This is a genomic window from Janthinobacterium silvisoli, from assembly GCF_014200725.1.
Classification (GTDB): Bacteria; Pseudomonadota; Gammaproteobacteria; order Burkholderiales; family Burkholderiaceae_D; genus Janthinobacterium.
Genome location: NZ_JACHCL010000001.1, coordinates 1,086,665 through 1,144,335 on the forward strand (window position 1 = coordinate 1,086,665; position 57,671 = coordinate 1,144,335).

At 59.9% G+C, this 57,671-nt stretch carries 48 protein-coding genes, 1 tRNA gene and 1 pseudogene (2 of these 50 running past the window's edge); 24 read left to right on the forward strand and 26 right to left on the reverse strand.

Features of this window, described 5'->3' with window-relative positions:
* The 4 genes and pseudogenes from odhB to HDE75_RS27025 all read right to left on the reverse strand — a co-directional run.
* On the reverse strand, positions 1-551 hold the beginning of the coding sequence (gene odhB, locus HDE75_RS04930; protein WP_183675961.1) for a 2-oxoglutarate dehydrogenase complex dihydrolipoyllysine-residue succinyltransferase. It extends 706 nt beyond the left edge of the window; the window shows 551 of its 1,257 coding nt (coding positions 1-551); it begins with the start codon at positions 549-551; its stop codon lies off the left edge, out of view.
* Positions 552-662: 111 nt separating this feature from the next.
* Positions 663-3,518: a 2-oxoglutarate dehydrogenase E1 component gene (locus HDE75_RS04935; protein WP_183675960.1), complete on the reverse strand. Its 2,856-nt coding sequence runs from the start codon at positions 3,516-3,518 to the stop codon at positions 663-665.
* A gap of 223 nt (positions 3,519-3,741) precedes the next feature.
* The gene (locus HDE75_RS04940) at positions 3,742-4,419 is read right to left on the reverse strand and encodes a substrate binding domain-containing protein (RefSeq protein ID WP_409254907.1); all 678 of its coding nucleotides are present in this window, start codon (positions 4,417-4,419) and stop codon (positions 3,742-3,744) included.
* Between the two features lie 129 nt (positions 4,420-4,548).
* Positions 4,549-4,722: pseudogene (locus HDE75_RS27025) on the reverse strand (helix-turn-helix domain-containing protein); the annotation flags it as partial.
* 153 nt (positions 4,723-4,875) lie between these two features.
* On the opposite strand from HDE75_RS27025, the gene HDE75_RS04945 reads away from it, so the two are divergent.
* Positions 4,876-5,883 carry a sensor domain-containing diguanylate cyclase gene (locus HDE75_RS04945; RefSeq protein ID WP_183675958.1) on the forward strand — a complete coding sequence of 336 codons (1,008 nt, stop codon included), beginning with the start codon at positions 4,876-4,878 and terminating at the stop codon, positions 5,881-5,883.
* A 3-nt stretch (positions 5,884-5,886) separates the two neighbouring features.
* On the opposite strand, the gene HDE75_RS04950 is transcribed toward HDE75_RS04945, so the two are convergent.
* The 9 genes from HDE75_RS04950 to HDE75_RS04990 all read right to left on the reverse strand — a co-directional run bounded on the left by HDE75_RS04950 (position 5,887) and on the right by HDE75_RS04990 (position 13,439).
* The gene (locus tag HDE75_RS04950) at positions 5,887-6,426 is read right to left on the reverse strand and encodes an NAD(P)H-dependent oxidoreductase (protein WP_183675957.1); all 540 of its coding nucleotides are present in this window, start codon (positions 6,424-6,426) and stop codon (positions 5,887-5,889) included.
* Positions 6,427-6,646: 220 nt separating this feature from the next.
* Positions 6,647-6,988, reverse strand: a complete 342-nt coding sequence (locus tag HDE75_RS04955; RefSeq protein WP_183675956.1) for a winged helix-turn-helix transcriptional regulator — start codon at positions 6,986-6,988, stop codon at positions 6,647-6,649.
* A 155-nt stretch (positions 6,989-7,143) separates the two neighbouring features.
* Positions 7,144-8,448, reverse strand: a complete 1,305-nt coding sequence (gene gltA / locus HDE75_RS04960) for a citrate synthase (RefSeq protein WP_183675955.1) — start codon at positions 8,446-8,448, stop codon at positions 7,144-7,146.
* A 123-nt stretch (positions 8,449-8,571) separates the two neighbouring features.
* Positions 8,572-8,853: an FAD assembly factor SdhE gene (locus HDE75_RS04965; RefSeq protein WP_183675954.1), complete on the reverse strand. Its 282-nt coding sequence runs from the start codon at positions 8,851-8,853 to the stop codon at positions 8,572-8,574.
* Between the two features lie 118 nt (positions 8,854-8,971).
* Positions 8,972-9,682: a succinate dehydrogenase iron-sulfur subunit gene (locus HDE75_RS04970; protein WP_034752075.1), complete on the reverse strand. Its 711-nt coding sequence runs from the start codon at positions 9,680-9,682 to the stop codon at positions 8,972-8,974.
* 9 nt (positions 9,683-9,691) lie between these two features.
* The gene (gene sdhA, locus HDE75_RS04975; protein WP_183675953.1) at positions 9,692-11,473 is read right to left on the reverse strand and encodes a succinate dehydrogenase flavoprotein subunit; all 1,782 of its coding nucleotides are present in this window, start codon (positions 11,471-11,473) and stop codon (positions 9,692-9,694) included.
* 2 nt (positions 11,474-11,475) lie between these two features.
* Positions 11,476-11,841, reverse strand: a complete 366-nt coding sequence (gene sdhD, locus HDE75_RS04980) for a succinate dehydrogenase, hydrophobic membrane anchor protein (protein WP_183675952.1) — start codon at positions 11,839-11,841, stop codon at positions 11,476-11,478.
* A 2-nt stretch (positions 11,842-11,843) separates the two neighbouring features.
* Positions 11,844-12,266: a succinate dehydrogenase, cytochrome b556 subunit gene (sdhC, locus tag HDE75_RS04985; RefSeq protein WP_183675951.1), complete on the reverse strand. Its 423-nt coding sequence runs from the start codon at positions 12,264-12,266 to the stop codon at positions 11,844-11,846.
* Between the two features lie 306 nt (positions 12,267-12,572).
* Positions 12,573-13,439: a GntR family transcriptional regulator gene (locus HDE75_RS04990; RefSeq protein ID WP_183675950.1), complete on the reverse strand. Its 867-nt coding sequence runs from the start codon at positions 13,437-13,439 to the stop codon at positions 12,573-12,575.
* Positions 13,440-13,745: 306 nt separating this feature from the next.
* Here HDE75_RS04990 and HDE75_RS04995 point away from each other — a divergent pair, with 306 nt between their 5' ends.
* From HDE75_RS04995 to HDE75_RS05015, 5 genes are all read left to right on the forward strand, one after another.
* Positions 13,746-14,735 (forward strand): malate dehydrogenase, encoded by a 990-nt coding sequence (locus HDE75_RS04995; RefSeq protein ID WP_183675949.1) that lies wholly within the window; start codon positions 13,746-13,748, stop codon positions 14,733-14,735.
* A 112-nt stretch (positions 14,736-14,847) separates the two neighbouring features.
* Positions 14,848-15,846: an HpcH/HpaI aldolase/citrate lyase family protein gene (locus HDE75_RS05000; RefSeq protein ID WP_183675948.1), complete on the forward strand. Its 999-nt coding sequence runs from the start codon at positions 14,848-14,850 to the stop codon at positions 15,844-15,846.
* 13 nt (positions 15,847-15,859) lie between these two features.
* Complete coding sequence (locus HDE75_RS05005; RefSeq protein WP_183675947.1) at positions 15,860-16,387, forward strand: hypothetical protein; 528 nt, start codon at positions 15,860-15,862, stop codon at positions 16,385-16,387.
* Between the two features lie 87 nt (positions 16,388-16,474).
* On the forward strand, positions 16,475-19,195 hold the full coding sequence (gene acnA / locus HDE75_RS05010; protein WP_183675946.1) for an aconitate hydratase AcnA: 2,721 nt from the start codon (positions 16,475-16,477) through the stop codon (positions 19,193-19,195).
* Between the two features lie 215 nt (positions 19,196-19,410).
* Positions 19,411-20,664 carry a DUF2863 family protein gene (locus HDE75_RS05015; protein ID WP_183675945.1) on the forward strand — a complete coding sequence of 418 codons (1,254 nt, stop codon included), beginning with the start codon at positions 19,411-19,413 and terminating at the stop codon, positions 20,662-20,664.
* A gap of 206 nt (positions 20,665-20,870) precedes the next feature.
* Here HDE75_RS05015 and HDE75_RS05020 read toward each other — a convergent pair whose 3' ends face one another.
* Both HDE75_RS05020 and HDE75_RS05025 read right to left on the reverse strand, forming a co-directional pair.
* Complete coding sequence (locus HDE75_RS05020; protein WP_183675944.1) at positions 20,871-21,335, reverse strand: CYTH domain-containing protein; 465 nt, start codon at positions 21,333-21,335, stop codon at positions 20,871-20,873.
* An 11-nt stretch (positions 21,336-21,346) separates the two neighbouring features.
* Entirely contained in the window at positions 21,347-22,468 is a 1,122-nt protein-coding gene (locus HDE75_RS05025) for a M14 family metallopeptidase (protein WP_183675943.1), read from the reverse strand.
* 303 nt (positions 22,469-22,771) lie between these two features.
* Between HDE75_RS05025 and HDE75_RS05030 the strand changes: the two genes are divergently transcribed.
* Complete coding sequence (locus HDE75_RS05030; protein ID WP_183675942.1) at positions 22,772-23,434, forward strand: TetR/AcrR family transcriptional regulator; 663 nt, start codon at positions 22,772-22,774, stop codon at positions 23,432-23,434.
* Between the two features lie 47 nt (positions 23,435-23,481).
* On the opposite strand, the gene HDE75_RS05035 is transcribed toward HDE75_RS05030, so the two are convergent.
* Positions 23,482-24,450: an IS1595 family transposase gene (locus HDE75_RS05035; RefSeq protein ID WP_183675941.1), complete on the reverse strand. Its 969-nt coding sequence runs from the start codon at positions 24,448-24,450 to the stop codon at positions 23,482-23,484.
* An 86-nt stretch (positions 24,451-24,536) separates the two neighbouring features.
* A complete protein-coding gene (locus tag HDE75_RS05040) occupies positions 24,537-26,027 on the reverse strand; it encodes a succinate CoA transferase (RefSeq protein ID WP_183675940.1) in 1,491 nt (496 codons plus the stop codon).
* 165 nt (positions 26,028-26,192) lie between these two features.
* Between HDE75_RS05040 and HDE75_RS05045 the strand changes: the two genes are divergently transcribed.
* Positions 26,193-27,089, forward strand: coding sequence for a LysR substrate-binding domain-containing protein (locus tag HDE75_RS05045; RefSeq protein ID WP_183675939.1), 897 nt, complete (start codon positions 26,193-26,195; stop codon positions 27,087-27,089).
* A gap of 45 nt (positions 27,090-27,134) precedes the next feature.
* On the opposite strand, the gene fucP is transcribed toward HDE75_RS05045, so the two are convergent.
* Positions 27,135-28,439, reverse strand: a complete 1,305-nt coding sequence (fucP, locus tag HDE75_RS05050) for an L-fucose:H+ symporter permease (RefSeq protein ID WP_183675938.1) — start codon at positions 28,437-28,439, stop codon at positions 27,135-27,137.
* A gap of 260 nt (positions 28,440-28,699) precedes the next feature.
* Here fucP and HDE75_RS05055 point away from each other — a divergent pair, with 260 nt between their 5' ends.
* From HDE75_RS05055 to HDE75_RS05105, 11 genes are all read left to right on the forward strand, one after another.
* A complete protein-coding gene (locus HDE75_RS05055) occupies positions 28,700-28,933 on the forward strand; it encodes a DUF3563 family protein (RefSeq protein WP_183675937.1) in 234 nt (77 codons plus the stop codon).
* 93 nt (positions 28,934-29,026) lie between these two features.
* Complete coding sequence (locus HDE75_RS05060) at positions 29,027-29,554, forward strand: NADPH-dependent FMN reductase (RefSeq protein WP_183675936.1); 528 nt, start codon at positions 29,027-29,029, stop codon at positions 29,552-29,554.
* Positions 29,555-29,655: 101 nt separating this feature from the next.
* On the forward strand, positions 29,656-30,063 hold the full coding sequence (locus HDE75_RS05065; protein ID WP_183675935.1) for a hypothetical protein: 408 nt from the start codon (positions 29,656-29,658) through the stop codon (positions 30,061-30,063).
* Positions 30,064-30,147: 84 nt separating this feature from the next.
* Positions 30,148-32,124, forward strand: coding sequence for a methyl-accepting chemotaxis protein (locus HDE75_RS05070; protein WP_183675934.1), 1,977 nt, complete (start codon positions 30,148-30,150; stop codon positions 32,122-32,124).
* A gap of 198 nt (positions 32,125-32,322) precedes the next feature.
* Positions 32,323-32,931 (forward strand): hypothetical protein, encoded by a 609-nt coding sequence (locus HDE75_RS05075; protein WP_183675933.1) that lies wholly within the window; start codon positions 32,323-32,325, stop codon positions 32,929-32,931.
* Positions 32,932-33,099: 168 nt separating this feature from the next.
* Positions 33,100-33,714 carry a hypothetical protein gene (locus HDE75_RS05080; RefSeq protein ID WP_183675932.1) on the forward strand — a complete coding sequence of 205 codons (615 nt, stop codon included), beginning with the start codon at positions 33,100-33,102 and terminating at the stop codon, positions 33,712-33,714.
* 272 nt (positions 33,715-33,986) lie between these two features.
* Positions 33,987-35,069 carry a PEP-CTERM sorting domain-containing protein gene (locus HDE75_RS05085; protein ID WP_183675931.1) on the forward strand — a complete coding sequence of 361 codons (1,083 nt, stop codon included), beginning with the start codon at positions 33,987-33,989 and terminating at the stop codon, positions 35,067-35,069.
* A gap of 64 nt (positions 35,070-35,133) precedes the next feature.
* Positions 35,134-36,159: an acyl-CoA dehydrogenase gene (locus HDE75_RS05090; protein ID WP_183675930.1), complete on the forward strand. Its 1,026-nt coding sequence runs from the start codon at positions 35,134-35,136 to the stop codon at positions 36,157-36,159.
* 1 nt (position 36,160) lies between these two features.
* Positions 36,161-36,931 (forward strand): PIG-L deacetylase family protein, encoded by a 771-nt coding sequence (locus tag HDE75_RS05095; RefSeq protein ID WP_183675929.1) that lies wholly within the window; start codon positions 36,161-36,163, stop codon positions 36,929-36,931.
* The gene (locus HDE75_RS05100; RefSeq protein WP_260173687.1) at positions 36,928-37,572 is read left to right on the forward strand and encodes a class I SAM-dependent methyltransferase; all 645 of its coding nucleotides are present in this window, start codon (positions 36,928-36,930) and stop codon (positions 37,570-37,572) included. Before HDE75_RS05095 ends, HDE75_RS05100 begins: the two co-directional genes overlap by 4 nt.
* Positions 37,569-38,258: a glycosyltransferase family 2 protein gene (locus HDE75_RS05105; RefSeq protein ID WP_183675928.1), complete on the forward strand. Its 690-nt coding sequence runs from the start codon at positions 37,569-37,571 to the stop codon at positions 38,256-38,258. Before HDE75_RS05100 ends, HDE75_RS05105 begins: the two co-directional genes overlap by 4 nt.
* 22 nt (positions 38,259-38,280) lie before the next feature.
* Here HDE75_RS05105 and HDE75_RS05110 read toward each other — a convergent pair whose 3' ends face one another.
* Both HDE75_RS05110 and HDE75_RS05115 read right to left on the reverse strand, forming a co-directional pair.
* Positions 38,281-40,293, reverse strand: coding sequence for a S9 family peptidase (locus HDE75_RS05110; RefSeq protein WP_183675927.1), 2,013 nt, complete (start codon positions 40,291-40,293; stop codon positions 38,281-38,283).
* A gap of 165 nt (positions 40,294-40,458) precedes the next feature.
* Positions 40,459-41,106: a DUF3011 domain-containing protein gene (locus HDE75_RS05115; RefSeq protein WP_183675926.1), complete on the reverse strand. Its 648-nt coding sequence runs from the start codon at positions 41,104-41,106 to the stop codon at positions 40,459-40,461.
* Positions 41,107-41,371: 265 nt separating this feature from the next.
* Here HDE75_RS05115 and HDE75_RS05120 point away from each other — a divergent pair, with 265 nt between their 5' ends.
* A complete protein-coding gene (locus HDE75_RS05120; RefSeq protein ID WP_183676632.1) occupies positions 41,372-41,755 on the forward strand; it encodes a type II toxin-antitoxin system HicB family antitoxin in 384 nt (127 codons plus the stop codon).
* A gap of 211 nt (positions 41,756-41,966) precedes the next feature.
* Complete coding sequence (locus tag HDE75_RS05125) at positions 41,967-42,245, forward strand: hypothetical protein (RefSeq protein WP_311735067.1); 279 nt, start codon at positions 41,967-41,969, stop codon at positions 42,243-42,245.
* A 75-nt stretch (positions 42,246-42,320) separates the two neighbouring features.
* On the opposite strand, the gene HDE75_RS05130 is transcribed toward HDE75_RS05125, so the two are convergent.
* The 5 genes from HDE75_RS05130 to HDE75_RS05150 all read right to left on the reverse strand — a co-directional run bounded on the left by HDE75_RS05130 (position 42,321) and on the right by HDE75_RS05150 (position 49,013).
* A tRNA-Pro gene (locus HDE75_RS05130) sits at positions 42,321-42,397 on the reverse strand.
* Positions 42,398-42,498: 101 nt separating this feature from the next.
* On the reverse strand, positions 42,499-43,113 hold the full coding sequence (locus tag HDE75_RS05135; RefSeq protein WP_183675925.1) for a TetR/AcrR family transcriptional regulator: 615 nt from the start codon (positions 43,111-43,113) through the stop codon (positions 42,499-42,501).
* A gap of 64 nt (positions 43,114-43,177) precedes the next feature.
* Entirely contained in the window at positions 43,178-44,626 is a 1,449-nt protein-coding gene (gene adeC / locus HDE75_RS05140) for an AdeC/AdeK/OprM family multidrug efflux complex outer membrane factor (protein WP_183675924.1), read from the reverse strand.
* Position 44,627: 1 nt separating this feature from the next.
* The gene (locus tag HDE75_RS05145; RefSeq protein ID WP_183675923.1) at positions 44,628-47,783 is read right to left on the reverse strand and encodes an efflux RND transporter permease subunit; all 3,156 of its coding nucleotides are present in this window, start codon (positions 47,781-47,783) and stop codon (positions 44,628-44,630) included.
* Between the two features lie 15 nt (positions 47,784-47,798).
* Positions 47,799-49,013 (reverse strand): efflux RND transporter periplasmic adaptor subunit, encoded by a 1,215-nt coding sequence (locus HDE75_RS05150; RefSeq protein ID WP_183676630.1) that lies wholly within the window; start codon positions 49,011-49,013, stop codon positions 47,799-47,801.
* Between the two features lie 421 nt (positions 49,014-49,434).
* On the opposite strand from HDE75_RS05150, the gene HDE75_RS05155 reads away from it, so the two are divergent.
* Together HDE75_RS05155 and HDE75_RS05160 are read left to right on the forward strand one after the other, a co-directional pair.
* Positions 49,435-50,964: an ATPase domain-containing protein gene (locus HDE75_RS05155; protein ID WP_183675922.1), complete on the forward strand. Its 1,530-nt coding sequence runs from the start codon at positions 49,435-49,437 to the stop codon at positions 50,962-50,964.
* Positions 50,965-50,972: 8 nt separating this feature from the next.
* Positions 50,973-52,490 carry a hybrid sensor histidine kinase/response regulator gene (locus tag HDE75_RS05160; RefSeq protein WP_183675921.1) on the forward strand — a complete coding sequence of 506 codons (1,518 nt, stop codon included), beginning with the start codon at positions 50,973-50,975 and terminating at the stop codon, positions 52,488-52,490.
* Positions 52,491-52,493: 3 nt separating this feature from the next.
* On the opposite strand, the gene HDE75_RS05165 is transcribed toward HDE75_RS05160, so the two are convergent.
* Complete coding sequence (locus HDE75_RS05165; RefSeq protein WP_183675920.1) at positions 52,494-54,380, reverse strand: MFS transporter; 1,887 nt, start codon at positions 54,378-54,380, stop codon at positions 52,494-52,496.
* 238 nt (positions 54,381-54,618) lie between these two features.
* Between HDE75_RS05165 and HDE75_RS05170 the strand changes: the two genes are divergently transcribed.
* Positions 54,619-57,671, forward strand: partial view of a DUF2339 domain-containing protein gene (locus tag HDE75_RS05170; protein ID WP_260173689.1) — the 5' portion only. The gene runs 52 nt beyond the window's last position; the window shows 3,053 of its 3,105 coding nt (coding positions 1-3,053); its start codon is at positions 54,619-54,621; its stop codon lies beyond the right edge, outside the window.

Sequence of the window (57,671 nt, forward strand, 5' to 3'; positions counted from 1 at the left end):
AGGTTGGCGGCGCTTGGCGTAGCAACTTGTTGCAGTGCTGGTTTGGCAGCAGCTGGCGCCAAAGGAGCAACGGCAGGCTTGGCGGAAGCGGCCAGGGCGTCGCCCTTGGTCACGCGGCCATCTTTGCCCGAACCGGCGACGTCGCCAGCGGACAGGCCTTTTTCGGACAGGATCTTGGCAGCAGCAGGCATGGCCACGTCACCTTTGGTCGCAGCAGCTGGAGCCGATGCGGTAGCGGTGTCTTGTGCAGCGGCAGCCAGGGCTGGCGCAGGAACAGCCGATACTTCCATCGGGCTGACTTTGGCCGTACCGTCGGTATCGATGATGGCGATGACTTCGCCGGCCACCACGGTGGCGCCGTTGTCCTTGATGATCTGGACGATCACGCCAGCAGCTGGTGCAGGCAGTTCCAGGACCACTTTGTCGGTTTCGATATCGATCAGGTTTTCGTCGCGCGCCACTGGCTCGCCGACTTTTTTATGCCATGCCAGCAGGGTTGCTTCTGCAACCGATTCCGACAACTGGGGAACTTTGACTTCGATTTGTGCCATGTAAAACTCCGTTTATTTTGTTATTGCGGCGCCGCCTCTGCGTAGCAATGGCGGCGCTCCGTGCATAGTGGTCAACAGCCGCGCAGTGAGCGCGGCGTCTTTGATCCTTGCTTATTTCGTAAGGATAAAGCCTTTCAGCTTCGAGAATGCCGTTTCCAGCAGATCTTTTTGCTGAGCGTAGTGCTTGTCATAGTAACCGACAGCAGGCGACGCCGAAGCAGGACGGCCGGCGTAGGCCAGACGTTGACCCGCTTCCAGGCCTTCAAAGATGTTGTGCTGGATCTGGAACCATGCGCCCTGATTTTGCGGCTCATCCTGGGTCCACACCACTTCCACCAGATTCGGGAACTTCTTCAGTTCCGCAGCGAACGATTTATGCGGGAACGGATACAGCTGTTCCAGGCGCACGATGGCCGTGTCGGTCTGGCCGCGGGTCTTGCGTGCGTTGACCAGGTCGTAATAGACCTTGCCCGAGCAGGCGATAACGCGTTTGACTTTCTTGGCGTCGATTTTCTCGTCGACTTCGCCGATCACGGTCTGGAAACCGCCCTTGGCCAGGTCGGTCAGCGGCGAACCGGCATCCTTGTTGCGCAACAGCGATTTCGGCGTCAGGATGACCAGTGGCTTGCGGAACTGGCGCACCATTTGACGGCGCAGCAAGTGGAAGATCTGCGAAGCCGTGGTCGGCTGCACGACTTGCATATTGTTGTCTGCGCACAGTTGCAGGAAACGCTCTGGACGTGCGGACGAATGCTCAGGACCCTGGCCTTCGTAGCCGTGCGGCAGCATCATGACCAGGCCCGAAGCGCGGCCCCATTTCACTTCGCCGGAGCTGATGAATTGGTCGATCACCACTTGCGCGCCATTGGCGAAGTCGCCGAACTGGGCTTCCCATATTGTCAGGGTGTTCGGTTCAGCGGTCGAGTAGCCGTATTCGAAGGCCAGTACGGCTTCTTCGGACAGCACCGAGTCGATGACGGTGAACGGCGCCTGGTTGTCGGACACGTTTTGCAGCGGAATGTAGCTGCCTGCATCCCAGCGCTCGCGGTTTTGATCGTGCAGCACGGCGTGGCGGTGCACGAAGGTGCCGCGGCCTGCATCCTGGCCGGTCAGGCGGATGGCGTAGCCGGACGATACCAGCGAGGCGTAGGCCAGGTGTTCGCCCATGCCCCAGTCCAGGTTCATTTCGCCGCGGCCCATGGTGGCGCGGTCGCCCAGGACTTTCTCGACCAGCGAGTGGACCTTGAACTGTTCCGGCACGGTGGTGATGCGCGACGCCAGGCGTTTCAGTTCGGTCATCGGCACGGCCGTATCGGCCGAGTCGGTCCATTTCTTGTTCAGGAACGGCAGCCAGTCGACGGCGTACTTGTTCTTGAAGTTCGAGATGACTGGATCAACCGTGTGCTTGCCGGCGTCCATGGCGTCGCGGAAGGCCGCGACCATTTTGTCGCCGCCATCGGCAGGAATCACGCCTTGCGCTACCAGTTTGTCCGCGTACAGCTTGCGGGTGCCTGGATGCTGGCCGATTTTCTTGTACATCAACGGCTGCGTCAGTGCAGGCGTATCTTGCTCGTTGTGACCCAGTTTGCGGTAGCAAATGATGTCGAGCACGATGTCCTTCTTGAATTCCATGCGGTAGTCGAGCGCGATTTGCGTCGCCAGCACCACGGCTTCAGGATCATCGGCATTGATGTGCAGTACCGGCGCTTCGATCATCTTGACGACGTCCGAGCAGTACAAGGTCGAACGCGCATCGCGCGGGTCGGAGGTGGTGAAACCGATCTGGTTGTTGATCACGATATGGACCGTGCCGCCCGTGCCGTAGCCGCGGGTTTGCGCCAGATTCAGCGTTTCCATGACCACGCCCTGGCCTGCGAACGCAGCGTCGCCGTGCACCAGGATAGGCAGCACTTGCGCGCCGTGCACGTCGTCGCGGCGGTCCATGCGGGCCTTGACGGAACCTTCCACTACCGGGTTGACGATTTCCAGATGCGACGGGTTGAACGCCAGCGACAGGTGGACCGGGCCGCCTGCGGTGGAGATGTCCGACGAGAAGCCTTGATGGTACTTCACGTCGCCGGCTGGCAGGTCGTCGCCATGCTTGCCTTCGAATTCTTCGAACAGTTCCTGTGGCGCTTTGCCCAGGGTGTTGACCAGTACGTTCAGGCGGCCGCGGTGGGCCATGCCGATGACGATTTCCTGCACGCCTTTTTCGCCGGCGCGCTGGATGGTTTCATCCATCGAGGCGATGAAGGTTTCGCCGCCTTCCAGGGAGAAGCGCTTCTGGCCCACATAACGGGTGTGCAGATAGCGTTCCAGGCCTTCAGCCGCGGTCAGGCGGTCGAGGATGTGGATTTTTTTCTCTGGGGTGAAATTCGGGGTGGAGCGGATCGCTTCCAGTTTCTCTTGCAGCCAGCGCTTTTCGGCCGGGTCGGAGATGTACATGAATTCGGCGCCGATCGAACGCGTATAGGTATCGCGCAGATAGTTCAGCAGATCGCGCAGGGTGGCGGTCTCGGGGCCAAAATAGGTATTGCTGATGTTGAACACGGTGTCCATGTCCGCGTCGGTGAAACCGTAGAAGCTTGGTTCCAGTTCCGGCAGCGCAGGACGTTCCTGGCGTTGCAGCGGGTCCAGATTGGCCCAGTGCGAACCGAGGTAGCGGTAAGCGGCGATCAGCTGGGTAGCGGCGACACGTTTGCGGCCCATTTCAGCATCGAAGGAAGCGGTCACTGTACGGATAGGACCTGCTTTTGCGCGCTCGGCGAACGAGGCGATGACCGAGGCGTGCGCCACGTCAGGCTTGTTGGTGCCATCGACTGCAGGCACGTGCTGCATCGCGTCGAAATAGGCGCGCCAGTTGTCCGGTACCGAACCTGGATTATTGAGATACGCTTCGTACAGATCTTCTACGTACGGAGCATTCCCACCAAACAGGTAGGAGTTGGACGTATATTGTTGCATCATATTGCTCACCTTTCTTCGCGCTTCGCGAGATTAGCGGGTTAATCTAACCTTCCGCGACACGGCCTGACCGGTTAGCGGATTGCACATCAAGTTGTGGGGGAAGGGCTTTTGTTGCGCCAGCATTCTTCATACCGTCATTTAGAATAGCACGCGGTATTGTAACGCAACAACGACTCCTTGAATTTTATTTGGCAAGCAAATGTAAGCTTTGCGGGGCTTGTACTCATGCTTGTGTTGTTCCACTGCCAAGCTTGCTTGTAGGCTTGCGTGAAACTGGTCTTATAGGCAACGTTATGCCGCCCGTCAGTTGCAGCCAGCGCGGGTCCCGCTCAAACCATTCCAGCAGAAAATCGAGCATGGTGCGCAGCAAGGGCGACATATGCTGGCGCGAGGTATAGATGCCGTAAATCCCCATCGACTGCGGCTGCCAGGCGGGCAGCAATTCCACCAGCTGGCCGCTGGCGATCAGCGGCGCGGCCGAAAACCGGGGCTGCAGCGAAATACCCGCCCCTTCCACGGTCGCCAGCAGCAAGACCAGCGATTCATTGGCCGACAAACGCCCGCTCACCGGAACAGTAAGCGCTTCCCCTTGATGCGTGAACTGCCACAGGCTCTTGCCGAAATAGGTATACGTCAGGCAATTGTGCATGGCCAGGTCTTCCGCACGGCGCGGCGTGCCGTGCGCCGCCAGATAGGCGGGTGCAGCGACCACCACCGAGTCGCAACTGGCCAGTTGGCGCGCGATCAGATTCGGTTCCAGCGCATTGGTGATGCGGATCGCCAGGTCGATGCGCTGCTCGACCAGATTGACGGCACGGTTTTCCATCTGCAGATCGACGGCCGCGCGCGGGTAGCGCTGCAGGTAAGCGGCCACTGCGCTGGCCAGCGCCGTCTGCGCCAGCGATTGCGAACAGGTAATGCGTAGCAAGCCATGCGGCGTGTCCGCCCCGTCCAGCGAACTGACGGCCATGGCGCCCGCCACTTCCAGCATCTGGCGGCAACGGGCCAACGTGGCGTCGCCGGCATCCGTCAAACTCAGGCGGCGCGTGCTGCGATGCAAGAGCCGCGCACCGGCCCACTGCTCCATCTCGGCCAGGTAGCGCGTGACCATGGCGCGCGACATGTCGAGTGCCTCGCCGGCGGCCACCATGCTGCCCCGTTCGACGATGGCGACAAATACTTGCGCCGCAGTTATGCGGTCCATGATGCTGCTGGCATGACAATCCGATGCGATGGTTGAAAAGTACTAATTTACCGTGTTTTGCCGAAATACCGCTATGCATGATCCATGTCTATCACCGGGGCACCCCGATGCAGGGGGCAGCGGAGGTAAAATATGGCATTGAAGGAGAGCATCATGAATGACATTTCAGGCAACACATTAAGGGCAATTATTGCCGCCCAGGTCAGACTGGTCAGTCTCGGCAACGACTTGAGTGCGGTAATGGATGCGGCCTCAAGCACGGCGGCGGAACTGACGGGCGCCGATGGCGCGGTGGTCGAACTGCTGGAAGGCGAAGACATCGTCTACCGCTCCGCCTGCGGCCTGGCCGAACCTCAGCTGGGCTTGCACATGCCGGTCGCCAACAGCCTGTCCGGGTTTTGCCTGAGCAACCAAACCTCGGCCATCTGCAACGATAGCGAAACCGATACGCGGGTGAACCGCGAAGCGTGCCGCAAGGTGGGACTGCGGGCGATGATCATCGTGCCATTGATTGCGGACAAGCAAGCCATCGCCGTCATGAAACTGGTCTGGACCACGCCGCGCAGCTTTGAAGACGGTGAAGCCGAAATCGCACAATTGCTGGCCAATATGGCCGCCGTGCTGATGCACCGGGCGGCCGAGGAAGGCCCGGCAATCCTGCGGCAACGATTGACGCTCGATGAAGAAACCGGCACGCCGAACCGCTCTTTCTTCCACGAGCAGTTGCAAACGAAAGTAGCGGCGGCCAGCAAGGATGGCGGCCAGATGGCGCTTGCCATGTTCCGCATCGAAGGCCTGGACAGCTTGCGCGAAACGGCGGGTAAAAAGATGTCGGCCATCCTGCTGGAAATTTCGCGCAGAATGGAACGCGAATGCCGGGTGGGCGACATCGTGGCGCGCACCGGCGCCTATGAATTTTCCGTCATGCTGGGCATGGCGGGCCGGCGCTCGATCGTAACCAGCCAGGCGCACCGCATCAGCCAGGCCATCATTGCCGAGCCCTTGATACTGGACCAGGAAAGCAAAAGCCGGCTGATGCTGCGCGCCGGCAGCGCCCTCTTCCCTGACGATGGCAGTTCCGTGTCGGCGCTGGTGCAATCGGCCCGCGTAGTGCTGGGCAAGGATGGGCCCAGCATGGAGCTGCGGATACGCTCCCATTAAGCCTTATAGTTCCAACAGGAAGCGCGCGTACTCCACCGCGCTTTGTCCCACACGCTCGGTATACGCCGGCTCTGCGTCGCCATGTTCAGCGCCATAGAAGGCAAACAGCTGGCGTCCTTCTGCCTGGATATAGTTGAACGTCACCTCGAATGGCGCCAGCAGTTGCGCCAGTGTGTACCCCCACTTACCTTCCGGCGCAAAGTCCGGCTCGTTAATGCCTGCCGTCACGCCCAGCGCCACCTTGCGGCCCTTGAACGCCACACCGCCCGTGCCATAGGCCCAGCCATAAGTAAGTACTTCATCGAGCCACTTCTTCATGAGCGGTGGGCAATTGAACCAGTACATGGGAAATTGCAGCACCACATTGTCGTGGGCCTCCACCAGCGCCTGCTCCTTCGCCACATCGATATTGCCATCAGGATAAGCCTGATGCAGATTGTGGATGGTGAACTGCTCGGGGTACAGGCTCAGTTCCTGCAGCCAGCGCTGGTTGACGACCGAGTTTTCAATAGTGGGATGGACAACGATAACCAGTGTTTTCATGCTGCTTCTTTCACAAGGATGAGATCGATGGAAAGGGCCCTGCGCATGAAAAAACAGGCAAGCGGGCGCCCTTCCTGCAAGTACGTACTCGCACCGATCAGGCAGAAACAGCATAACTTTAGTGAGTACCTTTAACAAGTACGCACATTTTCTATGCATACCATAATAAAAGTAAGTAACATGATCAAACAGAACCGGGCGACACTCCTTATCTGTATTGTCAGGCTGGCTGGTGCGCCTCGCCCCACTCGCACAAGGTATTGAGTACAGGGATCAAGGATGCGCCCTTGCCGGAAAGTGAGTACTCAACCTTGGGCGGCACTTGCGGATATTCCTTGCGGACGATCAAGCCATCGGCTTCCAACTCCTTCAGCACCACGCTGAGGGTTTTGAACGCGATGCCGCCCAGATAGCGCTTGAGCTCATTGTGGCGCAGCAGCTTGTGTTCGGCCAGCACATACAGGATCAGCATCTTGTATTTGCCGCCGATCAGCGACAAGGTGTAGCCGAACCCGGTATCGATGAGGGCCACGCCGCTGGGGACGCAGAGATCGTCGTTCATGACTGTGTTTTCTTCTGTAGCTAGGATGGAAGTTGGCAGCGTAGCAGCTTTGCGCTCTATCGGCCATGGAAAGTGACACACATAAAAAAAGCGAGCCCTCAGGCTCGCTTTCTTGCGCCGGGCCACAAGGCACGGCAGGATCAACACGCCAAAACTTAGGCGCGCTTATCCAGTGGCAATACTTCGCGGGTGGTCGAACCGACGAACAACTGACGTGGACGGCCGATTTTTTGCTCTGGGTCGGCGATCATTTCGTTCCATTGGGCGATCCAGCCGATGGTGCGGGCCATGGCAAAGATACCGGTGAACAGCGACACAGGGATGCCCAGTGCCGATTGCACGATGCCCGAGTAGAAGTCGACGTTAGGATACAGTTTGCGCGAAACGAAGTAGTCGTCGTTCAGTGCAATTTTTTCCAGTTCCATTGCCAGCTTGAACAACGGGTCGTCTTGCAGGCCCAGTTCGTTCAGCACTTCGTAGCAGGTTTCACGCATCAGTTTGGCGCGTGGGTCGAAGTTTTTGTACACGCGGTGGCCAAAGCCCATCAGCTTGACGCCGGAGTTCTTGTCCTTGACTTGCTCGATGAACGCTGGAATGTTATCGACGGTGCCGATTTCTTTCAGCATGTTCAAGGCAGCTTCGTTCGCGCCGCCGTGGGCAGGGCCCCACAGGCAGGCGATACCGGCAGCGATACAGGCGAACGGGTTGGCGCCCGACGAACCGGCCAGACGGACGGTCGAAGTCGAAGCGTTTTGCTCGTGGTCTGCGTGCAGGATCAGGATACGGTCCAGGGCGCGCACCAGCACGTCGTTGACTTTGTATTCTTCGCATGGATTGCCGAACATCATGCGCATGAAGTTGGCGCTGTACGACAGGTCGTTGCGTGGGTACACGAACGGCTGGCCGATCGAGTATTTATAGGCCATCGCCACCAGGGTAGGCATCTTGGCGATCAGGCGGATAGCCGACACTTCACGGTGCGTGGCGTTGTTGATGTCCAGCGAATCATGGTAGAACGACGCCAGCGCGCCGACGGTGCCCACCAGGACCGACATCGGATGCGCGTCGCGGCGGAAGCCACGGAAGAAGAATTGCATTTGCTCGTGCACCATGGTGTGCTTGGTCACGGTTTCAACGAATTCTTCTTTTTGTGCTGCGTTTGGCAGTTCGCCGTTCAGCAGCAGGTAGCACGATTCCATGAAGTCGGCGTTCACGGCCAACTGTTCGATCGGGTAACCGCGGTACAGCAGCTCGCCCTTGTCACCGTCGATGTAGGTGATCGACGAATTGCACGAGGCGGTCGACATAAAGCCTGGGTCGTAGGTGAACTTGCCACTACCGGCGTACAGTTTGCGGATGTCGATGACGTCCGGACCTACCGTACCTTTGTAGATAGGAAATTCAAGCGATGGGCTGCCATCGGAGAACGACAGGGTAGCTTTTGTGTCAGAGGTATTCATGGGCTCTTCCTTCTCGGGAGTGAGTCGAAATTAAAATCAAAAAATTCTGGCTGCAATTCGCACCGCACTTCGGCAGTGCTACAGCGCGCCACTCGCACCGTTTGCAATATATCGCCCAGGCGTCTAGGCAATGCGTAGTCGTTGCAGCAGTGCGCGCACATGCGGCAGATCGACTTCGCCTTCCGGCTCTTTACGGGCCAGTACCAGATCCATCAACGCATTGTCCGACAAATCGAGCAAACGCGTCAGCGCGTCAACTTCCTCGTCGGTCAATTCGGTTTCATACGCATCGAGAAAACGAGTGAGAATGATATCGTTTTCCAGCAGGCCACGCCGTGAGCGCCAGCGCAGGCGGGCGCGGTTGGCCGGGTCGGCCTGATGCGAGGACAAAATTGGGTCTGTCATTTTGTTCAACACTTTCGGTGTGCCTTGACGGCACGGTACTACTTTGCAGGCGCCGCCTGCCCGGAAAGCTTATTGCCCTCCTCTGCTGGCGGCGCCCGGCGGACGCAATACTGAAGAATCAGATCGCGCGGCGAACCATCAATTCCTTGATCTTGCCGATTGCCTTGTTCGGGTTCAAACCTTTAGGGCAGACATCGACACAGTTCATGATCGAATGGCAGCGGAACAGACGGTACGGATCTTCCAGGTTGTCCAGACGCGCGCCGGTCGCTTCGTCGCGCGAATCGGCGATAAAACGGTAGGCTTGCAGCAGGCCAGCCGGACCGACGAACTTGTCCGGATTCCACCAGAACGACGGGCACGAGGTCGAGCAGCAAGCGCACAGGATGCACTCGTACAGGCCATCGAGCTCTTCGCGCTGTTCCGGCGATTGCAGACGTTCTTTTTCAGGCGGGATCGAATCGTTGATCAGGAACGGCTTGATCGAATCGTACTGCTTGAAGAACTGGGTCATGTCGACGATCAGGTCGCGGATGACTGGCAAACCTGGCAATGGGCGCAGCACGATAGGCTCGCTCAGTTCGTTCAGGTTGGTGGTGCAAGCCAGGCCGTTCTTGCCGTTGATGTTCATCGCGTCCGAACCGCACACGCCTTCGCGGCACGAGCGGCGCAGGGCCAGCGAGTCATCGACGTCCGCCTTGATGCGCTGCAGTGCGTCGAGCAGCATCTTGTCGGTGTCTTTCAGTTCGACCGTCAGGTCTTGCATGTACGGCTTGGCATCCTGGTCAGGATCGTAGCGGTAGATTTTGAATTTAAGAGTGCGTGCCATGGTATAGCCTTAGAAAGTGCGTGGTTTCGGTTTGAAGGTATCTACCGTCAGCGGCTTGGTCACGACTGGCTTGTATTCCAGTCGGTTGCCTTCCGAGTACCACAGCGTGTGCTTCATCCAGTTGTCATCGTCGCGGTGCGGGTAGTCGTCCTGGGCGTGGGCGCCGCGCGATTCCTTGCGGGCTGCTGCCGAAACGATGGTCGCTTTTGCCGTTTCGATCAGGTTGTCCAGTTCCAGCGCTTCCACGCGGGCCGTGTTGAAGACCTTCGATTTATCCTTGAACGAGACGTGCTTGCGGCGCTCGTCAAGCTTCATGATTTCTTCGACGCCCTTGTTCAGCATCTCGTCGGTACGGAACACGCCACAGTATTTCTGCATGGTGGCGCGAATGTCGTTAGCCACGCCCTGCACGGTTTCCGTGCCGGTCGAGTTTTCCAGGCGTTGCAGACGGCCCATGGCGAAGTCGGCAGCGTCGGCTGGCAAAGGTTTGTTTTCCTTGGCTTTCAGGCCGCTGTTGACGATGTGGTTACCAGCTGCGCGGCCGAAGACCACCAGGTCCAGCAGTGAGTTGGTGCCCAGGCGGTTGGCGCCGTGCACCGATACGCAGGCGCATTCGCCGATTGCGTACAGACCGTTGACCACCTTGGCCGAACCTTCAGGACCGGTCGGCGTGACGACCTGGCCGTGGATATTGGTTGGAATGCCGCCCATCTGGTAGTGAATCGTCGGCACGACAGGAATCGGTTCCTTGGTCGCGTCGACGTTGGCGAACTTGTGGCCGATTTCCAGGATCGATGGCAGACGCTTGGCGATGGTGTCGGCGCCGATATGGCGCAGGTCCAGCATCACGTGGTCCTTGTTCGGACCGCAGCCACGGCCTTCCTTGATTTCCTGGTCCATCGAACGCGACACGAAGTCACGCGGCGCCAGATCCTTCAGGGTAGGCGCATAGCGCTCCATGAAGCGTTCGCCTTCGCTATTGATCAGGATACCGCCTTCGCCGCGCACGCCTTCGGTAATCAGCACGCCCGCACCGGCCACGCCGGTCGGGTGGAATTGCCAGAATTCCATGTCTTGCAGTGGCAGGCCGGCACGTGCCGCCATGCCCATGCCGTCGCCGGTGTTAATGAAGGCATTGGTCGAGGCAGCGAAAATACGGCCTGCACCGCCGGTTGCCATGATCGTGGTTTTTGCTTCCAGGATCATGCATTCGCCGGTTTCCATTTCCAGCGCAACAACACCGATCACGTCGCCATCGGCGTCGCGGATCAGGTCCAGCGCCATCCATTCGACGAAGAAGTGCGTACGTGCGCGCACGTTGCGCTGGTACAAGGTATGCAACAGGGCGTGACCGGTACGGTCAGCTGCCGCGCAAGCGCGTTGCACCGGCTTTTCGCCGAAATGGGCCGTGTGGCCGCCGAATGGACGCTGATAAATGGTGCCGTCAGGGTTGCGGTCGAATGGCATGCCGAAGTGTTCCAGTTCGTACACGACCTTCGGTGCTTCACGGCACATGAATTCGATGGCGTCCTGGTCGCCCAGATAGTCGCCACCCTTGACGGTGTCGAACATATGCCAGAACCAGTTGTCTTCGGCCATGTTGCCGAGCGACGCGCCAATACCGCCCTGCGCCGCAACAGTGTGCGAGCGGGTCGGGAAAACCTTGGACAAGACAGCGACGTTCAGACCGGCTTCAGCCAGTTGCAAGGACGCGCGCATGCCGGAACCGCCGGCGCCAACGATTACCGCATCAAAGCGGCGGGTAGGGATTGCAGATTTATATGCTGCCACGATTACACACTCCAGAGTATCTGTACCGTCCAGCCGGCACAAGCGATCAACCACAGCATGGTGGCAATTTGCAGGGTCAAACGGAGGCCAGCGCTTTTCACGTAGTCCATCCAGATGTCGCGTACGCCGACCCATGCGTGGTAAAACAGCGCCAGGAACGTCACCAGGCTGATCAATTTAAACCATTGCTGTGCGAACAAACCAGCCCAGCCTTCATAGGTGAAGTTGCTGCCAGTCAAGAAAGCGATGAGCAGGATGGCAACGTATGCCACCATGACGATGGCGGTGACGCGTTGCGCCAGCCAGTCGCGCAAGCCGTAGTGGGCACCGACAACGAGGCGTTTCGGTCCGATGTTATTGTCTGCCATGTTTAAAATACTCCAAACAGTTTCAAAGCGACCAGGGCGGTCAGCACCAGGCTCACGACCAGCACCGAGGAAGCGGTCTTGCGTGCCGACTGCTTTTCGATGGCGACGTGCACATCCATGAACAGGTGGCGGATACCGGCGCAGAAGTGGTGCAGGAAGGCCCAGACCAGACCCAGGGTGATCAATTTGACCAGCCAGTGCGAGGCGATGCCGTGGAAGTAGGCGTAGGACATTTCGGAACGCAAGCTCAGTTCCAGCATGTACAGGATGCAAGGCAGCAGGGCGAACATGATAAAGCCACTGATACGGTGCAGGATCGAGACGATGGCGCCAACGGCCATGCGGTAGTTAGACAATTCGGTAACATGAATGTTACGGAATTGCGGCCGTTCTTTTTTTGGTACTTCTCTTACGGCTTCAGACATGACAAAAACCTCCCCTTTGAATTTCAACTAAATATTGAAGCCGCGATTTTCGCCGATTTTCGCAACCCACACCAATATCTATTGTTACATATAACCAAAATGGTTTTTTACTACACAACTTCGCGCTACTTTCCGTAGTTCACGTAATTTAATTACAGAAACACCTGCACTGCTGTCGCCCGCCTGGGCTGGCAACGCCTTGCCTGCGTCCTGTTGTCTCCAATGCCCGCCTCGCGACTGGCACTTTACAAGCGATGTACTTCAGCCTTGCCACTTTTTCGGGTGTCCAAAGATGCCCCGCGGCTTTCAGCTGAGTTCATTCTGGTAATGATGATGGCTGGTCAGGTACAGGCCCCGACGCAATTCGACCGGCTTGTCGCCATAGGTAAACGACACGCGCTCGGAGCTGAGCAGCGGCGTGCCGGCCTCGATATTTAACAATTGCGCGGCGTCGGCGTCGGCGCACACGGCGCGGATCTGCTCGGACGCCCGTATCATGCGCGTACCAAATTCTGTTTCAAACAGGCCATACATCGGGCCCTTGTATTCCACCAGGCGCTCGGCCGTCAGTCCCTTGAAGATCAGGCCCGGCAACCATAGCTCTTCGACAATCGTCGGCACGCCGTCGAAATACTGCACCCGCTTGATGAAGATGACGGCGTCGCCCGATTTCAATTCCATCAGGCGCGCCACGTCGGCCGGCGCGCGCACGCGGCGAACCTCCAGGAACTTGCTTTCGGGATAATGCGGCACGCCTTCGTCGGGCACCAGGCGCAGGAAGCGGAAATGTGCGCGCGCCTCGTGGTGGGTCGACACAAACGTTCCCTTGCCCTGCCGGCGCATGACCAGGTTTTCGGCGGCCAGCTCATCGATGGCCTTGCGCACCGTGCCCTGGCTGACTTTAAAACGGCCCGCCAGCTCGACTTCGCTGGGGATCAGTTCGCCCGGCTTCCACTCGCCCGATTGCAGGCTCTGCGTAATGAGCGCCTTGATTTGCTGATACAAAGGACTGAAGGTGGGCGAGGCGCTGGCGACCGGTGCGGTCGCGGCTGGATTGGCCGGATTGGCCGTTCCTGCAGGAGCAGTGACGCTGGCCGGGCTGCCCGCGGTCGGACTGACCGCCCCGCTTGCAGCAGTGGCATTGGTGGTCAGATTGGACGAGGCGGAATTCATAGTCCGACATTTCAACACAAATCACTGCACACGTCCAGCAAAACACTAGAACTTTGCTGTCTTATATAAGACATAAGATATGATTGACAGATGGGAATCGGAGGCCTAAACTGCCCTCGATAAAACTTGTGAGCCAGCGTTTTATGCTGCCGGCCAGCCACTCTGGCATTGTGCAGCACAGCCGTTACGGCAGCGTACACCGGCAATTCGGTGGCGTCGGCCGGTTTTGGTATCATTACAGTTTTTCCGGACAAGCGTAGGCCCAGCCTCAAGCCCGTTTTCTTATCCCATTTTTGGAGATTCATCATGGCTAAAACCCCAATGCGTGTTGCAGTGACCGGCGCCGCCGGCCAGATCGGCTACGCCCTGTTGTTCCGCATCGCCAACGGCGACATGCTCGGTAAAGACCAGCCTGTTATCCTGCAATTGCTTGAAATCCCGGACGAAAAAGCCCAGAAGGCGCTCAAGGGCGTGATGATGGAAATCGACGACTGCGCGTTCCCGCTGCTGACCGAGATGACCGCTCACTCCGATCCGCTGACCGCATTCAAGGATGTCGACGTTGCCGTACTGGTGGGCGCACGTCCACGCGGCCCAGGCATGGAACGCAAGGACCTGCTGGAAGCGAATGCACAGATCTTCACGGTACAAGGCAAGGCACTCGATGCCGTCGCTTCGCGCAATGTCAAAGTTCTGGTGGTCGGCAACCCAGCCAACACCAATGCTTACATCGCCATGAAATCGGCGCCATCGCTGCCAGCGAAAAACTTCACCGCCATGCTGCGCCTGGACCACAACCGCGCGCTGTCGCAAGTCGCTGCCAAGACCGGCACCGCCGTGAAAGATATCGAGAAGCTGACCGTCTGGGGCAACCACTCGCCAACGATGTACGCCGACTACCGCTTCGCCACCGTCAATGGCAAGGCTGTCAAGGACCTGATCAACGATCAGGAATGGAACGCCAACACCTTCCTGCCGACCGTCGGCAAGCGCGGCGCGGCCATCATCGATGCACGCGGCCTGTCGTCGGCAGCGTCGGCAGCGAACGCCGCCATCGACCACATCCATGACTGGATCCTGGGTACCGCCGGCAAATGGACCACCATGGGCGTTCCTTCGGATGGCTCGTATGGCATCCCGGAAGGCACCGTGTTCGGCTTCCCGGTCACCACCGAAAACGGTGAGTACACCATCGTTCAAGGTCTGGAAATCGATGCATTCTCGCAAGAGCGCATCAACCTGACCCTGAAAGAACTGACCGAAGAGCGCGAAGGCGTGAAACACCTGCTGGCTTAAGTCCAGTTCTGGCGGCGCGGCGCAGCTTGCGCCGCCTGCCACCAAGGCCGCCCGCGACAATCGCGGTGCGGCTGTTTAATCCAGTAGTTTTTATCTGCAGATTGCCTTAAGCATGCACCCTTCCGAGGTTTTATTCCAAGGTAAACGCCAGCCGCTGCTGCTCGCCGCTTGCGACCACTACGCCGGCTCTGAAAAGCTGATGCGTAAATCGATTGCCTTGCAACAAGAGCTTGGCCCGCTGTTCGACATCACCTTCGACTGCGAAGACGGCGCCAGCGCCGGCAATGAAGAAGCGCACGCACAACTGGTGGCCGCGCTGATCGCCAGCGACGACAACCAGTTCAACCGCATCGGCGTGCGCGTGCACGACGTCGACAGCCCGTTCTTTGCGCGCGACGTGGAAATCGTCTGCGCCGCCGCCAGCCGCCTGGCCTATATCGCCGTACCCAAAGTGGGCGGCCTGCAAGACGCCATGCTGGCGATCGACCTGATCAACCTGCACGCGCGCCGCGCCGGCCGCGACGACCTGCCCGTGCATATTCTGATCGAGACGCATGGCGCGCTGCATGACGCTTACGCCATCGCCGCCCTGCCCCAGGTCGAATGCCTGTCGTTTGGCATCATGGATTTCGTCTCGGCCCATTACGGCGCCATCCCGGCCGCCGCCATGCGCACGCCGGGCCAGTTTACACACCCGCTGGTGGTACGCGCCAAGCTGGAAGTGGCAGCCGCCTGCCACGCCCACGGCAAGGTAGCCTCGCACAACGTGACGACCGACGTGCGCGATTCGGCCGTGGTGGCAAACGACGCCCAGCGTGCTACGGCCGAGTTCGGCTACACGCGCATGTGGAGCATCCACCCGGACCAGATCAAGCCGATTATCAAGGCCTTTACGCCGCGCCTGTCCGAGGTCAATGAGGCCAGCACGATACTCAATGAGGCGCTGCGCGCCAACTGGGGCCCGATTGCGCAGAATGGCCGCTTGCACGACCGTGCCAGCTACCGATATTATTGGACCGTTTTACAGCGCGCCAAACTGGCAGGCCTCGGCCTGCCCGAGGCGGCTGCTGCATTACTGAACACGCAAACGACCAGCCCCACTGAAAACTGACAGGAATAACACGATGTCCATCTCCAAATTAGCCATAGCCTGCAGCGTCGCGCTGGGCGCCATGACCCTTGCACTGGCCCCGGCCTACGCTGCGACCGATACCACGACGCCAGCGAAAAAGACGGCCAAGGCCAAGCACAGCAAAGCCAAGCCAGCGGCCAAAGCGGCGGCCAAGCCGGCTGAACCGAATCCAGAAGCTGATGAGCCGGACACCACGGGCGACACCACCACCGAATTCAATTGCGAACTCGGTGACAAGATCACTATCTACACCAACGCCAACGATGACAAATACATCGCGCTGCGCTGGAAAAAACGCTTGCATCGCCTGAGCCGCGTTGGCACCACCACTGGCGCCAATCGCTTTGAAAACCGCCTGTATGGATTGATCTGGATCGGCATCCCGGCCAAAGGCATGCTGCTGGACTCCAAGCAGAACCGCCAACTGGCAAACGAATGCAAGGATGCAGAGCAGCTGAAACCGGCAGTGGCAGTGGAAGCGCCGCCATCGCTGGGCATGCAGCAGGCAACCGGCGGCTGATGTGAGTAGCAGGGGCCTCTTTCGGAGGCTCAGTCATATTTTGTAATTTGAATAATCAATAAAGACGATACCCAACAAGGAGAGGTCATGTCCCGCAACACTCTGAACACGCTCAAGGACTTTAATATTTCAGATAGCAAGAAGGGCAAGCTGTATTCCCTGCCTGCACTGGAAAAAAGCCTGGGCATCAACGTTTCCCGCCTGCCTGTGTCGATTCGCATCGTACTGGAATCGGTACTGCGCAACTGCGACGGCAAAAAAGTCACCGAAGAACACGTCAAGCAATTGGCGAGCTGGGGCCCGACCGCCGAGCGCACCGACGAGATCCCGTTCGTAGTGGCGCGCGTGGTACTGCAAGACTTCACCGGCGTACCACTGCTGGCCGACCTGGCCGCGATGCGTAACGTGGCTGCCAAAATGGGCGTCAACGCCAAGAAGATCGAGCCGCTGGTGCCGGTTGACCTGGTGGTCGACCACTCGGTCACCATCGATCACTACCGCGAAAAGAAAGCGCTGGACCTGAACATGAAACTGGAATTCTCGCGTAACAACGAGCGTTACCAGTTCATGAAATGGGGCATGCAGGCATTCGACACCTTCGGCGTCGTGCCACCGGGCTTCGGCATCGTCCACCAGGTCAACCTGGAATACCTGGCACGCGGCGTGCACAACACCGGCAAGAAAGCTGGCGATGTTTACTACCCGGACACCCTGGTCGGTACCGACTCGCACACCACCATGATCAACGGCATCGGCGTAGTTGGCTGGGGCGTGGGCGGCATCGAGGCGGAAGCCGGCATGCTGGGCCAGCCAGTCTACTTCCTGACCCCTGACGTGATCGGCGTGAACCTGACCGGCGCGCTGCGCGAAGGCTGCACCGCAACCGACCTGGTACTGACCATCACCGAATTGCTGCGCAAAGAAAAAGTCGTCGGCAAGTTCGTCGAATTCTTCGGCGAAGGCACAGAGTCCCTGACCCTGACCGACCGCGCAACCATCGCCAACATGGCGCCGGAATACGGCGCAACCATGGGCTTCTTCCCAGTCGACGAAGCGACCATCGATTACTTCAAGGGCACCGGCCGCAGCAAAGCTGAAATCGCTGCATTCGAAGGCTACTTCAAGGCGCAAAACCTGTTCGGCGTGCCAAAAGAAGGCGAGATCGACTACACCCGCGTGGTAGCCCTGGATCTGGCATCGGTGGCGCCATCGCTGGCCGGCCCGAAACGCCCGCAAGACCGCATCGAAATCGGCAACGTCAAGGCCAACTTCGCAGAACTGTTCGCCAAGCCTACGACCGAAAACGGTTTCAACAAGAACCCGGCCGACCTGGCTGCCGTGTACGAAACCACCAATGGCGTCAAAGTATCGAACGGCGACGTGCTGATCGCTGCGATCACGTCGTGCACCAACACCTCGAACCCGAGCGTGATGCTCGCTGCCGGCTTGCTGGCCAAGAAAGCCGTTGAAGCTGGCCTGAAAGTCGCTCCGCACATCAAGACCTCGCTGGCTCCTGGCTCGCGCGTCGTGACCGAGTACCTGACCGCTGCCGGCCTGCTGCCATACCTGGAAAAACTGGGCTTCGGCGTGACCGCTTATGGCTGCACCACCTGTATCGGCAACGCTGGCGACCTGACCCCGGAATTGAACGCCGCCATCGCCACCCACGACATCGTCGCTTCGGCTGTGCTGTCGGGCAACCGCAACTTCGAAGCACGGATCCACCCGAACATCCGTTCGAACTTCCTGGCTTCGCCACCGCTGGTGGTCGCCTACGCCATCGCCGGCAACATGACGCGCGACCTGATGACCGAGCCAGTTGGCAAGGGCAAGGGCGGCAAGGATATCTACCTGGGCGACATCTGGCCTTCCTCGGCTGAAGTGTCGGCCATGATGAAGTTCGCCATGAACGCCAAAGTGTTCAAGGATAACTACGCTGACGTTAAAGGCGCACCAGGCAAGCTGTGGGAAAAAGTCACCACCGTGTCCGGTCAAGTCTACAACTGGCCTAAATCGACCTATATCGCTGAACCACCGTTCTTCGATAACTTCTCGATGACGCCAGCGGCCGTGGCCACCGGCATCGAAGGCGCGCGCGCTCTGGGCGTGTTCGGCGACTCGATCACCACCGACCACATCTCGCCAGCTGGTTCGATCCAGGAAAACGGCCCTGCAGGCAAGTGGCTGAAGGAAAACGGCGTCCTGAAAGCGGACTTCAACTCCTACGGCTCGCGTCGCGGTAACCACGAAATCATGATGCGCGGCACCTTCGCCAACGTGCGTATCAAAAACCGCATGATCCCTGCCAAGGCAGACGGTTCGGCAGTCGAAGGCGGCATCACGATCCACCAGCCTTCCGGCGAACAAATGTCGATCTACGACGCAGCAATGAAGTATGTTGCTGAAGGCACGCCTACCATGGTGTTCGGCGGCGAAGAGTACGGCACCGGCTCGTCGCGCGACTGGGCGGCCAAAGGTACGCAACTGCTGGGCGTGAAAGCCGTGATCACCCGCTCGTTCGAGCGTATCCACCGTTCGAACCTGGTGGGCATGGGCGTGCTGCCACTGCAATTCATCGGCGACGACAGCGTGCAAACCCTGGGCATCACCGGCAATGAAACCTTCGACCTGAAAGGCCTCGAAGGCGAAATCAAGCCACAGCAACTGGCAACCCTGGTGATCCACCGCGCCGATGGCAGCTCGCAAGAAGTCAAAGTGCTGCTGCGTATCGATACGCCGATCGAAGTTGATTACTACAAGCACGGCGGTATCTTGCCATTCGTGCTGCGCCAGCTGCTGGCCGAGTAATCGATCAGTTGTAAGGCATCGTGAAAACGCCGGTCTCTGACCGGCGTTTTTTTTCGTCCACGCTAGCCCTGGCGCTTGAAATTTTCATATTCGCCATGATCTGGTGCTCAGCTTGCGCTGCATGCGTGGCCGAATCCTCTACAATAGGGCTCATAAGGGTTTATCATTTATTTGACTGATCCATTTTTTTTACTTTACGAGACTCTTATCCCGCTATGCGTCGTCCTTCCAAAGATTCATCCCATAAACTGACTGCCGACAGCCAGCGCCTGGTCACCTTTGCCCAGGCGATCGTACAGGCAGCCAGCCGCCTCGAAGAGCGGTCCTGGGAACACAGCCTGGATACGCAGCTCCAGAAATTACTCAAGACAGGTCACCAGGACACCATCGACAACACCTTGGGCAGCCTGTTCAAGGAAGACCTGAACGCCTACGACGTCCTGATGGACAGCGTGGAAGCGGTCAGCGAATCGACCGTCATCATTCACGAAGACGCGCGCTACGACGCCCTGCTGGTGGCGGTGCCCATCCTGGCCTGGACGCGTTTTTCCATCGCTTCCGGCCCGATGGCCGGCGATGCGCACGGCGTGCTGTCCGCGCATTTTGCGGCGCACCTGCTGGCTGACGGCACCAAGATGGCGATGGCCCCCACCTTGTATTCCATCGACCAGCTGCCGCGCAGCCATGTCGAAACCTATGCCAAGACGCAGAAACTGGCGCTGGCTGCACTGAAGGGCACAGCCGTCAAGCCATCGCCCAAGGAAGCGGAAACGGCGCCCTTCCTGGCCGATACGCGCTACCTGCTGGTGGCCGTGGTGGCGCCTGCCGGTGCGCCGCTGTTCCGCTGGCAAACGCCAGCCACGCAGCTTGACTTCATCGCCGAGCGCAGCGCGGCCCTGGAGCAATGGCGCACGCAAGCCACGCCGACGATTGCCCGCATGCTGCCTGGCTGCGGCCTGGAATTGCTGCTGCCGGAAGCGTATTACGTGGCTTGCCGCGAAGCAGACAAGCTGATACGCCCCGTCTCCGTACGCGCGGCTGTGCATTATTTGACCCACACGCTGGCCATCGAGGCGTCGGAACTGCGCGCCGTGATCGCCGGCTTTGGCGAAGAATCGGCAGAGGGCCAGGTCGATGAGTACCGCATCGCCTTCACCCTGCGCCAGGCGCCGGAAGTCATCTACGGCATCGTCTGGCCTTTGTATGGCCAGGAAGATGAAGATGGCACGCCGATCGAAGGTTTGATCCAGGTTGGCATCGCCGCGCTCGACAAGCAAAAGACGCCGATCGATGAAATCATCGAGCACCTGAACGCCGCCGGCGTGACGCAGATCAAGCGCCACACGGAGCGCTATGTGGGTGAATACTGCGACGATTGCGGCGCCCCGCTGTTTGCCGACCCGGTCGGCGAACTGGCGCACGCGGAAATGCCGGAAGATACGCCACAAGGAACAGAGCACTTCCATTGATGATATGGCACCTCTTCAAACCTACTGCGCAGCCCGCTCTCTGGTCGGCGTTACTCGCTGTACCTTTAGTACAGCTGCGTTACTCAACCCGATATCGAGCTTGCTCGCTACGGTTTGAAGAGGTGCCGATACGCTGATTGAAAAGTACTTTAAAGCAAAAAAGGCAGAACCGGGGTTCTGCCTTTTTCATTACTGCCACTACTGACTTACCACTGTGAATACGGGTGGCGGATCAGGTTAGCGTTGTAATAGCGCGTATCGTCGGACACTTCGGCGCCGATCCAGTCGGGCTTTTCGAAGGGCTGGTCGACCGAGTGCAGCTCGATCTCGGCCACCACCAGGCCAAAATTGGCGCCCAGGAATTCATCGACCTCCCACACCATGCCCGCATACATGATGCGGCGCCGGTATTTTTCGATCAGCGGCTGCTCGCACAGGCCGTCGAGCAATTCGTTGGCGTCGGCCAGCGGTATCGGATATTCCCATTCACCGCGGCGGGTACCCACGTTCGCGCCCTTGATGGTCAGCATGGCGTGCTGGCCCTCGATGCGCACGCGCACCACGCGTTCGCGCTGCGACGACAGATAACCCTGGCGCAGCAATACCGGTTCGGCCAGCTCCCGCCAGCCGTCGCCCTGCAACAGGAATTTTCGTTCGATCTCGACGCCCATGATCACGCCTTTCAGTCCAGCGACAGCAGGATAGGCTGCAGCATGGCCGCACCCAGCGCCGCGCTGCGCGCGCCATTCCAACCCACCGATGGATCTGGCAAGTCGGCGTTTTCCTTGAATGGCATTTCCAGGGTCAGCGCCAGGCACTGGAAGTGGTGGCCGATGTATTTCGACGCCAGGGTCAGCATGTCCGATTTGTACTTGCTGGCCGCATAGCCGAACTTGTCCTGGAAGTCCGGGCTGGCTTGCTTGTAGCGCTCGATGAAGGCCTTCTGGTGCGCGGCCTGGGCCGGCGTGAAGTTTTCCAGCATTTCATTACCGGCCACGAAATTGTAGGGCAGCGCTTCATCGCCATGGATGTCGAAGAACATGTCGACGCCTGTTTCATGGATTTTGTTTTTCACGCACAGTACTTCCGGGCTCGATGCCAGGGATGGCGTCATCCATTCGCGGTTCAAGTTAGCGCCGGCAGCGTTGGTGCGCAGGTTGCCGCGGATCGAGCCGTCCGGGTTCATGTTCGGCACGATGTGGAACACGGCGCGCTGCAGCAGTTTGCGCGCGATCGGATTGGCGTCGTCCAGCAGCGAGTCGATCAAGCCTTCGACAAACCATTCAGCCATCGATTCGCCCGGGTGCTGGCGCGCGATGATCCAGATTGTCTTTTCCGCCTGCGGATCACCGATGGTCACCAGGTTCATGTCGCGGCCATCGACGGTGTTGCCCAGGTCGGACACGCGCACCAATGGGTGTTCCGCCACTTCGCCCAGCAGGCGCAGATGGCGTTCCCACGAATACGGCTCGAAGTAGGCGTAATACACGCTATCGAGTTCCGGCGTATGCGAGATCGTCATGACCTGGCCATCAAAGCTGGTCGGCACGCGGAACCAGTTTTCGCTGTCGTAACTGGCGACAGCCTGGTAGCCCTCGTAGCCAGCCGGATAAGTCGCCTGGCCCGCATTCAGGAAGCGCATGGTGCAGTGCTGGCCGCGCGCGCCCTGCAGGCGGAAGTGGAACCATTGATGGATGTCGGCGTGCGAGTCCTTGCGCAATTTCAGCTCGATGGCGCCGGCGCTTGCGGCGCTGACTACCTCGATGGCGCCCGAGTCGAAGTTCTGGCTGATTTTAATGGTCATGTAATGATCCTATCCCATAAAGTAAATGTTACGGCAGGCCCTGAAGAGCGCTGCCGCAACCATAAAAAAGCAGTGTAAGCTATCCCTCTATTTTCCGCCCTTTGCCCTCATTCGAAAAGCCTGAAGGGCTATTGATGCACCAATACGGGGCAAAAACTGGAAAAGTTCGCCGCAAAGACATAAAAAGTCGGCCCGCCACCGTCTCGACCAGACAAAAAACTGCTTTGTAACAAGGCCGGAAACATTGCCTCCATGTACCGCCCCTATAATTCCATTTTTTGACCGAGTCGCCAGGAAAGTGTCGTGGACAAGAAGTTAACTAATATCCAGGAAAGAAAGCTGCGTGAAGCCCAGGCCCGGCGCGAGCACATCATTGAAGTTGTCAAAGACCTCATCAAGAAAGGCGGCGCGCGGGCCGTGTCGATCCGCAAAGTGGCCGAAGCGGCCGGTTTTTCCACTACCGTCGTGTATGCCCTGTTCCGCGACAAGGCAACCCTGATCGGCCAGGCCATGGACAAGGACTTGCTGGAACTGGTGCGTTTGATGCGCGCTGCCAGCGTCACCACCAGCGATCCCTGGGAACGTATCCGCCAGGTGGGTCGTGCTTATGTGCAATACGGCTTCCAGCATCCCGACGAATATTCGCTGCTGTTCATGGAATTGCGTCCGCATGCAGAGATCGACGCGGTCGAAGTCGAGCATGGCAATATCGAGCAAGATCCATATGCATTTGCCCTGCACCTGTTTGCAGAACTTGCCCAGGCGGGCAAGGTGCGCGCCGATGAAGCGTCGCTGCATGCGATGACGCAAATCTTTTGGCAATCGCTGCACGGTCTGGTGTCGCTGCGCATCGTGATGGACTCGGGCGATCCCTGGACGCCACATCCCGAAATGAATGCGCACCTGGAAGACTTGCTGGCCGTCGTCACGGAAGGCTTGCGGCTGCGCTTCGGGCCAGCCGCCTGACGATAAAACAAAGCGGCGCCACACGGCGCCGCTTTGTTTTTATTAGGCTATGTCACCGTCAGATGTGGGAACTCTCCCAGCGTTGCCTTCAATAATGTTTCTGCCGACAGGATGCGCCTGGCATCGAGTATCCAGCGCCAGCCCAGGTAGTTGGGCAGATAGCGTGTCGCCACGCCGTGAAAGATGCTGAGCCACCCCCGCAAACGGCTGTGATACGCGTTCACATTTTGTACATGGGCCGCGCCGCGCACGCGGATGCCCGCTCGCAAGTTGACGGCCTGATGGCTGATCCCTGTTTCGCGGGCAAAGGCGGCGTAGGCTGCATGGCCATCTGTCACCAGCAGAATGTCGCGGTCGATTACAGGCGGCAAGCATTGCAGCAGCTGCTTTTTGGTCAGTTGTCCCTTGCCGGTGACAAAATCGACAGTTTGCCCCGTGCGGTCACGCGCCACCAGGATGCACACCTGTTCACTGGAAATACCACGTTGCCGGGCAGACCCACCGCGCCGGCGCGCCGGACGCAGCAAATGCCGCACGCCTTTTTCCGATTCCAGCAGATACATTTCATCGGCTTCGGTGATGCCATGCAGGCAGCGCGGACGGTCGGTCTTTGCCAGTATCAGAAAACGATGACGCCAGCGAAAGCTGGTGTTGCGGTGGATGCCAAGCTGCCGGGCAGCCTTGCGCACTGAGTCCGAATTGAGCAGGCAATCGGCATAGTCCAGCCACAGGGTTTTATGGCGCAAATGGGCCAGGGGCGTGCCCGTCAAGGCATTGAATGTTTTGCCACAAGGCACGCAACGATAACGCTGCAAGCCGTTGGCGTGACCGTGCCGGTGAAAGTGCCGGCAGTGGCAGACGGGACAGCAAAGCCGAGCTTGTGCCGTATGCTCGATCAGCGCGATGCCTGCCTGCCCGGGCGGCGTGCCCTGCAGCAGCGCCAGACTGTCCAGCCGTTGCCGCCGGGACAATGCCACGAACTGCGCGATGAATACCTGCCATTGCGTTTGCAGCATGCTGCTCTCCCTGCTTGATTGATCTGATCAGTCAGACCTCCGCTTCGCAGGAAGATTCCCCTATTTATCGAGGACAGAGCCTTTTATTATGCCAGCATGCTCTGCGTTTCCTGGTAACGCGTATGCCAGGCCAGCGCTTCTTGCAGGATATGCGGCGTATGGCCGCCGCGCAAACACGCTGCATCATAATAGGCGCGCAACTGGGCACGGTAATCAGGATGGGTGCAGCGCTCTATGATCAGCGGCGCCCGTTCACGCGGGGCCAGGCCGCGCAAGTCGGCATAACCCCACTCCGTCACCAGCACATCGACGTCGTGTTCAGTATGGTCCACATGCGAGACCATCGGCACCACGCTGGAAATGCGTCCGCCCTTGGCCGCCGATTTCGACACGAACATGGAAATCTGTCCGTTGCGGGCAAAGTCGCCCGAGCCGCCGATGCCGTTCATCATGTGCGTGCCGCACACGTGGGTGGAATTGACGTTGCCATAGATATCGAATTCCAGCGCCGTGTTCAGCGCGATGATGCCCAGGCGGCGCACGATTTCCGGATGGTTGCTGATCTCTTGCGGGCGCAGCACGATCTTGGAACGGTAATGATCGATATTGTCCATCAGCTTTTGATGCACGGGCTTTGACAAGGTAATCGACGAGGCCGAAGCGAAGACCAGCTGGCCCGAATCGAGCAGCTCGATGGCGCTGTCCTGCAGCACTTCCGAATACATCGTCATGTTGCGGAAGGGCGAACCGATCAAGCCGTGCAGCACGGCGTTGGCGATGGTGCCGATGCCGGCCTGCAACGGCAGCAATTCCGGCCCCATGCGGCCAGCTTCCACTTCAGCCGTCAAAAAGGCGATCACGTGGTTGGCAATCGCCTGCGTTTCCGCATCGGGCGGCAAGGCGTTCGACGGGCTGTCCGGGCTATCGGTAATGACGATGGCGGCGATGCGGGCCGGATCGATGCTGATCGCCGTGCTGCCCAGGCGCTGGTCGACGCGGGTGAGCGGTATCGGTGCACGGCCCGGCAAAGTCTGGGGAATGTAGATGTCGTGCAAGCCTTCCAGCGCCAGCGGCGTGGACAGATTGATTTCCACGATGACTTGCGTGGCTTGCTGGGCAAAGGCGGCGGAGTTGCCCACCGACATGGTAGGAATGATGGCGCCGGCAGCCGTAATGGCGGCCGCTTCGATCACGGCGATATCGACGGCTGCCAGGTTGCCCGAACGCAGCTGCTCGGCCGTTTCCGACAGATGCTGGTCGATGAACATGACTTCACCATCGTTGATCTTGCTGCGTAACACAGGATCGACCTGGAACGGCATGCGGCGCGCCAGCACGCCCGCTTCGGCCATCAAGCCATCGCTGCCATTGCCCAGCGACGCGCCGGTGATCAGGGTCAGACTCAATGGCTCTTGCAGGGCGCGCTCGGCCAGTGCGCGAGGTAAAGCTTTGGCGTCGCCGGCGCGGGTAAAGCCGCTCATGCCGACACGCATGCCGTTATTAAACAATGTGGCTGCCTGGTCCGCGCTCATGATTTTATCGAGCAGGCCCGGGTGGCGGATACGATCCTCGTACATCTTGATGCTCCTGATTATTCTTAAAATAGATGGGCGCTATACAGCAGCTCCATAGCGGGTTTCAGTATAAAATCCCGACTACATGCATGGCATGAATTAAATTCGCCACACCCAGTCGGTATTTTCATGCCTGACTCATCACACTATTTTCCCTGGCAGAACATCTTGGATATCCGCTCCCTGCGCTACTTCGTTGAAACCGTCCGCCTGTCCAGCTTTACGCAGGCGGCCGAGTCGCTGCACCTGACCCAGTCCACCATCAGCAAGATGGTGCGCCAGCTGGAAGATGAAGTCGGCGCGCAGCTGCTGGTGCGTGACGGGCGCAAGCTGACCCTGACCGACACGGGCCGCGTCGTCTACCAGCACGGCCAGGAAATGCTGGCCAATATGCGCCAGCTGACCCTGGAAGTGCGCGATACCCAAGCCTTGCAGCGGGGCAGCCTGACGGTGGGCATCCCGCCCATGATCAATGTCCTGTTCACGCCCGTGCTGAAAGCGTTTCGCACGCGCTACCCGAATATCAGCCTGACCCTGCAGGAAGATACGGGCCAGCAGATCGAGCGCAAGGTGGCGGCTGGCGAACTGGAAATCGGCATGACGGTCCTGCCGGCCGATCCCGAGCTGGATCTGGTGACGGTGACCATCGCCAGCTATCCGATCTGGGCGCTGGCTGAACCAGGCACGTTTCAAAAGAATCGCACCAGCCTGCCCTTCAAGTCGCTGGCCAACCTGCCGCTGGTGCTATTAAAAGATGAGTTTGCCCTCACGCGCAGCCTGCGCCAGCAATTCGCCCAGGCCGGTTTCACGCCGCAGATCGCCGCGCAGAGCGGCCAGTGGGACTGGTTAGTCGCCATGGCTTCGGCCGGCCTGGGCGTAGCCCTGCTGCCAGAACCATTCATCCGCCGCCTGGCCGGTGAACCTTTGGAGGCGGTGCGCATCATCGAACCGGAGCTGGCCTGGCAGGTGGCGCATATCTGGAGCGGGCGCTACCTGTCGCACGCAGCGCGCGCCTGGCTGGAGGTTTGCCAGGATATATTTGGCACGCGTTTCGAACACGCATGAAAAAAGGTGGCCGCAGCCACCTTTCTTTTACTACTAGCCTAGCGCTTACTTCACGGCTGCATCTTCTTTATACATGCCCGCATATTTCCAGCCGAAATACAGGATGAAGGTGTAGCACAGGGCTGGCACGATAAACGACAGTTGCAAATTCATGTGGTCCGCCAGGAAACCCTGGATAAACGGCACGATGGCGCCGCCGACAATCGCCATGCACAGAATGCCCGAGCCTTGGCCCGTTTGCGCACCCAGCTTGTTCAAAGCCATGCTGAAGATGGTCGGGAACATGATGGAATTGAACAGGCCGACGGCGATCAAGGCCCACATGGCGGTATGGCCGCGCGCGAAAATCGCTACCAGGATCAGGGCGATCACCACGGCTGCATTGAAGGCCAGCGTCTTGCCCGGGCTGACATAGCGCATCACGGCAAAGCCGATGAAACGGCCCAGCATGGCGCCGCCCCAGTAGTAGCTGACGAAATGCGCCGCATCGGCCGCGCTCAGGGCAGCGATCTGGCTTTCGCCCATGAAATTGATCAGGAAGCTGCCGATACTGACTTCACCGCCCACGTACAGGAAAATGGCGATGGCGCCCAGCACCAGGTGGCGCTGCGACCAGATCGATACTTGCTGGCCATCCTGCGCCACGGCGCCATCGTCGGCATGCGAAATCTTTGGCAATTTGGCCAGCGCGAACAGTGCAGCCAGCACCACCAGGGTCGCAGCCAGCGCCAGGTAGGGGCCTTGCACGGCGGCCGCTTCCTTGGCGCGGTAAGCCAGTTGCTCGACGGCCGGCAGCAAATCGAATTGCTGTACCGTCAGCACGGTGCCCGACAGAATCAAAATGCCGCCCAGGGTAGGCGCCACCGTGGTGCCCAGCGAGTTGAACGCTTGCGTCAGGGTCAGCCGGCTCGATGCCGTCTGCGGGTTACCCAGTTCCGTCACGTAAGGATTGGCGGCCACCTGCAGCACGGTAATGCCAGCTGCCAGGATAAAGAAGGCCAGCAGGAACAGCGCATAGCTGCCCGTCGAGGCAGGATAAAACATGGCGCAGCCGGCGGCCGCGATCAGCAAGCCCGTCACCACGCCGCTTTGATAGCCGATACGCTTGATCAACATGCCGGCAGGCAAGGAAACGATGGCGTAGGCGCCAAAGAAACAGAATTGCACCAGCATCGCCTGCACATACGTCAGCGTGTAGATCGAGCGCAGATGGGGAATCAGCACATCATTGAGCGAGGTCAGCAGACCCCACATGAAAAACAGCACGGTAACAATAATCAGGGCGCCTGTATTGTTTTGCGTGCCAGCCTGCGCGGGCAGCACGCCCGAACCTTGCTTTACGTATTCCATACTTTCTCCGTTATTCATTCCAAGATAGTTGTGCCCTGCCGTGCGTGTATGAAAGCAACATTCCAGGGTGAGCAATGACGTAGTAAAACTACGTATATGCGGCCGCATTATGCCCGAAAGCCCCGTATTTCGCAGCTTCCAGAACAATTATTCGATAATTGAATGACTGACATTTGAAATCAAAAGTGTACTTATAACTTGAAATCGGTATAATTTGTTGCAGTGCAGCACACGCGGCACACCATCTTTAGGAGCCTGCCATGTCCACCACGTTCAGCTACCACAGCACCCAAAGCAACAACATCGTCGCCACTGTTGCGACCGCCCTGAAACGCCTGGGCGCCTACCTGTCGCAAAGCACCGATCACCGCGAACGCGCTTACGAAGAAGCCTATCTGGCGGAATCAGCCGACCGCTATGACCTGGAATTCCGCATGCGCGAACTGGCGCGCGCCAATCCACAGCCTACATGGATGAGCGGCCTGGGCCGTTAATTCCGGTCATCGACCAACACTGGCGTCCGCCGCTACTGATAGCGCCATCCTGCTCGCCTTGTGCTTGAGCACAGGATGGGCTATAACGGCGGCATGCAAACACCTGTCACCATCTTCGCCATCGCCGGCAGCCTACGCGCCGCCTCATTGAATCTGGCCTTGCTGCGCGCGATTGCCCAGATCGCCCCACCCACATTTGAGATCCGCATCGATACGGGGCTCGGTAATTTACCGCTGTTCAATCCCGACCTTGATGCGGACAGCCTGCCCGCTGTCGCCGCCATGCGCGACGCCATCCTGGCAGCCGACGTCCTCATGCTGGCCAGTCCGGAATACGCACATGGCGTGAGCGGCCCCATGAAAAATGCGCTCGACTGGATGGTGAGCAATACCTCCTTCATCGACAAACCGCTGGTGCTTCTGAACACCTCGCCGCGCGCCACCCATGCACAGGCGGCACTGCGTGAAACGGTGTCCACCATGTCGGCCCGCGTGATCGACGACGCCTGCATCAGCCTTCCCCTGCTCGGTTCGGGACTTGATGCCGAAGGCATCGCCAGCGATCCGGTTTTGCGCCAGACCATACTCGATATGCTGCAACGCATCAGGGCATTTTTCTGACATCTTGCACGTTTCTCTAGGCATATCATCTAGTTTTACTACGCGTTTCTACTTAGTGGCTTCGGGTATAATGGCAGCACTTGTCATACATCCATCGCTCCATGACCGTCCTTAGTCACACCCATCCACTGGTGATCCAGCTGGAAAACGATTTACTGCCCCTGTTCCGTGCCGCCCTGCCCGACATCGCCCACACGGCACCGCAGGCGCTGGCTTCCGTTTTTGCGTTTTCCGGTGGCAACGCCAGCGCCTTCCAGGATTATCATTTCGGCATTTCCTGCTTGCTGGAACAGGTCTCGCCAGACAGCGCCGACGAAGTTGCCCTGCTGGTCAGCGTCACGGGCCTGGAACAAGCGGCGCAGCTGAGCGCCCAGGTCGCCTGGGGCCCGCCCTCAAGCAAGATCGAAGCGCAGGCACACTTGCCCGCCGCCACGATGGCAGCGCTGCATGCGGCACTGCCGGAACTGATCACCGCCTTGCAGCAAGCCGCGCAGCGGGGCCAGCCCTAGCCCGTCATCAAGCATTCATCTGCCGCTGGCACAATCACATCACATGGCCACCGCCGCCGTCTTCCATATCCAGGATCAGCCTTCATGCAACTGTCTTTAAATAGCAAAATCTGCGTCGCCGCCACCGCGCTGGCCATCCTGAGCCTGGGCATCACTGCGGCCGTAATCGGCTACCAGAGCAGCGCCCAGGCCGAAGGGGCCGCCATGGACCTGGCCCGCACCTCGGCCCGCGAAGCGTCGGGCGCGCTGCAGGCACGCATCGCCAGCAACCTGGCCAACATCACCAGCCTGGCCGGCGCCATGCGCAGCAGCAAGAGCGCCGACCTGCCCCTGCAGCGCGAACAGATCTACGAATTGAGCAAGGCCACCCTGGCCAGTTCCGATGACTTCATCGGCGCCATGGTGGCATGGGAACCAAACGCGCTCGACGGCAAGGATGCGGATTATGCCAACCAGCAACCGTATTACGACGCCAGCGGCCGTTTCATGCCCTACTGGACGCGCGGCAGCGATGGCAAGCTGCATGCCGAGCCCAATGTCTTTGGCCCCGGCGCGGGCGCCAATGACTGGTACGACATCCCCAAGCGCACGGGTAAGGTGTTCTTTACAGAACCATATGTCTATCCAGTCGATGGCAAGAGTGTGCTGATGGCTTCGCTGGTGGCGCCCATCATGATCGACGGCAGCTTCAAGGGCACGGCCAGCGCCGATTTCATGCTGACGCGGCTGGCAAAGATCCTGGCCGGCCTGCAAGTATTTGATGGCGGCAAGCTGGCCCTGATCTCGAATGGCGGCTTGTACGCCAGCAATCCCGTGCCTGAAAAGCTGGGCAAGAAAGCCGACGACTTGCCGCCTGCCGCACTGGACAAGGTGCGCCAGGGCCAGCCCTATGAATATGAAGACGGCAAGGGCCAGGTACATTTGCTGCAGCCGCTGCACATCCACCCCGACATCGCGCCGTGGAGCATCGAACTGAGTTTTCCAAAAAGCGTGGCCACCGCACCCGCGCGCGAGCTGATGCGCTATACCCTGCTGATCGCGCTGCTGTGCGCTGCCGCCACGGCCGGCATCCTGGTGCTGGTGCTCAACCGCCTGACGCGGCCGCTGCGCACCTTGGGTGCAACCATGACGGACCTGTCCAGCGGCGACGCCGACCTGCGCGTCAAGCTCGACGTGCGCGGCACCGACGAGCTGGCCGTCATCGGCAACGGTTTCAATCAATTCGTCGCCAAGATCCACGCCGTGCTGCTGCAGGTGCAGGCCAGCGCCGACAACGTGGCCCGCGCCAGCGCCGAAATCGCCCAGGGCAATAATGATTTGTCGGCACGCACGGAACAGCAAGCCAGTTCGCTCGAAGAAACAGCTGCTTCGGTGGAAGAGCTGACGGGCACGGTCAGGGAAAACGCCGACCATGCGCGCCAGGCCAGGGAGCTGGCGGCCTCCGCCTCCGACGTGGCGCACAAGAGCGGTGTCGTGGTCGGCAAAGTCATCGCCACCATGACCTCGATCAACGATTCCTCGAACAAGATCGTCGACATCATCAGCGTCATCGATGGCATTGCCTTCCAGACCAATATCCTGGCGCTGAACGCGGCTGTCGAAGCGGCGCGCGCCGGTGAACAGGGACGCGGCTTTGCCGTCGTCGCCACGGAAGTGCGCAACCTGGCACAACGGTCAAGCGCGGCAGCCAAGGAAATCAAGCTGCTGATCGATGATTCCGTGGGCAAGGTAGCTGCTGGCAGCAAGCTGGTCGATGAAGCGGGCGCGACGATGGAGCAAGTGGTCGACAGCGTGCGCAAAGTCACGACCATCATGGCCGACATCAGCGTGGCGACCAGCGAGCAAAGCGACGGCATCGCGCAAGTGAACCAGGCGCTGGCGCAAATGGATGGCGTGACACAACAAAATGCCGCCCTGGTGGAAGAAGCGGCGGCTGCCGCCGAAAGCCTGCAAGACCAGGCGCATCACCTGGCGGAGGTGGTGGGCGTCTTCAAGCTGGGCAGGCAAGTGCGCCAGGCGCCAGCGGCAATGGCAAAAGTGGCGCCACCAGCTGATAACTGAGAAACCTTTTAATCAGACCTCAGCTTTACAGGAAGATTCCCCTATTTGTTGAGGACAGAGCCTTTAATAATTCCTGATGCCGGCACCCTTTTCCCATACAAAGGGGTGTCCGGATACTTTTGGATAGTTTTCAAAAAGAAATATTTCCTATAATCGGGCGCGCCCACGGCACGCCACTTTGCCGTTGATAGGAAATACATGAAAAAGACTCTGATTGTTGCCGCTTGTTCAACCTTGCTGGCCGCCTGCGGCGGTGGCGGGAGCGACTCCTCCTCCCCGGTCAATAACACCCCCGCCCTTACCCCCCTGTCCGTTTACGCTGGCACCTGGCAATCGCCTTGCGACGATTACGAAATCGATACCCTGACCCTCTCGAACAAGGCAGATGGAAGCCTGGAAGTCACGATCAAGGCTGAGCACTTCCAGTCGGCGAGCTGCGCCGGCGCACCTATCGCCACGCAAACCACGACGACCAATCCTTCGATCAGCTATCTCAGCACGGCAGACACAGCTGTGCAGGCTGGCATCGGCAAACCGCCCACGACCACCCGCATCGACAAAGTCAATATCAATATCCCGCCACATAACGTCGTCGTCACCGGTCCTGGCGTTCAGCGTGTGGTCGAAAGCGGCCAGGCAAAGTGGTGCTTCAACGTGAATAGCACTTCCCGTACCTGTATCGATGATCCAGGCACAACGACTGCACAGGCAAGTACCGGCGGCATGTACATCAGCGGCAACACGCTGTATCTGCTCTCGCCGACGGGCCCAACCTACACGGTAGACGAGTTCTACACGCGCAAGTAAACACGCCCCGATCCAGGAGCCGGCCCGGCAGGCGGCTCCACCCCTCCCCTGCAGGCTCAGATGGCCTTACATGAAATGCAATATTAGGAGAGAATTTCCCCCAATTAACAATTCTATAATCGCCAGGCGCATACGGCACGCATACCTGCCGCTTACCTGGGAGTTCGAATGCAAAAAAACTGGGCGATATTACTTGCAACAAGCGCTGCATTGCTGGCTGGCTGCGGCGGAGGCGGTAGTAATAATAGTGATTCCGTACAGCCGGCCGGCCAAGCATTGGCTGGCTATGTAGGATCATGGCAAGCCGACTGCGACGACCACGAACGCGAGAGCGCCGTCATTACCTTATCGCCATCGGGCAACGGTTCGATCGATATTGCCACCACCAGCAATTACTACAGCGGCCGCGATTGCTCCGGCGCGCTGCTGGCAACACAAACGATCAGCGCAAAAATATCCGCCAGCCCGAATGGCACCGTCGATACCAGCGTCAAGCTGTCGGCAAACACAGCAGCGTCTACCATTACCGTCAACAAGATCAACTCCACGCTGCCCCAGTATCAGCTGTCGGTGACGGGCCCCGGCGTCAAATACGTCACCATCGCCAACCAGCAGCAATGGTGCATCGACTTCGGCAACGGCTCAAGCACATGCATCTATGATGAAGGTACACAAAAAGCCCAGACGAATACGGGTGGACTGTACTTGCGTGGCAATGAAATGTTTGTACTGGGCACAACATCGACTGGTTTTGCATTCGACACGCGCTACGTCCGGCAATAAGTCAGCGCTGATCCACCGCTAGCCGCACTGCCAAAGCGGCCAGCCACAACCCGGGTGACGTCATGCTACCCGGGCATACGCGGCACGTCCCTTACGGACCGCATCACACTTCCCTTTCCCCTGCACCAAATAAAGCGGCCCTCAAGCCTGGCATTCGCATGAATACTATAAAAACAACTTTATTTATATAAATAACACATGATTATTTTCATTATGATAATATTGATCGTTATCAAAAAGAAACCGTTTTTTACTTCCACAGGGGAAATACCATGTTCACACGCATCTCAGCATTGTGTATCGCCGCCACCCTGAGCGCCCTGATCGGAGCCCAGGCCAGCGCATCGCCGTCTTACTCGGCAAGAGGCCTGTCCTGGGACTATGGGATAGAAAGCAATCTCAGCGGCATTAATCAGCTGGCACACACCATCGGCACCAGCTATGGCAGCGGCATCATGCCTGCCGCCACCAACTGGGGCGCCATCGCCGGTAGCATGGGCACGAATAACGAATATTTAAGCTGGGGCACGGGCTTGAACGACGCCGGTCTCGCTTCCGGCTACACTCTGGCCTATGTCGGCAGCTACAACTACACCGTCGCCATGGTCGGCAAGAAGTTGATGTATGCAGACGCCAGCATCGAGAGCAACGCCTACGGCATCAATAATCACGGCGTGGCGGTGGGTTATGCCAAAGCCTTTACCACCGGCAACCCAAAATTCGATATGGGCAAACCCAATCACGCCACCGTATGGACGAATCTGACGGCGACCGACATCCACCCGGTGGGCGCCACCAACAGCTATGCGCGCAGTATCAACGATGCGGGCCAGATCGCCGGCGAAGTCGATGGCGTCATCACGCGCTGGGACAATGGCACGGCCAGCTACCTGGCTGCCGGCAAGGCGGCGGGCATCAATAGCCTGGGCGCCGTCGCCGGTACCAGCAATGGCAACGTGATGGTCTGGGATAGCCTGGGCGCACACAACCTGGGTGCGGGCACGGCAGGCGCCATCAACGCGCTGGGCCAGGTGGTGGGCAGCGCGAATGGGCGCGCGACCCTGTGGAGCGATGGACTGGTCTACGACCTGAACAGTTTCCTCAGCGCCGCCGTGCTCAACGCCGGCTGGCTGCTGTATGAAGCCACCGGCATCAACGACGCGGGCTATATCGCCGCCAATGGCTACAACAGCCTGCTCGGCATGCGCCAGGGCTATTTGCTGTCGCCAATCTCGCTGCTGGCGCCCGTGCCGGAAGCGCAAACCTGGGCCATGCTGCTGGCGGGGCTGTGCCTGGTCGGCATGACCACGCGCCGGCGCAAGATCGCTGCGCATCAAAGGCCTCTGATGAGTTAGTGTGCAAGATCGAACATACATTGCAAAAATTGAAAGCTAGACTGTCTAAAAACAGGAGCTTGCAATGTTTGTTACTGACTCAATCGTATTGGCTATCACCAGCTTTAACTCGGAAATCCTGCAAGCCTTGCCACCCATGGAAGGCTTGCGGTATCTGCTCGATGCTGGCCTCGGCACGCTGCCCCGGCCCGGACATGGCGCCACCTTGCAACGCTGGCAGGCGCTGGCGGCCGTCGCTGCTGTCGACCTGAGCCTGCTCAAATTGTATGAAGCCCATACCGATGCGCTGGCCATCCTGGCCGAACTCGATAGCGCAGGCCCCGGCGCGCCGGCTGGCAGCAGTTGGGGCGTCTGGTGCGCGGAAATGCCGGGCACGCGGCTCAGGCTGCGCAAGGCGCAGGATGGACATTACCTGTTGGATGGACGCAAAGCCTGGTGTTCGGGTGCCAGCGGGCTCACCCACGCGCTTGTCAGTTGCTGGAATGAGCAAGACCAGGCTTGCCTGGCCAGCGTCGTATTGACGCAAGCAGGTGTACACGTCACCGACGAAGGCTGGCAAGCAGTCGGCATGGCAGCCTGCGCCAGCGTCGACGTGGAATTTACGGGCGCACACGCTTTCCCCATAGGCCAGCCCGGCGCCTATCTGGCACGGCCAGGCTTCTGGCATGGCGGAGCCGGTATCGCAGCCGCCTGGTATGGCGCCGCCAGCGCGGTCGCCAGCCATCTGCATGCGCGCGCCCAGCGTGCGGCACCCGACGCCATGCGCCTGGCGCAACTGGGACAGATCGATTGCACGCTGCGCGCCAGCGCTGCCCTGCTGCGCGAGGGTGCGGCCGAGATCGATCTGCATCCGCAGCGTGATGCGATGGAACTGGCGCTGCGCCTGCGCCTGGTGGTGGAAGACGCCGCCACGCTGGTACTACAGCTAGCGACACGTGCACTGGGCGCCGGCCCCTTGTGCCGCGATGCCCGATTCGCGCGCCTGGCAGCTGACCTGCCTGTATTCCTGCGCCAAAGCCATGCCGAGCGCGACCAGGCCAGCCTGGGCGGCATCATCGCTGGTGCCCAAGACCATCCCTGGTCACTCTGATATGCACATCCCATTCCAGCCGCAAGAACGCCGCATCGAAGGCGTGGGCACCACCGACCAGCAGTGGCAAGCATGGCCGGGGCTAGCGCTCATCCCCACGATCACCGCGCATGCACTGGCGCCGCCAGGCAGGCGGGTGGTCATCGTCGCACCGCATCCCGATGATGAAGTCCTCGCCTGCGGCGGTTTGCTGCAATTGCTGGTGGCGCAAGGTAATTATATGGTGCTCGTTGCCGTCACCGACGGCGATGCCAGCCACCCCGGATCGACATTATGGCCGCCAGAACGCTTGCGCCGCATGCGCCCGCTGGAGTCGGCGCAATCCCTTGCGGCACTGGGCGTGGCATTCAACAATTGCGTGCGCATGCGCCTGCCGGACGGCGGCGTGACAGGGCAGCTCACGCGCTTGCGCACCCGCCTGGCGGAAATGCTGCATCCTGGCGACATCGTACTGACCACCTGGCGTCTCGATGGCCATCCAGACCATGAAGCCTGCGGCCTGGCTTGCGCTTTGGCCACCGCCGACAGCGGCGCCAGCTTGGTAGAAATGCCGGTCTGGACCTGGCACTGGGCCATCCCGGGCGATATACAAGTGCCGTGGCAGCGCGCACACCGCCTGCTGCTTCCCGACGCGGTGCTACGGCGCAAGCGCACGGCCCTTCACTGCTTTGCCAGCCAGATGCAGGCTGACACATCGACGGGACAGCCGCCCATCGTTGCCCCCCATGCGCTAGAGCGCCTGCTACATCCTTATGAGGTCTATTTTCTATGAACCCGTCTATCAACATGGATGAACAGCGCCGTGCTTATTTTGCGCGGTTGTACCACGACAGCGCCGACCCTTGGCAAGTTCGCCAACGCTGGTACGAGGAGCGCAAGCGCGCCCTGCTGCTGGCCTGCCTGCCGCAGCAACACTACCGTAACGCCTATGAGCCAGGTTGCGGCAATGGCGAATTGACCGCCGCGCTGGCGCAGCGCTGCGAACGCATGCTGGCGGCCGACATGTCGGAGCAAGCGCTGCAACTGGCGCAACGACGGCTGGCAGATGCCGGCCTGGGCGACAAGGTTCATTTTGAGCAGCATCGCTTGCCACAGGATTGGCCGCGCCAGGGCTTGGGTATAGAAAAATTCGACCTGATCGTGATCAGCGAGATCGCCTACTATCTGTCATCGGAAGAACTGGCGCAGGTGGCAGAGCAATGCGCCGCCAGCTTGGCTCACGGCGGCAGCATCGTGCTGTGCCACTGGCGAGCGCCATTTGTGCAACGGATGCAATCGACCGTATGCGTGCACGCCGCTTTTCAAAATATCGCCACCTTGCACCAGTTATTGCACCACGAAGAAGCGGATTTTTTGCTGGGCGTCTGGTCCAGCGATGCGCGCTCGGTGGCGCAGCGCGAAGGTTTCGCATGATAGGCGTCGTCATCCCAGCGCACAATGAAGAGGAGTATCTGGGTGCTTGCCTGGACGCCTTGCGTGCCGCCGCTACCTGCCCCCAGTTAGGCGGCGAAGTAGTCCACATCGTCATCGTACTCGACGCCTGCAGCGACCACTCGCAGCGCATCGTGATGTCGCACGCCATGCACACTGACCTGCGCTGGCGCCTGGACTGGATCGCTGTCGAGGACCGTAACGTGGGAGCAGCCCGCGCCGCTGGCGCTGCACTACTACTGGAACGCGGTGCACGCTGGCTCGCTTTCACCGATGCCGACACGCGCGTCTCGGCCGCCTGGCTCAGCACCCAACTGAGCCTGGATGCAGATGCCGTCTGCGGCTCGGTAGCCGTCGACGACTGGTCACCGCACCAGCAGCACGTCTTGGCCCTGCGCGAACACTTTGCCCGCACGTATAACGACGCCGACGGCCATCACCACATTCACGGTACCAACCTGGGCGTGCGTGCCAGCGCCTACGTGCGCGCCGGTGGTTTCGCACCGCTCGCCTGCAGCGAAGATGTGGCGCTGGTCGACGCGCTGGAGGCAAGCGGTGCGCACATCGTCTGGAGCGCAGCGCCCCGTGTCAACACCAGCGCCCGTCGCAATGCCAAAGCCAGAGGCGGCTTTGGCGACACCTTGTTGCAGATGGTGGAAAAGATGTAAATGCCAGCGCCGCCCCTGCCTGTCAGCGTATCGCTTCCTGCAAGCCCGGCGCAAATTCGGCGCCGTGCTTGACCTGCGCGGTGGACGCCTTGATGGTGCCGCCTATCGCTTCGGCGCGGCCAGCCAGGCATTTGCCGAGGAAGTTTTCTGCCACCGCATTGAAGGCGATGTTGTTCACGGGACGCGCAAAACCATGGCCTTCATCGGGGAACAGAACGTAGGTGACGGGGATATTTTTCGCCGCCATTTCAGCGACGATCTGGTCCGACTCGCGCACGTTCACGCGCGGGTCATTGGCGCCCTGGCCGATCAGCAAGGGCCGCTGGATATTGGCGGCAGAATTCAGCGGCGAACGTTCCTTCAACATTGCCCGGCCTTCTTCCGTGGTGGGGTCGCCCATGCGCTTGTAAAACTGCTGCTTGATCGATTCCCAGTACGGCGGTATGGTTTCGAGCAAGGTAAACAGGTTCGATGGACCGACGATGTCGACGCCGCAGGCAAACGTGGTCGGCGTGAACGCCATGCCGGCCAGGGTTGCGTAGCCGCCATACGAGCCGCCCATGATGGCGACCTTGTCAGCCGTGGTCACGCCGCTCTTGACGGCCCATTGCACGGCGTCGAGCAAGTCGTCGTGCATCTTGCGGCCCCACTGCAAATCGCCGGCCGAAATGAATTGTTTACCAAAGCCCGTCGACCCGCGGTAGTTCACCGACAGCACGGCATAACCACGGTTGGCCAGCCACTGGTGCGTGCTGTTGTAGCCGTAGCCGTCGCGCGCCCACGGGCCACCATGCACCAGCAGCACCAGCGGCACCGGTTTGCTGGCGTGCCCGCTTGCGTCAGCCTGCGACGCTTGCGGCAAGGTAAGGTAGGACACCAGGGTCAGGCCATCGCGCGCCTTGATCTCTTGCGGATACATGGGCACCAGCGGCGCGCCTTCCAGCTCGGGCCGCGTCACATATAACTGCGTCAGGTGTTTGGCCTTGCGCTCGTACAGCCAGGCAGATGGCGGCGCAGTCACGCTATCGACCGCCACCAGCCATTTATCGTCGGCATCCGTGCGCGACACCACGCTGAACTGCCCCTTGGTATTCTTCTTCAGGAATTCCAGATCGCCTTTCACGTCATTCGACAGCGGCACGTATTCCTGCTGCAGATAATTGACGCTATACGCCTGCACGCGGCCCGTGCGCTGGTCGTACAGTGCGTTCGCAATATCGGCGCGCGCATCTTCGGCCACCACGGTAGTCTTGCCACTGGCCACGTCCTGCGCCAGCAGGGCCGAGGTATTACGGCCGCGCGAATCGGTCCAGTACAAGGTCTTGCCATCGGTGGTGAACGTCAGCGGCGCGGTGGTTTGCGAATCGTCCAGGCCGATGTCGGCCAGCGGCGTGCTCTCGACCTTGCCGCCTTTGACACGGAAATAGGTAGCGCCGCCATCGCTGCGTGGTTTGCTCGCCAGGCGCAGGTTCAACTGTTCATCGGCCAGATAGCCGCCGTAACCGTCATTCTGCTGCACCAGGGTCAGCTTGCCGCTGGCCAGGTCCAGGCTATACACATCATGCCAGCGCGGATCGCGGTTATTGATGCCGATCAAAATGCGGTCCTTGACCTTGCTGCTGATCTGCACGATCTGCACGCGGGTCTTTTCAAACGGCGTGTAATTGATCTGCTTGCCGCTGACCACGTTCACGCCATACAGCAAGAAGTTTTCATCGCCGCCCTTGTCCTGGATAAACAGCAAGGTCTTCGAATCAGGCGACCAGAAGCTGCCCCGTATCGGCCGCACTTTTTCATCCGTCAGCGCACGCGCCTTCGACAGATCGCTGGCCGGCGCCACCCACACATTGAGCACCCCATCGCGCGGCGCGATCCAGGACAGCCACTTGCCATCCGGGCTGATCCTGCCGCCGGACTTGCTGGGATTACCAAAAATCTTCGCCCGCTCGATCAGCGGAACATCGTTGGCAGGAGATTGCGCGTAGGCCGGCAGGACGCTGGCGAACAAGAGTGCAGGCAGGGCATAACGTAGCATGGACACCTCATGGTAAGTAGATGAAGGAAAACATGGCAATCTTGCATTGCCAGACCATGATAGACGAAAAAACAATGGCTACGCCATTTACAGTGACAGGTTGCAGGAAGCGGGGAGCGAACGGCGAAATCGGCGGAATGAAATGCCGGATGCGCCCCGTCTTCCTTACCGCCCGCTGCCCTGGCGTTCGAAGCGCAACTGGCGCGAGGTATCCGACTGGTCCGTGGCCAGAAATCCATCGGCCTGCGGCTCGATGCGAAAGCGTGAGTTGCCAATGAACATGGCGTTATCCTGCAAGCTACCCGATTGCACTTCACCGCGGCTGTAGGTTGACAGCCGGCCATCTGCCTGCACCGTGAGTTTCACGATGGCCTTTTGACGGCTATCGAAAGCGGAAAACTCGCCCGCATTCCAGCGCTGCACTTCGCGCGGCGGCGATGGCTGATTCTCTTGCTGCGCCTTGTTATTGGCATTGGCGGCCATCGCGGCGATGACGGCCAGGCCGACCACGCCCACCGCAATCGCGGCTTTCTTCTCGCTGTCCTTGTCGCGCCCCACCCGGAATTGAGCGGAACAGCCACGGTCTACCCACACGCCCCGGTTTTCATAACCCCAGCTACGCCCTTCCCGGCATTGATTGACGGAAAACTCGCGGATCAGCTTTACTTCCCCATCCGTATCAGCGCGGCAAAAATTGTAGCGCCCGCGCTCACTCTCGCAATTGACCTTATCCGACGCCATCGCAGGAAACGGCACCCATGCCATGGCAACGATCAGCACACTGCTGACCGAACGACGCAATACAGTATTCATAAAAATCCAGGTAGTTGACGCCAGAACTCGGCTTGTGCCCGGAGAATACCATAACGGTTTTATTTCTACCACTATGGTATATTTAAATTCTTGGTGGTCGCAATCAGTCATCGACTTGGAAGGTCCAAACTCAGGATTTGCTCGAAAGCGGCATGCCAGCAATGTTGTGCAGGCACGCCTTGAACCCGCCAGCCATCGCGTTAAAATGAACTTCGTACATACAACCCTCAGGCCATTGGAACAAGCCCGTAAAGTGAGGCCACACATGTTCTATCCTCTCTACGTATGGATGGAAGCCAACAGCCCCTATGGCGCTACGTTTCCCGACCTGCCGGGCGTCAACACCGCCGCCGCCGATCTGCATGACCTCAACAAGGCCGCCCAGGAAGCCGTCGAAACGATGTATGAAGGAGAAGCAAATATTCCTGCTGCATCCGACATTGGAAAATGGATGAGCGATCCTGATTACGCCGATGGTTTCTGGATGTTGGTGGATATCGACCTGTCGAAAGTCCACACCAAGCCGGTACGCTTGAATATCTCCTTGCCGGAAAGCCTGCTGCGGGAGATCGACCGGTACGCCAAATCCCGTCACCTCACATGCTCAGGATTTTTGGCGCAGGCGGCCATGAAGGCGATGGCGGAATAGCGCGCTGACGGCAAGCGGTGAATTAAGGGAATGGAATGCTTGTCGCAAGCCTGGATGGTTTGCACTCTGGCGCTCAAGGGAGCGGCTGAGATAGCCCGCAATTTTCGCACCCGATCCCGATGGCGGCTATGTCGTCACCTTCCGCGATATTCCTGAAGCCATCGTCCAGGGCGATGATGAAGCCGAGGCGCGTGATGGCCTGGTCAGTGCTATGGATTTTTATTTTGAAGACCGCCGGCTGGTGCCACGCCCTTCCGTGGCCTTGCCCAGTGAGCGCCTGATCAGCCTGCCGGCCAGTATCAGCGCCAAGGTGTTGCTGCTCAATGAAGTGGTCGCGCAAGCGATCCGGCCAGCGGAACTGGCGCGGCGGATGGCGGTGACGCCGCAAGAAGTCACGCGGCTGCTAGATTTAACGCACATCACCAGGATCGACGCCATCGAAGCGGCGCTGCGCGCGCTGGGCCGTGAGTTGCAAGTGGTCGCGGCATAAGATAAGCCCCATCAAAAGAACACCCGCAAAAAGAAAAAGGCCAATCCGAAGATTGGCCTTTTTCCCTGAATCTAATGGTCGGGGCGAGAAGATTCGAACTTCCGACCCCATGCACCCCATGCATGTACGCTACCAGGCTGCGCTACGCCCCGACGAGGTAGGAATTATAGCAGAGGCTTTTGGGTTTTTGCCATGCTTTGCGCAGGATTCATTTCGATCTGCGCAAAGTTTGTTTCTGCTGCTAATCGAGTGCCTATTCGCCCAGCAGCAAGGCGGCGGCGGCGATGCGAAAGCCCTCGACCATCGGGCCGGTGTTGACATCGGGATTGTGCAACACGCGCAGGGGCAAGCCCTGGTACATGGAGATCAGGGCGTTCAAGCGCCCTTCCAGCATTTCATCGCCGGCAGGCAAGCCGCGCTTGATGCGGGCGGCGCGCACGATGTCCAGGAACAGCTGGCGCGAGCGGCGGTCCGCACAGCGCAGCATGGTGGCAATCGCCGGGTTGCGCGATGCTTCGGAGAATATCTCCAGCGGCATCACCCAGGTTTTCGGGTCCATGCTTTCCAGCACGTGTTCGTATGCATTGTCGATCACTGCCTGCAGCGGGTCTTCCTGTTGCGCCAGGTCCTGCATCAGGTTCGAGACACGCTCCATATTCTGCATGACGAAGGCGGCGATGATTGCATCCTTGCTGTCGAAGTAGTTATAGATGTGGCCCGCGCTCATGCCGGCGGCCTTGGAGATTTCGGCCATGCTTGCGCCGTGGAAGCCGCGGCGGCTGAAGCAGCTTTCGGCTGCATCGAGCACTTGCTTGCGCCGCGTGTTGGCGCGCTCGGGATCCGGATGCTTCTTTTCAACTTGGTTCATGACTTTTCCAGTAGCGCGCCGGCCCTGCCCTTGCGGGCAAGACCGGCGTCGGCGTCCTCCTTGGTTATTGGACTCCGCCAGCCGCCGCGACGACTGTCTGCTCAGGCTGCCACCCACCACCCAGCACCTTGTACAAGGTGACCAGGTTAGTCGACTTGGCCAGACGCGCCGTGATCAGGCTTTGCTGCGCCGCATACAGCGCGCGCTGGGCCACCAGGGCGTTCAGGTAGGTATCGGCGCCCTGCTTGTAGCGCGCGTCATGGATGGTGTAGCTCTTGGTGGACGCGTCGACCAGCGCTTGCTGCGATTGCAAACGATCATCGATAGTGCCACGCTGCGCCAGCGCATCGGACACTTCACGGAAGGCCACCTGGATGGCTTTTTCGTATTGCGCCACGGAGATTTCACGCTGCACCTTGGCGATATCGAGGTTGGCGCGGTTCACGCCGCCATCGAAGATCGGCAAGCTGATCTGCGGGATGAAACTCCAGCTGCCGCTGCCGCCCTTGAACAGGCCCGACAGATTGCTGCTGAGCGAACCCGCCGTCGCCGTCAGCGAAATACGAGGGAAGAACGCTGCGCGCGCCGCGCCGATATTGGCGTTGGCGGCACGCAGGGTGCGTTCTGCTTCGAGCACGTCAGGACGGCGCTGCAGCACATCGGACGGTACGCCCGATGGAATCTCGGTCAGGTTCGCCACCTGGCCAAACTCGCCTTGCGGCAGCAGTTCGGCGGGCACGGTGCTGCCAACCAGCAAGGTCAGCGCGTTTTGATCGAGCGCCACCTGGCTGGTGTAGACAGCCACGTCGGAACGGGCCGATTCCACGCTGGTCTGGGCGTCATACTTGTCCAGGCCAGACGCGGCGCCCGCATCGAAGCGGCGCACGGCCAGGTCATACGAAGCTTGCTGGCTCTTCAGGGTGTCTTGCGCCACCAGCAAACGCTGCTGGTCGGCCACCAGGTTCAGATACGCGCTGGCAACGTCGGACACCAGGCTGATCTGCTGAGCGCGGCGTGCTTCTTCCGTGCCCAGATATTGCTCCAGCGCGCTGTCGGACAGGCTGCGCACGCGGCCGAAGAAGTCCAGCTCGTAAGCCGAGACACCCAGGTTGGCCGTGTACTGGCGCGTGATCGAAGCTTCGTCGTTCGGGCTGGCGTTGCGCGGAATGCGGGTCGCCGTCTGGCCGCCCGAAGCGGACAGGGTCGGTATCAGCGCGGCGCGCTCGATGCCGTAGGTGGCGCGCGCCTTCTCGATATTCAGGATCGAGACGCGCAGGTCGCGGTTATTCGCCAGCGCCAGTTCCAGTACCTGGCGCAAGCGCGCGTCGGCAAAGAAATCGCGCCAGGCGATGTCGGCCACCGGCTTGGCGTCAGCCGCCGCCGTGTCGGCCTTGTAAGACGGGCCGGTCGGCCAGCCTGCGGGCGCCGGTGCTGCCGGGCGCTCGTAGGTGGGGGCCAGGCTGCAGCCAGCCAAAAAGGCCAGCGCCGCCATGGAGAGTAGCGTTTTTTTCATGTTAATGCGCATCCTTAGAAAGCGTGACGGCAGGCGAAGCAGGCGCAGCTGGCTTCTCGTTTTTCGAGAAGAAACCGCGCACCAGCACGAAGAACACCGGCACGAAGAAGATACCGAGGAAGGTTGCCGACAGCATCCCGCCCAGCACGCCGATACCGATGGCGTTCTGGCTACCCGAACCTGCACCGCTGGAAATTGCCAGTGGCAACACGCCCAGACCGAAAGCGATCGAGGTCATCAGAATCGGACGCAGACGCAAACGCACCGCGTGCAAGGTGGCGTCCAGCAAGGACATCCCCGAATCCTGCATTTCCTTGGCAAATTCAACGATCAGAATCGCATTCTTCGCCGACAGGCCGACCACGGTCAGCAAGCCAACCTGGAAGTAGACGTCGTTCGACAGGCCGAACAGCGAGGTGCCGACAACGGCGCCGATCACGCCCAGCGGTACTACCAGCAGCACCGAGAATGGAATCGACCAGCTTTCATACAGCGCAGCCAGGCACAGGAACACGATCAGCAGCGACAGCGCATACAGCTGCGGCGTTTGCGAACCGGATTCGCGCTCTTCCAGCGAGACGCCAGTCCAGCTGAAGCCGATGCCAGGCGGCAGTTGGGCGACCATTTTTTCCATCGCATCCATCGCGGCGCCGGTACTTTGGCCCGGTGCCGGCGTACCCAGGATTTCGACCGAGGACAAGCCGTTGTAGCGTTCCAGGCGTGGCGAAGCGTAGATCCACTTGCCGGTGGCAAAGGCCGAGAATGGCACCATGTCGCCAGTAGCATTGCGCACGAACCACTTGTTCAAGTCTTCCGGCTGCATGCGCGAATCAGGCTGACCCTGTATGTAGACCTTCTTCACACGGCCGCGGTCGAGGAAGTCGTTCACGTAAGCACTACCCCAGCCTACGCTGAGCACGCGGTTGACATCGGCGATCTGCAAGCCCAAAGCGGTGGCCTTTTGCTGGTCGATATCGATCTTGTATTGCGGCGTATCTTCCTGGCCATTTGGACGCACGCCCACCATCACCGGGTTTTGTGCCGCCATGCCCAGCAACTGGTTACGCGCAGCGATCAGCGCATCGTGGCCCAGGCCTGCTTCATCTTGCAGCTGCAAGTCGAAACCGGTGGCGTTACCCAGTTCCAGCACGGCTGGCGGGGCAAACGTAAACACCAGCGCATCCTTGATCTGCAGCAGCTTGCCCATGGCGCGACCAGCCACGGCAGGCGACTTCAGGTTCTTGTCGGTACGCAGTTTCCAGTCTTTCAGGCGCACGAAGGCGATACCCGTGTTCTGGCCATTACCACCGAAGCTGAAGCCGGCTACGGAGAATACCGAAGCGACCGCATCTTTTTCATCGTTCAGGAAGTGGTTTTCCACTTGCTTGATCACGCCCAGGGTGCGTTCTTGCGTAGCACCGGTCGGCAACTGGATTTGCGTAAACAGAATGCCCTGGTCTTCTTCCGGCAGGAAGGAGGTTGGCAAGCGCAGGAAGACGAATACCAGGCCGGCCAACAGCAGTACATACAGCAGCATAGAACGGGCGCGGTGGTTGATCATGCTGCCAACCAGGCCTTGGTACTTGTTGCTGCTGCTTTCGAAACTACGGTTGAACCAGCCGAAGAAACCCGTGTTCGAGACGTGATGGCCTTTTTCTACCGGCTTGAGCAAGGTGGCGCACAACGCTGGCGTAAAGACCAGCGCGACGATCACCGACAAGACCATCGACGACACAATCGTAATCGAGAACTGGCGGTAAATCACACCGGTCGAACCGCTGAAGAACGCCATCGGCACAAACACGGCCGACAGCACCATGGCGATACCGACCAGCGCGCCCGTGATCTGCGTCATGGACTTGCGCGTCGCTTCCAGCGGCGACAATCCCTCTTCGCTCATCACCCGCTCGACGTTTTCCACCACCACGATCGCATCGTCCACCAGCAAGCCGATCGCCAGCACCATAGCGAACATGGTCAGGGTGTTGATCGAATAACCAAACGCATTGAGGATACCGAAAGTACCGAGCAGCACCACGGGCACGGCCAGGGTCGGGATCAGGGTCGCGCGGAAATTCTGCAGGAACAGATACATCACCAGGAACACCAGCACGATCGCTTCGGCCAGGGTCTTGACGACTTCTTCGATCGACAGCTTGACGAAAGGCGTGGTATCGAATGCCACCTGGTAGCTCATGCCTTCAGGGAATTGCTTGCCCAGCTCGCTCAGCATGGCCTTGGCGGCGTTAGCCGTATCGAGCGCATTGGCGCCGGTGGCCAGCTTGATCGCCACACCGGTTGCCGCATGGCCGTTGTAACGGGCCACGGTATTGTAGTTTTCGCGGCCCAGTTCCATACGCGCCACGTCCTTCAGGTACACCATCGCGCCGTCGGTCGTGGTTTTCAGCAAGATCGCGCCGAACTGTTCCACCGTTTGCAAACGGCTTTGCGCTGAAACGGTGGCATTGAGCTGCTGGCCCTTGACCGATGGCGTGCCACCGAGTTCACCGGCCGACACTTCCGTGTTTTGCGCCTGCACGGCCGTGATGACATCGCCAGGAGTCAGGTTGAAGCTTTGCAGCTTGGCCGGATCGAGCCAGATACGCATGGCGTACTGCGAACCGAACAAGGTCACGTCGCCCACACCCGGTACGCGGCTCAAAGGATCGACGACGTTGGCGGCCACATAGTCGCTCAAGTCAGTCTGGTCCATCTTGCCGTTTTCGGAAATGAAGCCGAACACCATCAAGAAGTTCTTGGTAGCTTTCGATACCACCAGACCCTGTTGCGTGACAGCGGCAGGCAGCAGTGGCGTCGCCAGCTGCAGCTTGTTCTGTACTTGCACCTGAGCAATATCAGGATTGGTGCTGTTGGTAAACGTCAGGGTGATGGTGATGCCACCGGTCGAGTCGCTCGACGACGCCATGTAGCGCAAGCCATCGATACCCTTCATCTTTTGTTCGATGACCTGGGTGACTGCATCTTCAACGGTCTTGGCAGAAGCGCCAGGGTAGGAGCCAGCGATGGAAATCGAAGGCGGCGCAATACTAGGGTATTGCGCGATCGGCAAGCCGAGGATCGACAGCACGCCGCCAAGCATGATGACGATCGCGACCACCCAGGCGAAAATCGGGCGGTCAATGAAAAAACGGGCCATTAATATTCTCCTGAATTAGTGGGCGCTGGCGGCCGAGGCGGCTGCCGATGCCGATGCGGCTGCTCCAGGCGCGGCGGGAGCCTGGGCCGGCACGGCGACAGCAGGTGCGCCCGGCTTGATTTTTTGCAAGCCTTCGACGATCACGCGGTCGCCAGCAGCCAGGCCAGACGTCACCAGCCAGTTGTCGCCGACGGTGCCGCCGGTCACCAGCACGCGCTGCTCGACTTTGCCTTCCTTGTTCAGGATCATGGCGGTCGCTTCACCTTTTTGATTACGCGTCACGCCCACTTGTGGCACGGTGATGGCGCTGTCGTTGACGCCCGTTTCCAGCTGCGCACGCACGTACATGCCTGGCAGCAAATCGCCTTTTGGATTCGGGAACAGCGCGCGCAGCACCACGTTGCCGGTGGTCGGATCGACCGTCACGCCGGCAAACTGCAGCTTGCCCGGCTCGCTGTACTTGCTGCCGTCTGGCAACAGCAGGCTGACCTTGGCCTGGCCATCGCCGGCTTTCTTCAGGCTGCCGTCGGCCAATTGGCGCTTCAGGCGCAGCAAATCGGTGCTGGACTGGGTTACGTCGACATAGATCGGGTCGAGCTGCTGCACGGTGGTCAGGGCATTGGCCTGGCCAGCCGTGACCAGCGCGCCGGCCGTCACGGTCGAAGTGCTGGTGCGGCCGCTGATCGGCGCCGTCACAGTGCTGTATTTCAGGTTGATGTTGGCTGTTTCCAGCGCCGCCGTTGCCGACTCGACGTCTGCCTTGGCTTGCTCGAAGGCAGCCACTGCATCGTCGTAATCCTGGCGGCTCACGCCTTCGATGGCGACCAGTTCCTTGTAGCGGGCCGCTTTCGGGCCAGCCGTCAGCAAGTTGGCCTTGGCTTTGGACAAGGCCGCCTTGGCCGAATTGTAGGATGCCTGGAAAGTAGCAGGATCGATCTGGTACAGGGCCGCGCCTGCTTTGACATCGCTGCCTTCGACAAACAAACGTTTTTGGATCAAGCCGCCCACTTGCGGACGCACATCGGCGACCTGGTAGGCATTGGTACGACCGGGCAAATCGACCGTCATCGGCAACGCGGCCGGATTAACAGTAAACACGACCACCTGCGGCGCTTGCTGCGCGTGCGGTGCTTCCTGTTTTTTACTGCAGCCGGCCATGATTACAGTGGCACACAGAACGGCAATAGCGCCGCTCGTACGCGGCGACGTCAAGGAAAAGGTTGGTTGCATCATGGACTTTCTGAAAGAGAAGCAGGCTAGTGTCGTTAGAAATGGATAAATTTATTAACGCAGATCAAAGAATGAACGATCATTCTAAAATCGTCAAGGGTCGTTACAATTGATACATAGTAACTTTTTATACGATTAAATTATCAAAGATGTAATATAAAGAGCAAAAGAACAGTACGGTCGCAGCAGCCGGATCAGACAACTGACAGGCGACGGCAAAAGGAGTGACGCGGAATAGTGGCTTGAATGAATACTGTAGCAGGGTAAGAGTTTCTTTGCAGAACGTGGTGATATGTGCGCAACACTAACGGCCGCCCCCCCCCCTTATTCGGCATAATTATTTACCAATGGTATCGAAAAGGCACTGTAGAACATGTGCGCTACTATGGTTGTCCGATGCGAGACCAGGCAGGGGCGCCACATGACCGCAATAGCACAGGACAGCACGCCACCACCGCAGGGCCAGGGGGCGCCAGCCTTGCCGGCGCTCCCCTTGTCGCCCTTGCTATCGACCGGCGTAGCGGGCCTCGATGCCGTGCTCACTGGCGGCCTGCTGGCCGAGCGCCTGTATCTGGTCGAAGGCATCCCCGGCACAGGCAAGACCACCCTGGGCCTGCAATTTTTGGCCGAAGGTACGCGTCTGGGCGAAGCCGTGCTATATATCGCACTGGCCGAGTCCGAACTGGAATTGCGCGCCGCCGCCCTCTCGCATGGCTGGAATCTGGCTGGTATCGCCATCGAGGAAATCTCGTCCAACGATGACATCCTCGATCCGGAACGCCAATACACGATTTTTCATCCGTCCGAGATCGAACTGGCCTCCACCAACCAGCGCATCGTGGCAGCCATCGAAAAACACCAGCCTACACGGCTGGTACTCGATTCACTTTCGGAATTGCAGTTGCTGGCTGAAAGCCCGCTGCGCTACCGGCGCCAGGTGGTGGCACTTAAGCAATATCTGGCGAGCAAGCATTGCACCAGCATCCTGATCGATGACCGTTCTGCCTTCGATGATGGCTTGCAAGTGCGCAGCGTGGCCCATGGCGTGCTCTCGCTGGAATTGCACAATCAGGATTATGGCAATGACCGGCGCCGCCTGCGCGTGGTGAAATACCGCGGCGTGTCGTTTCGCGGCGGCGCGCACGATTACAAGATCGCCTACGGCGGCCTGGTGGTGTATCCGCGCCTGATGGCGGCCGATACCCGGCACGATAGCGGCCATCGCCACCTGCCCAGCGGTGTGCCCGAGCTCGACGACATGACGGGCGGCGGCCTGGAAGAAGGCATGAGCACCCTCATTTCCGGCCCGGCCGGCAGCGGCAAGTCCACCTTGGCGGCGCAATTCGTGCATGCGGCCACTGCGCGTGGTGAAACGTGCGCCATGTTCCTGTTCGAGGAAACGCGCAATAATCTGCTGAACCGGGCCGACAGCGTGGGCATGCGCCTGAACGAGGCCTTGTCCACCGGCTTGCTGAGCGCACAGCAAGTCGATCCGGCCGAACTGGCGCCGGGAGAGTTCGCCCATGCCGTGGTCGAAGCCGCCGACCGGGGCGCCAAAATCATCGTCATCGATAGCCTGAATGGCTATATGCATGCGGTGCCCGATGAACGCTTCCAGAATACCTATCTGCATGAACTACTTAACTATCTGAGCCAGCGCGGCGTGGCCACCCTGCTGGTCGGCGTGCAGCCTAATATACTGGGCACGACCTTGACTACCTCGTCCGACGCAAGTTATCTTGCCGACAACGTCATCATGCTGCGCTACTATGAAACGGAGGGCGAGGTGCGGCAAGCCATTTCGGTGTTCAAGAAACGCGCCAGTGCGCATGAACGCAGCATACGCCGCTTCGAAATTGATAGGCAAGGCATACGCATTGGTCCTGTGCTGGCCGGTTTTCACGGCATATTGTCGGGCCTGCCCACGGCTGGACAGACGCCATCGCCCTAGGGCAAGCCATGGAAGAACGCATCCTGATCTACGCGCCGGCCGGCCAGGACGCCATTCTGGCCAGCCAGGTATTGGCCAGCGGCGCGATGCACAGCCACGCCTGTCATTCAGCTGGCGAGCTGGCCGAACAACTGGCGCTGGGCGCAGGCGGCGTGCTGACGGTCGATGAAGCGCTGAATCGGGGCGCGTACCAGGTGCTCGATGAGTATGCGCACCAGCAAGCAGACTGGTCCGACCTGCCCATCATCCTGCTGACCCGCTCCGGGCAGGATTCATTGCCGCTGCGCCAGGCGATTGCCACCCTGGGCAACCTGACCTTGCTGGAGCGCCCGGTACACGTGCTGACCCTGATCACCTCGGCGCACGCCATGCTGCGCGCGCGCCAGCGCCAGTACCAGGTACGCGAAGCGCAGCAGCGCAAAGACCAATTTCTCGCCAGCCTGGGCCACGAACTGCGCAATCCGCTGGCGCCCATCAAGAGCTCGGCAGCCTTGCTCGGCCATCTGTATCCGGACTCGGAACAGGTGGCCAAGGTGCGGGGCATGATCGAGCGCCAGGTGACGCACCTGACACGGCTGGTGGATGACTTGCTCGACGTGGCGCGCATCAACACGGGCAAGATCGAATTGCAACGCAAGGATTTCACACTGGAACAGATGCTCGGCCATGTGCTGGAATTGTGCCAGCCAGCCGCCAGCGAGCAGCACATCGGCATCAGCCAGGACTTGCCACCGTACACCGTCATGCTGCACGCCGACTACGCGCGCGTGGTGCAGATCTTTGCCAACATCGTGACGAACGCGGTAAAATTTACGCCGCCAGGTGGGCATATCCATCTCGCTGCGCAGATGGAGGGCAAGCAATTGCTCGTCAGCATAGAAGATAACGGCATCGGCCTGGAGCCGGGCGCCATTGACCGTATCTTTTGCATGTTCGAACAAAGCCGCACTCTCGAAGGCCAGCTGACCAGCGGCCTGGGCATCGGCCTCAGCCTGTCGCGCCAGTTTGCCGAAATGCATGGCGGCACCGTCAACGTCACGAGCGACGGCCCCGGCCATGGCAGCCGCTTCCTGGTCACCTTGCCGGCCAGCAAGGCCGAAACAGCGGATGCCGCAGTGCCCGCCGTTTCATCGGGAGCGCCAGAGGCGCCAGCCGCACATGTGCTGGTGGTGGACGACAACCACGACGCAGCCGATTCACTGCTGGCGCTGTTCCATCTGGAAGGCTACGCCGCCAGCGCCGCCTACGATGGTGAACAGGCGCTGGCAGCCGTCGAGCAAACCTGGCCGCAACTGATCTTGATGGACCTGGGCATGCCAGGCATGGATGGGTATGCAGCAGCGCAACGCATACGCCAGCAGGCGCGCGGGCGCGACGTGCTGATGATCGCGCTCACCGGCTGGGGCCAGGAAGACGCCCGCCAGCGCACGGCACAAGCGGGATTCGACCATCATGTGACCAAGCCGGTCGACTTTGACGCTATCGCCGCCCTGTTCCGCCGGCATCTGGCGGAAACCAGGGCATGACGTTTATTTCCATTTGCCGCGCAATTCCTGCACGCGCTGCTGCAGCAATTCCGGCGTCGCCTCTTCCGGCGGCACGGGTACGCCCACGGCCAGCGACAGGCGCGAGCGCAAGCCTGCCTTGAAAGCCCGCTCAAACAAGTGACCATTGCGGTGGCTCAATAAATGTCCCCACAAGCCGCGCAGCGCCAGCGGAATCACGGGCACTTTCGTGCGCGCCAGGATCTTGGCGATGCCGCCCTTGAACTCGCTGATCTGGCCCGTGCGCGTCAACTTGCCTTCCGGGAAGATGCAAACCAGCTCGCCCTCATGCAGCGCCTGCGCGATATCAATGAACGCTTTTTCCATCAGGAAAGGATCTTCCTTGGCTGGCGCGATCGGTATCGCCTTGGCGGTGCGGAAGATCCAGCCCAGCAATGGCGTCTTGAAAATCCGGTGATCCATCACGAAACGGATTGGGCGCGGGCTGGCCGCCATGATGACGATGGCATCCACATAACTGACATGGTTGCACACCAGCACGGCCGCACCTTCCGCAGGAATCCGTTGACCATCGACCACTTTCACCCTGTGCACAGTTTGTATCAGTATCCACGACAGGAAGCGCATCAGGAATTCCGGCACCAGCGAGAAGATGTAGGCGGCCACCAGGGCATTCAGGATGGCGGTAATCAGGAACAATTGCGGTATCGTAAAACCTTTACCCAGCAGCACGATCGCCACGCCGGCCGCCGCCACCATGAACAGGGCATTCAAAATATTCATGCCGGCAATGGTGCGCGAAATGTGTTTTGGATCACAACGGGTCTGTATCAGCGCAAACAAGGGCACGATAAAAAAGCCGCCGAACACGCCGATCATGACGATGTCGATCAGGATACGCGGCACGCCGGCCTGCGCGATAAAGCCCAGCGCATCGACCACTTGCGTATTCGCATAGGCATTGCTGGCGAAAAACAAATCGATACCAAACAGCGACAAGCCGATGGAGCCGAACGGCACCAGACCAATCTCGATCTTGTGGCCCGACAAGCGCTCGCACAACAGGGAACCGGCGCCGATGCCGACCGAAAACACGGTCAGCAGCAAGACGAACACACTATGGTCGCCATGCAAAAAGTCCTTTGAATACACGGGGAATTGCGCCAAGATCAGGGCGCCATAAAACCAGAACCAGGAGTTGCCCAGCATGGCCAGGAAGACGGGACGGTTCTTGCGTGAAAAACTCAGGTTACGGAACGATTCGGCAACGAAATTGACGCTGATCTTCAGTTCCGGCTCGGGCGCAGGCGTGCGCGGCACGCGGTAGCTGGCGATCAGGCCCAGTACAGATACGATGATCGTTGCGCCAGCCACCAGCTCCACCCCCAGCGGTTTGTGCACGATCAATACGGCGCCCAGTATCTCGCCCAGCAAGATGCCGACAAAGGTGCCCATCTCGATCAGGCCATTGCCGCCGACCAATTCCTCGGGTTTCAGTTGCTGCGGCAGATACGCATATTTGACGGGGCCGAACAGGGTCGAATGCACGCCCATGCCCACCACGGCCGCCACCAGCAGCCACAGGGTGTGCGTCATCCAGCCGGCGGCGGCCACCGCCATGATAGCCAGCTCCATCCATTTCACGAAACGCGCCAGGCCCGCTTTTTCAAACTTGTCGGCCAGCTGGCCCGCCGTGGCTGAAAACACGACGTAGGGCAAGATGAACAGGCCGGGGATCAGATTGGTGATGGTGGACGGGTCCAGCGTCGTCCAGCTCAGCGCATCGTAGGCGAGTATCACCATCAAGGCCGTCTTGAACAGATTGTCGTTGAAGGCGCCAAAGAACTGGGTCCAGAAAAATGGCCCGAAACGGCGCTGTGACAATAAGGAAAACTGGCTTTGCTGACTCATGGTAGGCAATGGGCGATGAAGGAATGGCTAAAATACAGCACTATCCTGCGCACGACAATCTGAATGTCACTGGATTGCTTATCATCAATACACAATTCTGCGCGCCGCCCCATGCTGGCCACTACTCTGTCTGATGGCTATCTAGCGGCTTCGCCATTGATTCCTCAGCCATAGTACAGAGTACCCCTACTTTCAGCGTGTCCTCCTGTCACGCCCGTACCGCGAGGAAATTCTATCCATGGCCAACCTCATTCTGATAGCCGTATTACTGGCGGGCGCGCTCAGCACTGCTTTTATCGTATCCATACTGGCCTATATGAATACCATCACGCTGGAGGAGGCCAACAGACAATTGCGCAAGGAAATCAATAGCGTGCAGCAACGTTTGCAGGCGCTGGAACGCAGTCCTGCGACAACTATTGAAGCTCCCGAGGTTGCACTTGCCAAAGCTGCGCCTGCGGCAGCGCCCATCCAGCCAGCTGTCATGGTCAAGACCGAGACCGTCAAAGCAGTGCCTGCGCCGCCTGCGCCCAAGCCAGCACCCACCCTGCCCGATACCCCGGCCTGGGTCGTTCAAACCGATGCGCTGCTTGCCAACGCCAAAACCTGGCTGCTGACGGGCAACCTGGTAGCCAAGCTGGGCTTGCTTATTCTGTTTCTGGGCGTCAGTTTCTTGCTCAAGTACGTATCAGCGCAAGTCACCTTGCCCATCGAATTGCGGCTGACTGGCATCGCGCTGTTTGACATCGCCCTGCTGGCCTGGGCCTGGCGCATCCGTATCAGCCGTTCCGGCATCAGCCTGCCGTTGCAAGGCACCACGCTGGCGATACTGATGCTGATAGCCTTTAGCGCCTTCCGCCTGTACGAACTGATGCCTGCCAGCCTGGCTTTTGCCCTGCTATTCGTGCTGACCGCCTTGACCTGTCTGCTGGCCGTGCTGCAAAACGCCGTCTGGCTGGCCGTGTTCGGCATCGTCGGCGGTTTCGCCGTACCGCTGCTGGTGTCTAGCGGCAGCGGCAACCATATCGGCCTGTTCAGTTATTACGCGCTGCTCAATGCAGGCGTACTGGCGATTGCTTTGCAACGTGCCTGGCGCGTCTTGAATGTGCTGAGCTTTGGCTTTACTTTTGCCGTCGCCACCAGCTGGGGCTTGCTGCGTTACACGCCAGACAATTATCTGTCGGCGCAGTTGTTCCTGATCCTTTACGTGGTGTTTTATATCGGCATCGCGATTGCCTACTGCGCGCGCCAGGCGCCGCGTTTGAAACATTATGTGGATGGCACGCTGGTGTTCGGTACGCCGCTGGCCGCGATGGGCTTGCAGTTCGGCCTGGTACAGCAGTTTAGCTTCGGCCTGGCTTTTTCCGCGCTGATCGCCGGCCTGTTCTACACCGGCCTGGCCGTGACGCTGTGGCGGCGCGACAATTTCAGGCTGCTGGCCGAAGCCTTCCTCGCGCTGGGCATCGTCTTCGGCACACTGGCCATCCCGTTTGCGCTCGATGGCCGCTGGACCTCGGCTGCCTGGGCGCTGGAAGGCGCGGGCATTGTCTGGGTCGGCTTGCGCCAGCGCCAGACGCTGGCCTGGGCTTTTGGTCTGCTGGTGCAGCTAGCCGCCTGGATTTCTTTCCTGGTCGCCATGATGGGACTCGATGCGGCTGCGACCCTGCAAGCCCATCTATGGCTGGGCTGCTTGCTGCTATCCGCCGCCGCAATGGTGATGGCGCTCAGTTTCCGCCGCCACGGCAGTCCCCTGCATCCAGACCTGATGCCCAACCTGGCCGTCATGTTCCTGCTCGCCGCCACCGCCTGGCTGCTGGGTGGTATCTGGAATGAAATCCTGCGGCGCACAGATGCGGCAACGCAATTGAATCTGCTGACACTCAGCGGCCTGGGCGTGGCCGCCCTGCTGGCCTGGCTGGCGCAGCGCCTGCAATGGCAAGCCGCGCGCGCCCTGCTGCTGGCGGTGCAGGTGCTGGCCGGTTTGATGTTGCTCAGCCGCGCCAGCTGGGCCTGGGACCAGCATCCCGCCAGCCTGTTCGACGGTTCCTTCCTCAGCGCCCTGCTGCTGGGCGCCGCCGCCTTTGCCAGCGCCTGGTTCACGCAGCGCCAGGCACGCCAGGGCGATGACGTGGCCGCCCTGGCGACGCGGCCGCTGCTGCAATGGAGCGCCATCCTGTGGTTTGCCGCCATCCTCGTGCCGCTCACCAGCTGGCTGCTGCAGCTGATCGATGGCAAGCTGCCACTCCAGGCGCAATCGGGCGAACACTGGCTGGCCCTGTACGTCATCGCCGTAGCGATCACCACACCCGCGTTTGCGCTGCTGGCCCAACGCCTGGCCTGGCCGGCGCTGCGCTGGTTAGCCATCGCCGCCTGGCTGGTGCTGGGCTTGTGGAGCATCAACCTGTTGCTGGAACTGTCCATGCGCAGTTATCTGCCCACCGGCCTGTCGTGGCTGGCCCTGGCTTGTGTCCTGGCGGCGGGTGAATATCTGCTGTTGACCTGGCAGCGTGCCGGCTGGCATCTCGACCTACGCACCTTGCGCCTGCTGCATACGATCAGGATGGCCGCGCCCTGGCTGATGCTGTGGCCGGTGGGTTACTTATATGTCAGCGCGTGGCTGGCGCCGCACGAAGGCAGTGTCAGCAACGCCTGGGCCCGCTATTTGCCAGCCTGGGCCATGATGCTGGCGCTGGCCTGGCTGATACGCCGCTGCCGCCTGGGCGGCTGGCCGGTGGCGCCGATTGCCGGATGGTATCAACGCACTCTGATTCCGCTGGCAGCGATCTGGTCGCTGCTGTTAATTGCTACATGGAATATTTTCGACGATGGCGCCATGGCGCCGCTACCGTATCTGCCACTGCTCAATCCGCTGGACTTGAGCAGCGGCTTCGCCATGCTGCTGGCGCTTGCCACTTACCGCTTGCTGCCGGCCCGGTGGCAGCCGCGCCTGCCCCTGGTCGCCGCCTGCTTCGTCTATGGCTGGTTCAACCTGATGCTGCTGCGCACGGTGTCGCATTATCTGGGCGTGCCCTATGAATTTAACGCCATGCTGGGCTCGCAATTCGTGCAAGCCATGCTGTCCCTGGTCTGGAGCATCACGGCCCTGCTGCTGATGCGCCACGCGGCGCACCGGCAACGGCGCCAGCAATGGAGCCTGGGGGCCGTGCTGCTGGCGCTGGTCGTCGTCAAGCTATTTACCTTCGACCTGTCGAACGTGGGCGGCATCGAGCGCATCGTGTCGTTTGTCGGCGTGGGCTTGCTGATGCTGCTGATCGGCTATCTGGCGCCTTT

Coding starts and splice junctions, on each gene's coding strand:
- HDE75_RS04935 (WP_183675960.1), bottom strand. CDS start 3,518: ATGATGCAACAATATACGTCCAACTCCTACCTGTTTGGTGGGAATGCT.
- HDE75_RS04945 (WP_183675958.1), top strand. CDS start 4,876: ATGAATGACATTTCAGGCAACACATTAAGGGCAATTATTGCCGCCCAG.
- HDE75_RS04950 (WP_183675957.1), bottom strand. CDS start 6,426: ATGAAAACACTGGTTATCGTTGTCCATCCCACTATTGAAAACTCGGTC.
- HDE75_RS04955 (WP_183675956.1), bottom strand. CDS start 6,988: ATGAACGACGATCTCTGCGTCCCCAGCGGCGTGGCCCTCATCGATACC.
- gltA (WP_183675955.1), bottom strand. CDS start 8,448: ATGAATACCTCTGACACAAAAGCTACCCTGTCGTTCTCCGATGGCAGC.
- HDE75_RS04965 (WP_183675954.1), bottom strand. CDS start 8,853: ATGACAGACCCAATTTTGTCCTCGCATCAGGCCGACCCGGCCAACCGC.
- HDE75_RS04970 (WP_034752075.1), bottom strand. CDS start 9,682: ATGGCACGCACTCTTAAATTCAAAATCTACCGCTACGATCCTGACCAG.
- sdhD (WP_183675952.1), bottom strand. CDS start 11,841: ATGGCAGACAATAACATCGGACCGAAACGCCTCGTTGTCGGTGCCCAC.
- sdhC (WP_183675951.1), bottom strand. CDS start 12,266: ATGTCTGAAGCCGTAAGAGAAGTACCAAAAAAAGAACGGCCGCAATTC.
- HDE75_RS04990 (WP_183675950.1), bottom strand. CDS start 13,439: ATGAATTCCGCCTCGTCCAATCTGACCACCAATGCCACTGCTGCAAGC.
- HDE75_RS04995 (WP_183675949.1), top strand. CDS start 13,746: ATGGCTAAAACCCCAATGCGTGTTGCAGTGACCGGCGCCGCCGGCCAG.
- HDE75_RS05000 (WP_183675948.1), top strand. CDS start 14,848: ATGCACCCTTCCGAGGTTTTATTCCAAGGTAAACGCCAGCCGCTGCTG.
- HDE75_RS05005 (WP_183675947.1), top strand. CDS start 15,860: ATGTCCATCTCCAAATTAGCCATAGCCTGCAGCGTCGCGCTGGGCGCC.
- acnA (WP_183675946.1), top strand. CDS start 16,475: ATGTCCCGCAACACTCTGAACACGCTCAAGGACTTTAATATTTCAGAT.
- HDE75_RS05015 (WP_183675945.1), top strand. CDS start 19,411: ATGCGTCGTCCTTCCAAAGATTCATCCCATAAACTGACTGCCGACAGC.
- HDE75_RS05020 (WP_183675944.1), bottom strand. CDS start 21,335: ATGGGCGTCGAGATCGAACGAAAATTCCTGTTGCAGGGCGACGGCTGG.
- HDE75_RS05025 (WP_183675943.1), bottom strand. CDS start 22,468: ATGACCATTAAAATCAGCCAGAACTTCGACTCGGGCGCCATCGAGGTA.
- HDE75_RS05035 (WP_183675941.1), bottom strand. CDS start 24,450: ATGCTGCAAACGCAATGGCAGGTATTCATCGCGCAGTTCGTGGCATTG.
- HDE75_RS05040 (WP_183675940.1), bottom strand. CDS start 26,027: ATGTACGAGGATCGTATCCGCCACCCGGGCCTGCTCGATAAAATCATG.
- fucP (WP_183675938.1), bottom strand. CDS start 28,439: ATGGAATACGTAAAGCAAGGTTCGGGCGTGCTGCCCGCGCAGGCTGGC.
- HDE75_RS05055 (WP_183675937.1), top strand. CDS start 28,700: ATGTCCACCACGTTCAGCTACCACAGCACCCAAAGCAACAACATCGTC.
- HDE75_RS05060 (WP_183675936.1), top strand. CDS start 29,027: ATGCAAACACCTGTCACCATCTTCGCCATCGCCGGCAGCCTACGCGCC.
- HDE75_RS05065 (WP_183675935.1), top strand. CDS start 29,656: ATGACCGTCCTTAGTCACACCCATCCACTGGTGATCCAGCTGGAAAAC.
- HDE75_RS05070 (WP_183675934.1), top strand. CDS start 30,148: ATGCAACTGTCTTTAAATAGCAAAATCTGCGTCGCCGCCACCGCGCTG.
- HDE75_RS05075 (WP_183675933.1), top strand. CDS start 32,323: ATGAAAAAGACTCTGATTGTTGCCGCTTGTTCAACCTTGCTGGCCGCC.
- HDE75_RS05080 (WP_183675932.1), top strand. CDS start 33,100: ATGCAAAAAAACTGGGCGATATTACTTGCAACAAGCGCTGCATTGCTG.
- HDE75_RS05085 (WP_183675931.1), top strand. CDS start 33,987: ATGTTCACACGCATCTCAGCATTGTGTATCGCCGCCACCCTGAGCGCC.
- HDE75_RS05090 (WP_183675930.1), top strand. CDS start 35,134: ATGTTTGTTACTGACTCAATCGTATTGGCTATCACCAGCTTTAACTCG.
- HDE75_RS05095 (WP_183675929.1), top strand. CDS start 36,161: ATGCACATCCCATTCCAGCCGCAAGAACGCCGCATCGAAGGCGTGGGC.
- HDE75_RS05100 (WP_260173687.1), top strand. CDS start 36,928: ATGAACCCGTCTATCAACATGGATGAACAGCGCCGTGCTTATTTTGCG.
- HDE75_RS05105 (WP_183675928.1), top strand. CDS start 37,569: ATGATAGGCGTCGTCATCCCAGCGCACAATGAAGAGGAGTATCTGGGT.
- HDE75_RS05110 (WP_183675927.1), bottom strand. CDS start 40,293: ATGCTACGTTATGCCCTGCCTGCACTCTTGTTCGCCAGCGTCCTGCCG.
- HDE75_RS05115 (WP_183675926.1), bottom strand. CDS start 41,106: ATGAATACTGTATTGCGTCGTTCGGTCAGCAGTGTGCTGATCGTTGCC.
- HDE75_RS05120 (WP_183676632.1), top strand. CDS start 41,372: ATGTTCTATCCTCTCTACGTATGGATGGAAGCCAACAGCCCCTATGGC.
- HDE75_RS05125 (WP_311735067.1), top strand. CDS start 41,967: ATGGATTTTTATTTTGAAGACCGCCGGCTGGTGCCACGCCCTTCCGTG.
- HDE75_RS05135 (WP_183675925.1), bottom strand. CDS start 43,113: ATGAACCAAGTTGAAAAGAAGCATCCGGATCCCGAGCGCGCCAACACG.
- adeC (WP_183675924.1), bottom strand. CDS start 44,626: ATGAAAAAAACGCTACTCTCCATGGCGGCGCTGGCCTTTTTGGCTGGC.
- HDE75_RS05145 (WP_183675923.1), bottom strand. CDS start 47,783: ATGGCCCGTTTTTTCATTGACCGCCCGATTTTCGCCTGGGTGGTCGCG.
- HDE75_RS05150 (WP_183676630.1), bottom strand. CDS start 49,013: ATGCAACCAACCTTTTCCTTGACGTCGCCGCGTACGAGCGGCGCTATT.
- HDE75_RS05155 (WP_183675922.1), top strand. CDS start 49,435: ATGACCGCAATAGCACAGGACAGCACGCCACCACCGCAGGGCCAGGGG.
- HDE75_RS05160 (WP_183675921.1), top strand. CDS start 50,973: ATGGAAGAACGCATCCTGATCTACGCGCCGGCCGGCCAGGACGCCATT.
- HDE75_RS05165 (WP_183675920.1), bottom strand. CDS start 54,380: ATGAGTCAGCAAAGCCAGTTTTCCTTATTGTCACAGCGCCGTTTCGGG.